49 protein-coding genes and 1 pseudogene (1 of these 50 running past the window's edge) are annotated in these 57,311 nt (G+C 63.8%); 39 read left to right on the forward strand and 11 right to left on the reverse strand.

Annotated elements, in window-relative coordinates:
• Positions 1–245: 245 nt before the first annotated feature.
• Positions 246–890, forward strand: coding sequence for an aspartate/glutamate racemase family protein (locus SB822_RS22940; RefSeq protein ID WP_090837895.1), 645 nt, complete (start codon positions 246–248; stop codon positions 888–890).
• A 45-nt stretch (positions 891–935) separates the two neighbouring features.
• Here SB822_RS22940 and SB822_RS22945 read toward each other — a convergent pair whose 3' ends face one another.
• Positions 936–2,255, reverse strand: a complete 1,320-nt coding sequence (locus SB822_RS22945; protein ID WP_007583642.1) for an MFS transporter — start codon at positions 2,253–2,255, stop codon at positions 936–938.
• A gap of 355 nt (positions 2,256–2,610) precedes the next feature.
• Here SB822_RS22945 and xylB point away from each other — a divergent pair, with 355 nt between their 5' ends.
• Positions 2,611–4,077, forward strand: a complete 1,467-nt coding sequence (gene xylB / locus SB822_RS22950) for a xylulokinase (RefSeq protein WP_007734143.1) — start codon at positions 2,611–2,613, stop codon at positions 4,075–4,077.
• A gap of 61 nt (positions 4,078–4,138) precedes the next feature.
• Here xylB and SB822_RS22955 read toward each other — a convergent pair whose 3' ends face one another.
• From SB822_RS22955 to SB822_RS22965, 3 genes are read right to left on the reverse strand one after another with little or no spacing between them, the layout of a single operon-like run.
• Complete coding sequence (locus SB822_RS22955; protein WP_410855737.1) at positions 4,139–4,714, reverse strand: DUF1349 domain-containing protein; 576 nt, start codon at positions 4,712–4,714, stop codon at positions 4,139–4,141.
• Positions 4,715–4,764: 50 nt separating this feature from the next.
• Positions 4,765–5,304, reverse strand: coding sequence for a cytochrome b (locus tag SB822_RS22960; RefSeq protein WP_090837893.1), 540 nt, complete (start codon positions 5,302–5,304; stop codon positions 4,765–4,767).
• 12 nt (positions 5,305–5,316) lie between these two features.
• The gene (locus SB822_RS22965; protein WP_007734133.1) at positions 5,317–6,387 is read right to left on the reverse strand and encodes a catalase family peroxidase; all 1,071 of its coding nucleotides are present in this window, start codon (positions 6,385–6,387) and stop codon (positions 5,317–5,319) included.
• Positions 6,388–6,607: 220 nt separating this feature from the next.
• On the opposite strand from SB822_RS22965, the gene SB822_RS22970 reads away from it, so the two are divergent.
• Complete coding sequence (locus SB822_RS22970; RefSeq protein ID WP_007583651.1) at positions 6,608–6,949, forward strand: DUF4148 domain-containing protein; 342 nt, start codon at positions 6,608–6,610, stop codon at positions 6,947–6,949.
• A 92-nt stretch (positions 6,950–7,041) separates the two neighbouring features.
• Here the strand turns inward: SB822_RS22970 and SB822_RS22975 are convergent, their stop codons facing one another.
• Complete coding sequence (locus SB822_RS22975; RefSeq protein WP_007734131.1) at positions 7,042–7,365, reverse strand: DUF1330 domain-containing protein; 324 nt, start codon at positions 7,363–7,365, stop codon at positions 7,042–7,044.
• Between the two features lie 468 nt (positions 7,366–7,833).
• Between SB822_RS22975 and SB822_RS22980 the strand changes: the two genes are divergently transcribed.
• Positions 7,834–8,625, forward strand: a complete 792-nt coding sequence (locus SB822_RS22980) for an EAL domain-containing protein (protein ID WP_242681841.1) — start codon at positions 7,834–7,836, stop codon at positions 8,623–8,625.
• Positions 8,626–8,629: 4 nt separating this feature from the next.
• Here the strand turns inward: SB822_RS22980 and SB822_RS22985 are convergent, their stop codons facing one another.
• A complete protein-coding gene (locus SB822_RS22985) occupies positions 8,630–9,079 on the reverse strand; it encodes a hypothetical protein (RefSeq protein ID WP_090837890.1) in 450 nt (149 codons plus the stop codon).
• Positions 9,080–9,534: 455 nt separating this feature from the next.
• On the opposite strand from SB822_RS22985, the gene SB822_RS22990 reads away from it, so the two are divergent.
• The 11 genes from SB822_RS22990 to SB822_RS23040 all read left to right on the forward strand — a co-directional run bounded on the left by SB822_RS22990 (position 9,535) and on the right by SB822_RS23040 (position 24,931).
• Positions 9,535–10,971: a TldD/PmbA family protein gene (locus tag SB822_RS22990; protein WP_090837887.1), complete on the forward strand. Its 1,437-nt coding sequence runs from the start codon at positions 9,535–9,537 to the stop codon at positions 10,969–10,971.
• Positions 10,971–12,314, forward strand: coding sequence for a TldD/PmbA family protein (locus tag SB822_RS22995; protein ID WP_090837901.1), 1,344 nt, complete (start codon positions 10,971–10,973; stop codon positions 12,312–12,314). The genes SB822_RS22990 and SB822_RS22995 overlap by 1 nt, the downstream gene beginning before the upstream one ends.
• Positions 12,315–13,186: 872 nt before the next feature.
• Complete coding sequence (pgaA, locus tag SB822_RS23000; RefSeq protein ID WP_007734121.1) at positions 13,187–15,232, forward strand: poly-beta-1,6 N-acetyl-D-glucosamine export porin PgaA; 2,046 nt, start codon at positions 13,187–13,189, stop codon at positions 15,230–15,232.
• 6 nt (positions 15,233–15,238) lie between these two features.
• Positions 15,239–17,281, forward strand: a complete 2,043-nt coding sequence (pgaB, locus tag SB822_RS23005; RefSeq protein WP_410855738.1) for a poly-beta-1,6-N-acetyl-D-glucosamine N-deacetylase PgaB — start codon at positions 15,239–15,241, stop codon at positions 17,279–17,281.
• A 67-nt stretch (positions 17,282–17,348) separates the two neighbouring features.
• Complete coding sequence (gene pgaC / locus SB822_RS23010) at positions 17,349–18,638, forward strand: poly-beta-1,6-N-acetyl-D-glucosamine synthase (RefSeq protein ID WP_007583666.1); 1,290 nt, start codon at positions 17,349–17,351, stop codon at positions 18,636–18,638.
• Between the two features lie 67 nt (positions 18,639–18,705).
• On the forward strand, positions 18,706–19,158 hold the full coding sequence (locus SB822_RS23015; RefSeq protein WP_007734118.1) for a hypothetical protein: 453 nt from the start codon (positions 18,706–18,708) through the stop codon (positions 19,156–19,158).
• Between the two features lie 46 nt (positions 19,159–19,204).
• On the forward strand, positions 19,205–21,034 hold the full coding sequence (gene glmS / locus SB822_RS23020) for a glutamine--fructose-6-phosphate transaminase (isomerizing) (RefSeq protein ID WP_090837885.1): 1,830 nt from the start codon (positions 19,205–19,207) through the stop codon (positions 21,032–21,034).
• A 9-nt stretch (positions 21,035–21,043) separates the two neighbouring features.
• Entirely contained in the window at positions 21,044–22,279 is a 1,236-nt protein-coding gene (locus SB822_RS23025) for a hypothetical protein (RefSeq protein ID WP_090837883.1), read from the forward strand.
• 138 nt (positions 22,280–22,417) lie between these two features.
• Entirely contained in the window at positions 22,418–22,789 is a 372-nt protein-coding gene (locus SB822_RS23030) for a GFA family protein (protein WP_007583673.1), read from the forward strand.
• A gap of 67 nt (positions 22,790–22,856) precedes the next feature.
• Positions 22,857–23,603, forward strand: a complete 747-nt coding sequence (locus tag SB822_RS23035) for a response regulator (protein ID WP_007583675.1) — start codon at positions 22,857–22,859, stop codon at positions 23,601–23,603.
• Entirely contained in the window at positions 23,600–24,931 is a 1,332-nt protein-coding gene (locus tag SB822_RS23040; protein WP_090837880.1) for a sensor histidine kinase, read from the forward strand. Before SB822_RS23035 ends, SB822_RS23040 begins: the two co-directional genes overlap by 4 nt.
• Here SB822_RS23040 and SB822_RS23045 read toward each other — a convergent pair.
• Positions 24,921–25,817 carry a LysR family transcriptional regulator gene (locus SB822_RS23045; RefSeq protein WP_090837877.1) on the reverse strand — a complete coding sequence of 299 codons (897 nt, stop codon included), beginning with the start codon at positions 25,815–25,817 and terminating at the stop codon, positions 24,921–24,923. The genes SB822_RS23040 and SB822_RS23045 overlap by 11 nt on opposite strands.
• 95 nt (positions 25,818–25,912) lie before the next feature.
• On the opposite strand from SB822_RS23045, the gene SB822_RS23050 reads away from it, so the two are divergent.
• From SB822_RS23050 to SB822_RS23060, 3 genes are all read left to right on the forward strand, one after another.
• Entirely contained in the window at positions 25,913–26,830 is a 918-nt protein-coding gene (locus SB822_RS23050; RefSeq protein WP_090837874.1) for a nitrilase-related carbon-nitrogen hydrolase, read from the forward strand.
• A gap of 134 nt (positions 26,831–26,964) precedes the next feature.
• Entirely contained in the window at positions 26,965–27,417 is a 453-nt protein-coding gene (locus SB822_RS23055; RefSeq protein WP_007583683.1) for an SET domain-containing protein, read from the forward strand.
• A 95-nt stretch (positions 27,418–27,512) separates the two neighbouring features.
• Complete coding sequence (locus SB822_RS23060) at positions 27,513–27,764, forward strand: hypothetical protein (protein ID WP_007734108.1); 252 nt, start codon at positions 27,513–27,515, stop codon at positions 27,762–27,764.
• 113 nt (positions 27,765–27,877) lie between these two features.
• Here SB822_RS23060 and SB822_RS23065 read toward each other — a convergent pair whose 3' ends face one another.
• Entirely contained in the window at positions 27,878–29,314 is a 1,437-nt protein-coding gene (locus tag SB822_RS23065) for an ATP-binding protein (protein ID WP_007583685.1), read from the reverse strand.
• The gene (locus SB822_RS23070; RefSeq protein WP_007583686.1) at positions 29,311–29,970 is read right to left on the reverse strand and encodes a response regulator transcription factor; all 660 of its coding nucleotides are present in this window, start codon (positions 29,968–29,970) and stop codon (positions 29,311–29,313) included. Before SB822_RS23070 ends, SB822_RS23065 begins: the two co-directional genes overlap by 4 nt.
• A 220-nt stretch (positions 29,971–30,190) precedes the next feature.
• On the opposite strand from SB822_RS23070, the gene SB822_RS23075 reads away from it, so the two are divergent.
• The 8 genes and pseudogenes from SB822_RS23075 (at position 30,191) to SB822_RS23110 (ending at position 37,720) form a co-directional block, all read left to right on the forward strand.
• Positions 30,191–30,730, forward strand: coding sequence for a cytochrome b (locus tag SB822_RS23075; protein WP_090837872.1), 540 nt, complete (start codon positions 30,191–30,193; stop codon positions 30,728–30,730).
• Between the two features lie 202 nt (positions 30,731–30,932).
• Positions 30,933–31,292, forward strand: a complete 360-nt coding sequence (locus SB822_RS23080; RefSeq protein WP_007734106.1) for a hypothetical protein — start codon at positions 30,933–30,935, stop codon at positions 31,290–31,292.
• 78 nt (positions 31,293–31,370) lie between these two features.
• Positions 31,371–32,603 (forward strand): bacteriohopanetetrol glucosamine biosynthesis glycosyltransferase HpnI, encoded by a 1,233-nt coding sequence (gene hpnI, locus SB822_RS23085; protein ID WP_007734104.1) that lies wholly within the window; start codon positions 31,371–31,373, stop codon positions 32,601–32,603.
• Between the two features lie 57 nt (positions 32,604–32,660).
• Entirely contained in the window at positions 32,661–34,085 is a 1,425-nt protein-coding gene (gene hpnJ, locus SB822_RS23090) for a hopanoid biosynthesis associated radical SAM protein HpnJ (RefSeq protein ID WP_079485319.1), read from the forward strand.
• Positions 34,082–34,945: a hopanoid biosynthesis-associated protein HpnK gene (gene hpnK / locus SB822_RS23095; protein WP_090837870.1), complete on the forward strand. Its 864-nt coding sequence runs from the start codon at positions 34,082–34,084 to the stop codon at positions 34,943–34,945. The genes hpnJ and hpnK overlap by 4 nt, the downstream gene beginning before the upstream one ends.
• Positions 34,942–35,931: a lysylphosphatidylglycerol synthase domain-containing protein gene (locus SB822_RS23100; RefSeq protein ID WP_090837868.1), complete on the forward strand. Its 990-nt coding sequence runs from the start codon at positions 34,942–34,944 to the stop codon at positions 35,929–35,931. Before hpnK ends, SB822_RS23100 begins: the two co-directional genes overlap by 4 nt.
• 196 nt (positions 35,932–36,127) lie before the next feature.
• A complete protein-coding gene (locus SB822_RS23105) occupies positions 36,128–36,595 on the forward strand; it encodes a Fur family transcriptional regulator (protein WP_007583693.1) in 468 nt (155 codons plus the stop codon).
• A 420-nt stretch (positions 36,596–37,015) separates the two neighbouring features.
• Positions 37,016–37,720, forward strand: a pseudogene (locus SB822_RS23110) (carbonic anhydrase).
• A gap of 30 nt (positions 37,721–37,750) precedes the next feature.
• Here the strand turns inward: SB822_RS23110 and SB822_RS23115 are convergent.
• On the reverse strand, positions 37,751–39,157 hold the full coding sequence (locus SB822_RS23115; protein WP_007583695.1) for a PLP-dependent aminotransferase family protein: 1,407 nt from the start codon (positions 39,155–39,157) through the stop codon (positions 37,751–37,753).
• Between the two features lie 724 nt (positions 39,158–39,881).
• Here SB822_RS23115 and SB822_RS23120 point away from each other — a divergent pair.
• The 10 genes from SB822_RS23120 to SB822_RS23165 all read left to right on the forward strand — a co-directional run bounded on the left by SB822_RS23120 (position 39,882) and on the right by SB822_RS23165 (position 54,067).
• Positions 39,882–40,103 (forward strand): hypothetical protein, encoded by a 222-nt coding sequence (locus tag SB822_RS23120; RefSeq protein ID WP_131240041.1) that lies wholly within the window; start codon positions 39,882–39,884, stop codon positions 40,101–40,103.
• A 49-nt stretch (positions 40,104–40,152) separates the two neighbouring features.
• Positions 40,153–41,139: an iron-containing redox enzyme family protein gene (locus tag SB822_RS23125; protein ID WP_090837866.1), complete on the forward strand. Its 987-nt coding sequence runs from the start codon at positions 40,153–40,155 to the stop codon at positions 41,137–41,139.
• The gene (locus SB822_RS23130; protein WP_410855739.1) at positions 41,136–42,134 is read left to right on the forward strand and encodes an iron-containing redox enzyme family protein; all 999 of its coding nucleotides are present in this window, start codon (positions 41,136–41,138) and stop codon (positions 42,132–42,134) included. The genes SB822_RS23125 and SB822_RS23130 overlap by 4 nt, the downstream gene beginning before the upstream one ends.
• An 8-nt stretch (positions 42,135–42,142) precedes the next feature.
• A complete protein-coding gene (locus SB822_RS23135; protein ID WP_090837864.1) occupies positions 42,143–43,645 on the forward strand; it encodes a hypothetical protein in 1,503 nt (500 codons plus the stop codon).
• Entirely contained in the window at positions 43,635–44,930 is a 1,296-nt protein-coding gene (locus SB822_RS23140; RefSeq protein ID WP_244144667.1) for an aspartate aminotransferase family protein, read from the forward strand. The genes SB822_RS23135 and SB822_RS23140 overlap by 11 nt, the downstream gene beginning before the upstream one ends.
• On the forward strand, positions 44,927–46,009 hold the full coding sequence (gene rarD, locus SB822_RS23145; RefSeq protein WP_090837860.1) for an EamA family transporter RarD: 1,083 nt from the start codon (positions 44,927–44,929) through the stop codon (positions 46,007–46,009). The genes SB822_RS23140 and rarD overlap by 4 nt, the downstream gene beginning before the upstream one ends.
• Positions 46,010–46,604: 595 nt before the next feature.
• Positions 46,605–48,893, forward strand: coding sequence for a TerB N-terminal domain-containing protein (locus tag SB822_RS23150; RefSeq protein WP_090837858.1), 2,289 nt, complete (start codon positions 46,605–46,607; stop codon positions 48,891–48,893).
• Positions 48,890–50,200, forward strand: coding sequence for an ATP-binding protein (locus SB822_RS23155; RefSeq protein WP_007742637.1), 1,311 nt, complete (start codon positions 48,890–48,892; stop codon positions 50,198–50,200). The genes SB822_RS23150 and SB822_RS23155 overlap by 4 nt, the downstream gene beginning before the upstream one ends.
• Complete coding sequence (locus SB822_RS23160; RefSeq protein ID WP_090837856.1) at positions 50,172–52,400, forward strand: DEAD/DEAH box helicase; 2,229 nt, start codon at positions 50,172–50,174, stop codon at positions 52,398–52,400. The genes SB822_RS23155 and SB822_RS23160 overlap by 29 nt, the downstream gene beginning before the upstream one ends.
• A 164-nt stretch (positions 52,401–52,564) precedes the next feature.
• A complete protein-coding gene (locus SB822_RS23165; RefSeq protein WP_007583710.1) occupies positions 52,565–54,067 on the forward strand; it encodes an MDR family MFS transporter in 1,503 nt (500 codons plus the stop codon).
• A 45-nt stretch (positions 54,068–54,112) separates the two neighbouring features.
• Here the strand turns inward: SB822_RS23165 and SB822_RS23170 are convergent, their stop codons facing one another.
• Complete coding sequence (locus SB822_RS23170; RefSeq protein WP_079485337.1) at positions 54,113–55,042, reverse strand: LysR family transcriptional regulator; 930 nt, start codon at positions 55,040–55,042, stop codon at positions 54,113–54,115.
• Between the two features lie 130 nt (positions 55,043–55,172).
• On the opposite strand from SB822_RS23170, the gene bla reads away from it, so the two are divergent.
• The 3 genes in view from bla to SB822_RS23185 are tightly spaced (at most 18 nt apart) and all read left to right on the forward strand, a layout consistent with a single transcriptional unit that may run on beyond the window.
• The gene (gene bla / locus SB822_RS23175) at positions 55,173–56,051 is read left to right on the forward strand and encodes a class A beta-lactamase (protein WP_407671762.1); all 879 of its coding nucleotides are present in this window, start codon (positions 55,173–55,175) and stop codon (positions 56,049–56,051) included.
• 18 nt (positions 56,052–56,069) lie between these two features.
• Positions 56,070–57,239 (forward strand): class C beta-lactamase, encoded by a 1,170-nt coding sequence (gene ampC / locus SB822_RS23180; protein WP_090837848.1) that lies wholly within the window; start codon positions 56,070–56,072, stop codon positions 57,237–57,239.
• On the forward strand, positions 57,236–57,311 hold the beginning of the coding sequence (locus SB822_RS23185; protein WP_079499673.1) for a cupin domain-containing protein. 332 nt of this gene lie beyond the right edge of the window; 76 of the gene's 408 nt are visible here — the first part of the coding sequence; the start codon lies at positions 57,236–57,238; the stop codon falls past the right edge of the window. The genes ampC and SB822_RS23185 overlap by 4 nt, the downstream gene beginning before the upstream one ends.

Genomic DNA, 57,311 nt, shown 5'->3' on the forward strand with positions numbered 1-57,311 from the left:
GTGTGAAAGTAGGTAATCGTCAGGCTCCTTACCCAAGACCAAGACCCCGCCCTCAAAAGCGGGGTCTTGGCGTTTGTAGATCACGTTTTTAACGTCGCTTTCTCAGCGGGCCGCATGCTACAGCGACGAGCGTGCCCGCATTTCCTCTCCATCCGATCTTCCCGCGAGACTGCCCCACGTCGCTAATGCCGCAACCTTGCCGCGTACCTGTGCGAAACTGCTTGACTCGACCTGGAGAGAAAGCGATGCGCATCGCGTGCTTACACACGGCAGAAAGTAACGTCGCGGTGTTCGACACAGTGGCACAGCAGTTGAATCTGCCACAGGGCTCGCTCCACCATGAAGTGCGTGCTGACCTCCTCGCAGCTGCAGAACTCGCTCGCGGGCTGACCCCGGACATCGAACGTCAGACTTGTGATGTCCTGTTGAATCTGGGGCGTGGTGCGGATGTAGTACTTCTCACATGTTCCACTCTGGGGCCCTGTATCTCAGCCGAAGCGGCCAATGCCCCTGTCCCCATGATACGAGTCGACAGTGCCTTGGCAGAAGAGGCGACGCGTGCCGGCGGCAAAGTGATTGCGCTATGCGCTGTTGAGACGACGCTGGCGCCGACTGCACGGATATTTACGGGCGCAGCGAAGCGATCCGGGGCTGAGGTCGAGATCCGGCTGGTGCAGGGCGCCTGGCAGCTGTTTAAAGCGGGCGAACAGGCCGCTTACCTGGCGAAGATCGCTGCCGCAACGGAAGACGCCTACCAGGACGGCGCCACGATTGTCGTCTTGGCTCAGGCATCCATGGCGGGCGCCGCAGCGTTATTGACGCGAGCGATGAAGCCGCTCACCAGCCCGGCAAGCGGTCTCATCGCCGCGATGAATGCCCTGCGCCCATAAAGGCGTTTCAATCCGGCAAAAGAGACAGCACGGAGACGCAACGCTTCATCGAACCGCACGCGTCTCATGCGTAAACCTGAGCGTCACAACAGTAATCGCGCCGAGCACCATCAGGAAGATCGAAACCGGCCAGTAAGCGTGATAACGGGCAAGCAACGCGATTGCGATCAGCGGCGACAGCCCGCCAGCGAAGATCGACGCCACTTCATGCCCAAGCGCCACGCCTGAATATCGCACTTCGGTGCTGAACAGTTCGCCGACGAGTGCGGGCAACGTACCGATCATCGCGCCGTGACAAACGGCTGTGCCGAGAATAAGCGCAAGATAGATCCACGGCGTCTGGTGCGTATCGAGCAACCAGAAGAACGGAAAGGCCATCACGATCAATCCTGCCGCGCCGATCATGTACACAGGCTTTCGTCCAATGCGATCTGACAGACGTCCCCAGGCCAGCATCGCGCCCATTTCGACGACCATTGCCAGCATGACGCCCGTCAACATTACCGAGCTGGCGATCCCCACAAACTTTCCATACACAAGCGAAAACGCGAGAAAGATATAAGCGCCGCCGTTTTCCGCCACGCGCAGCCCCATCGCCATCAAGATCTCTTTCGGATGCCGCTTGATGACCTCGACGACGGGCATATGGGTTTTCTCCCCACGCTTTTCAGTCTGTTCGAAATCCCGGCTTTCCGGCAGGCTGTGCCTGATATAGACGCCAATAGCAAAGATCGCGATGCTCGCGAGAAAGGGCAGTCTCCAGCCCCAGCTGATAAACGCATCGTGCGGCAGCGACTGCGCCGCGAGAAACGCAGCTGACGACAACACGAATCCGCCGCCCACGCCCAACTGGCTCCACGCGGCGTAATAGCCGCGTTTTTCGGGCGGTGCGCTTTCGCTGATCATCAAGACGCCGCCGCCCCATTCGCCACCTGATGCAACGCCTTGCAGCAGCCGCAATACGACGAGCGCAACAGGCGACCAGATGCCGATCTGCGCATACGTCGGCAGCAGTCCGATCGCGAATGTCGCGACACCCATGATGAGCAGCGTCCAGACGAGCGACGCCTTGCGCCCGTAGCGGTCGCCGATATGGCCGAACACGACGCCGCCCAACGGCCGCGCGACGAAACCCATGGCGAACGCGGCAAATGCGCCGAGCGTGCCGATCAAGGGATCGGCGCCCACAGGAAAGAACAACTGTCCGAACACGAGCGCGGCCGCCGTGCCATAGACGAAGAAGTCGTACCATTCCATCGCGTTGCCTGCGACGGACGCTACGACGATCTTGCGCAACGTCCTGTCTTCGAGAGGCCGGACAGCGTCAACGCGGCCGGTTGCGTGCGTGGTTTCGATGGAAGCCATGATGGATCGCATAGATGTAGGTGGGGGATTGCCGCTGAGTGTCTGCCGCGCATTTCAATCGGTCAAATTCATCGAAAAAGGGAGATGCCATCAGCCACGCAAATGTGGGACGAATCGTTCGCAGTCGTCCCCTTCAGGGGCAGCGTGGTAACGTCTCGTTTCAACGAGTCGAACGAGCGCCGGCAGTCGCAAGCCGGCGGACAATGGAGAAGACATGCTTTCCCACGGGAGAGTCGCGCTCGCGCGCTCCGCGCCTGCGGCTCCAGCTTTTGCTCGGTGAACACGTAGCCGCGCTGGCGCGTCGTCGATGTTTCAGCATGCGGCGTCCACTCATGCCAAATAGTGAGAACGTGCAGTGACTTTCCTTGGAATCGACCTCGGCACCTCCGAGGTAAAAGTAATTCTGACCGATGACGCGTCCCAGACGCTCGCGACAAGCGGCGTGCGTCTGGATGTAGCACAGCCGCATCCGCACTGGTCGGAGCAGAATCCCCATGCGTGGTGGCAGGCCACGCTCGATGCCGTTGCCGCCGTGCGTGGCGAGAATCCCGGCGCATTCGCGGCGCTGCGGGGCATCGGGCTCTCGGGACAGATGCACGGCGCGACGCTGCTCGACGCGAAAGGCGAAGTACTCAGGCCCGCGATACTCTGGAACGACACGCGCGCGTTCGCCGAATGCGCGGAACTGGAAGCGCTCGTGCCCGAATCGCGCGAGATCACAGGCAATCTCGCGATGCCCGGTTTCACCGCGCCCAAGCTGCTTTGGCTCGCAAAGCACGAACCCGATATATTTCGTGCCGCGTCCAAAGTGCTCTTGCCGAAAGACTATCTCGCGTGGCGGCTCACGGGCGATTTCGTGTCCGACATGTCGGACGCTTCGGGCACGCTATGGCTCGATGTCGCGAAGCGCGACTGGTCCGACCGCATGCTCGCGGCGACGGGATTGACGCGTGCGCACATGCCGCGCCTCGTCGAAGGCAGCGCGAGCGCTGCGCAGTTGAGCGAGGCATTGCGGCGCGACTGGGGCATTGCCGGTCCCGTCGTGCTATGCGGCGGCGCTGGCGACAACGCGGCAAGCGCGATCGGCATGGGCGTGGCGGAAGCGGGCAGCGCGTTTCTGTCGCTCGGCACATCGGGCGTGCTGTTCGCTGGCACCGATCGCTTCGCGCCGAATCCGGCGCAAGGCGTGCATGCGTTCTGTCATTGCTTGCCGGACCGCTGGCATCAGATGAGTGTGATTCTGTCGGCGGCATCGAGCCTTGGGTGGCTGTCGAAAGTCGTGAACCGCGAAGTCGGCAGTTTGCCCGAGCTCGCGAGCACGGCCGATCCCGCGGCTGCGCCGATCTTTCTGCCCTATCTGAGCGGCGAGCGCACGCCGCATAACGATGCGAACGCGCGCGGCGTGTTCTGGGGTTTGACGGGCGCGCACACGACGGGCGATCTCGCATACAGCGTGATGGAAGGCGTTGCGTTCGCGATGGCCGATGGCTACGCAGCGCTGCAAAGCGCAGGTACGACGTTGCAGAGCGCGTCGTTCATCGGCGGCGGCTCGCGCAGCCCGTTCTGGGCCAATCTGTGCGCGACGGCAACGGGCATCACGATGCATCGTCACGAAGGCAGCGACGTGGGCGCGGCACTCGGCGCGGCTCGCCTTGCACGGCTCGCGGTGACGGGCGAATCGATCAGCGAAGTCTGCCTTGCCCCCCCGACGCTCGAGTCCTGCGAGCCCGATCGTGCACAGGCGCCGTTGCTTGCGCACAGGCTTGCGCGTTATCGCAGCATTTATCAGGCGCTCAAGGCGGGTTTCGCGGAACAGGCTTGATCCGCGCACAACGCTGCGTGCGGCGAGGCGTACGGTACGGCTCGCCGCGCGAACATGAGGCTCAACTCAGATCGTGCAGATCCTTCTGCAACGGCTCGGCTACGGTGAAGCTGGAGAACTCGACATTCAATCCACCGCGTTCGGGTGTACAGCACACGGGGCCAACGAAGTAGTGTGCTGCCAAAGGAAAGGGCGCAAGCCGCAGCAGAGGCCACGTTGTTCCGTCGATTGAATATTGCACGCGCAACACGCCTCGCGCGACGGTTGCACGCATCCAGAAGCCGTCCGTCGCCGCAATGGGCGCACCGATGGCCCAGTCCGACTGACCGACCGTCAATACGCTGCTCATCATCAATACGTCATCGGTGAATTCGACACCCGCCTTCAGCCATGTCGACTCGTCGACGCGCACCATCAATCCCGCCTGATCGTATAGCGCATGAAACTGTCCGCGCACGCGCACCTGTGCGGTGAAATCGCCTTGCGTGCGGACTCCGAAGCAGTGACCCGAATCGCGCGTGAAGCCGTAATGCGTGTTGCGCAAAAAGTCGGTTTTCGGATCGGTCGTCACGTTGAGCGTATCGCCGTCGCGCGACCAGGTCGACGGCTCATTGAACCAATCGCATTGTTCGAACACGCAATGCCTCCTTTGTGTCGCAGATGCGGCCGGCGCGACGCACGGAAGGTCTAACGTCCGCCGCGAGCCATGCTGGAGAATACGCCGTCGCGACGAATGAGTCGATGAAAGAGGGCTGCCGCGATATGCGCGAGCACAGTCGCGAACAGCGCGAATGCGAGCGACGTATGCAACGCGCGCAACAACGCGAACAGATCCACGTCTTGCGGCACGATTGCGGGCAGATGCCAGGCGCCGAACAACACGACGGGATAGCCGCCCGCCGAGAGCATTGCCCAACCGATCAACGGCATCGCGATGAATAGCCCATACAGCACGAGATGCGATGCCTTGGCTGCGAAGCGCTGCAATGCGGGCATATCGTCGGGCAGTGCGGGGCTGCCGTTCTTCAATCGCACTACGACGCGAATCAAGGCGAGCACGAGCAACGCAACGCCAAGCGGCCGATGCAATGCGATAAGCGTTGCATGTGCGTGCGAGACGGTCGCGACCATTGCGACGCCGACGAATAGCATCGCGAGAATCAGCACTGCCATGGTCCAGTGCAACAGGCGCGCGAGCGGAGAGAAATGGCGAGAGGTGTTCGTCATGATGCGTTCCGTTCAGGGTTGCGAAGTGGCGGGCGCGTGATGCAGCGCTTCTTCCCGTGTGCGCCGCTGATACGACACGGCGTAGGCCGCCGAACGCGCCGCGAGCAGTGGGTCGTCCGAAGGCGCGATGCCATCCGGCAGTACAGTCGGATCGAAGTTCACGTCGCGGCACACGCCATCCGCTTGCGGCGCGCTACGTTCGATAACAACGGTGCCCGCGTCGATGCGCTGCCGGTCGGCGGGCCATTGCAGCGTCGCGTCGCTGGTGGAATCGCCGGCGTTCGCAAGCGTCACGATCAGATGCCAGCGCACGTTGCCGTGCTTCAGTTGTTCGTCGAACTGCTGTGACAGAAAGCCGGGATCGTTCTTCTCTTCCGGATCGACAGGCGCATATGACGCTTCCGGCTCCACGGACCAGCGCACCGCGTGCTCCTGTCCACTCGCGTCGGTAAAGCGGAACGCGTTGATGCTGTAGTACGCGGCATTCCCAAGACCGGACGATGCCGGATACGTCTTCACCCATTGCTGAAACGGCTGCGTTTCGGGGTGCGTCGCATAAAACGCCTTCAGCTTCGCGGGATCGGGCTTGCCCGTCTTCGAATCCGGCTGTGCGGCGACGAGTTGCTGATAGAACTGCTCGGGTGTATGCACCGCGAACACGGGCGTTGAATTCATGGCCGTGCGCCATTGCTCGCCGTCGCGTTGTGTGAAGAGCAGTGCGAAGCTGCGAACCGGCACGCTGGCATCGGGCGCTGATGGATTACCACCGGGAATCGCAAAGCGGCCGATGACGGGCGTGCGGCCCTGCGTGAAAACCTGCGCGCGCGAAATCGACGCTGCATTGCCGTTGCTGTCGAAATAGCCCTCTACGCAAAGCCCTTTCGCGTGATTGCGGCGATAGCCCGGGTGTGGGCCGCTGTTCGCCTGGAACTGGTTGATGATGCGATACGTCGTGAGGCGTGAAGGCGTGAGCCAGCCGGCCGCATACGCGAAAGTGCCAGCGAGCGCGAATACCGCTGCGCCGATCGCGGCGAATCGGCATGGCATGCAGCGGGCCGTCGACGCTCGGGACTTTGAATTCATCACGAATGCTCCTTTCGTTTCTGATGGTGACGTGCTTAGGCCGCCAACACAGAGGAGCGGTGTTTATTCCCGTCTCACGCGAGAATTTTTATCTGCAAACGGCCGATGTGAGAAAGCAAAAAAAGTTGGGAATAGATGTCGACATCGCTTTGTTCATCACAGTGAAGCGCCACACATCCTGTGACGCATCGACGTCACCTCTACACTGAAGGAGCTGGAAATGAAAAAGCTTGCACTGTTGACTGTTTCGATCGCTGCACTCGCTTCGACGGCATTCGCATCGAACGCATTTGCGCAGGAGAAGACGCGCGCAGAAGTCCGTCAGGAACTGATCCAGGCCGAGCAGAACGGCTCGCAGTTCGTGACCGACACGTCGTATCCCGAAGTCGCCCCCATCTATCAGCAACAGGTCGCTCACCAGAAGGTTGCGCAGGAAAGCGAAGGCGCCGGCATGGCGGGCACGCACGCCGCGGGATCGCGGATGCCCGTCACGGGCGCGAACACAGGCATGTCGACATGCGTCGGTCCCGTCAGCTATTGCTCGGTGTACTTCGGCAGTTGATCGCCATGCCGGGTGAGGGGTGGCGTTTTCACGTGGCGATTCCACGCAGTGAAGCGCACCCCGCTTACCCCTGTACGCTTATGTATGTGCGCTTATCCGCACAACACATCCGTCGCGACGTGCGAGGCCGGCACCGCGTCGATCAGAATCACATCGCCGATCGAATTGTCCGTGCGCAGCGGCAGAATCGCCTGATAGGCGGCAGATCGGTACCATGCGCGCGCGAGGTCTCGATTCGGAAACTCAATGGCGACCAGGTCGCCGCGCCAGTTGCCTTCGAGCCGTTCGCAACGGCCACCATGCAGCACGAAATGGCCGCAATAAGGCGCAAGCGTCGCATCGATACGCTTCAGGTACTCGACGATCTCCACACCCATCTTCACTTCATGCAGATGCGCGACGGCAAACGTTGACATGCTGCTCTCCCGGTCGTTGACGAATGACGCCAGCATATCGGCCGTCGCAAGGCGAATCGATTACCTCTGAGGTAATGCCGCGCGCAAAAGCGATTCGCACATGAAGCACTTTTGACAGTCGGTATTTTGCGCGGGTAAGCGCGGAGCATCCCGCTGCAATGCGAGTCGGGCCGCGCGCCGCGTTCCACGCACGCGCAGCGCACATGTTTCGCGCACGAAACGTTGTTACGCTTTCTTTCCAGACCGCGAATCCGTGCGATCGTCCGTAGAATGAGGCGCCATGCGGGTTTCAGCGTGGTTGCCAGGAAACAGCGAACCCATGGTATGAAACGTGCATCGAATGGGGAAAAGCCAATCCCATCCACACATCAATAAATACGGTCCTCCCATACGATGGATGCTCGCCACGCTACCGCTGCCGATCGCGAGGATGATGATGCCCGTGCGACGACGCGCACGAACAATACGATGCACACGCCGCGCCTGATGAACCAACTCGAACAACGCGTGAGCGAAGGTCTTCTCGCCGGTGAATTCCGGCTCGCGTTTCAGGGCATCTACGATGTGCAGACAGGCAAGCTCGCGCGCGTCGAAGCGCTGATCCGCTGGATGCATCCGGACTACGGCATGCTGTTGCCCGATGCCTTTCTCGTCGCGCTCGATCATCCCCTCGTCGCGTTGCAACTGACCTATCACGTGATCGACGGCGCATGCCGGGCGCTGGCTCACGCGCAGCGCCAGGGGCAACGGGTGTGTCCGATCGCTGTCAATGTGCCGCCGCGCGTCGTCGCCGACGAGCACTTTCCGGCCACTGTGATGCAGATCGCGCGTCTGCATGGCGTCGAACCCGATCTGCTCGAACTCGAACTCGTCGAAACGGAAGACGCGACTCGCTTGCTGGCTGCGCCGCCTCTGACGAAGCCGTTGCGCGAAGCAGGCATGCGTCTCGCAATCGACGACTTCGGCACCGGCTATTCGTCGCTCGCGCTTCTGAGCACGATCGATGTCGATACGGTTAAGGTCGCGCGCGAAATGCTCGATGGCGTGCCGGACTGTCCGCGCGCGTCAGCCGTCGCATCGGGCGTACTGTCGATGCTCGAAAGGCTGAATGTCGCGGTGGTGGTGGAGGGCGTCGAAACGAGGGCGCTCGCGCGCTGGCTCGCGCAATGGCCCAAGGTGCTCGCGCAGGGGTTTTTCTACGCGCGCCCGACCTTCGAGTACGCCGACGTTCCCCTTCAGGAGCGATACGTCGCGCTGTAGCGCTTCACGCCTGTGTATTGACGATGCCGCCCGTCGACTTGCCCGATGAAGAAAGAATCAGTTGAGCAAGCTCGGCCGTGGCGGTTTGCAGCGCCGCTGAAATCGACATCGCCTGCGCACTCAATGAAGCAACCATCGCAGCGCCTGCCCCCGTGCTATCCGTATTCGCCTGCTGTTGTGCGCGGGCCATCTGCTGTTGCACTGCCGACAGCTTCTGCTGCAACGACTCGATCAGCACCTTGAGTTGCTTGATAGCCGCTTCCTGAATGCTGTCGCCGCCCGTCGATCCTCCGGACGACGCGCCTTGCGCACCCTGTGCGCCGGACGTGGCGGCAGAGGTCGAGGCCGGTTTTGCGCCACTCGTCGCGGATGTAGCCGATGTGTCCGTCGAGGTATCCGCCGTACGTGTGCTGGAGATTGCGGTGCTGCCTGAAAGATCGTTCTGGATTTGCATGGGCAGAGGCTCTGTTCGTTGTAAGAGGAGCGGCTTGTCCGTGATAACGGCACGGGTCAGTACCTTCTTGAGTGACTTGATGTTTGTCAAAGAACATCGTGCCCGTACGACCATTCAAGCGAATCTCGCATGCACACGTCGCTCGTCGCGTTCAGAAATGCATCATTTTGCGCGAGGTTTCCAATGAGGAAAGCCTATGAAATGTACGCGCAGCACGCGAAAAACAGGCTTTTGCTTGCATGCGGCGGCGCCGATGAATGTGCAGTGGCAGACAATCGAACGGGATGAATGTGCGCCGGGACACAGCGCGAGAAGAGGATGAAGACAAGACGGCGCAGCACGTGAGCCGCTCGAGTATTGCGCATCGCGTACGATATGGCATTCGCGTGCGTGCCTATGCGCCTCACCGGCGCGTCGATGCTCGCATGGGCGCATGACATTCGTGAGGCAATCCCATGGTCGAATCCTTGTTGAGCCGCTTGCCGCGCGCGTTGCGCAGCGAAGCGGACTTCTGGTCGGTGCGTATCGTGAACGAACGGACCGACGATCACGCCGTACGTAACGACGTCGCGCAACCACTGCGCATCGCGAGCGATCGCGGCGCGATGCTGGTTGCGTGGTGTGGAAGGGGCGCAGGTTATGCCGCCACGGCTGATCTGTCGGAGAGCGGCCTGCAAGCCGCGCTCGATATCGCGACGCAACGCGCCAAGGCATGCGCGTCCGTATCGTTGATCGATCATGCGCAGATCGCGCGGCCTGTCGAAAGCGGCACCTATGAATCGCCCGCCGTCGCGCAAACGTTGCCGGGCCGGCGCGAATGGTTAGAGCGTTTGCAGCACGAATGCGCGGCAGCGAACATCGACGGCCGCATTGTCGAGCGTACAGCCGCCGTGCAGCTCACGCACAGCGAGCAGACGTATCTGACGAGCGATGGCATACGCATCGATCAGCGTTTCCGCTTCATGCTGCCGCAGATTTCCGTGACGGCGCACGCGGACGGCGTGACGCAGGTTCGCACGCTCGGCGGCGACTACGGCACGCTCGCGCAAGGCGGCGTCGATGTGCTCGCGCATTTCGGCTTCGACGGCGCGGGCGCGCGCATCGCAAACGAGACGCTGCAACTGGTGGCCGCACCGAACTGTCCGTCGGGTCCGCGCGATCTGTTGCTGATGCCCGATCAGATGATGTTGCAGATTCACGAATCGATCGGCCATCCGCTCGAACTCGACCGCATTCTCGGCGACGAGCGCAACTTCGCGGGCTGGAGCTTCGTCAAGCGCGAGCACTTCGGCTCGTATCGCTACGGCTCCGAGTTGCTGAACGTCACGTTCGATCCCGACCTGCGCGAAGAAGCCGCAAGCTATGCGTTCGACGATGACGGTACACGCGCGAAACGCGAGTACCTGATCCGCGACGGCGTGCTGATGCGGCCGCTCGGCGGTGCGCTGTCGCAGCAGCGCGCGCGGCTCGCGGGTGTCGCGAACTCGCGTGCGTCGAGCTGGAACCGGCCGCCCATCGACCGCATGGCGAATCTCAACATCGAACCGGGAAGCAGCACGCTGGAAGACATGATCGCGAACATCGAAAGCGGCATTCTGATGCGGACCAACACGTCATGGTCGATCGACGATCATCGCAACAAGTTTCAGTTCGGCTGCGAATACGGCCAGCTGATCGAGAACGGCCAACTCACGCAGGTCGTGCGTCAGCCGAACTATCGCGGCATCTCTGCGAGCTTCTGGCGCAGCCTCGTGGCCGTCGGCAATGAAGCGACGCGCGGCGTGTATGGCACGTCGATGTGCGGCAAGGGAGAGCCGATGCAGATCATTCGCGTCGGCCATGCGTCGCCCGCATGTGTGTTCAGCAACGTCGACGTATTTGGAGGCGCATGATGCATGACAACCATTCATCCGCTTCTCGCACGCATTTCATGACGCTTGCGATTGAAATCGAACAGCGGCTGACGGCGAATGAAATCGCGCTGACGTCGTTTTCCGCCGAGCACTCCGACTTCATCCGCTTCAACGAAGGCAAGGTGCGCCAGTCGGGCCACGTGTCGCAAGCCAGCGTCACGCTGCGACTGATCGACGGACAACGTCAGGCCTATTCGACCTTCACGCTATGCGGCGACATCGGCGCGGACACCTACGCGATCGGCGAAACGCTGGCGGCATTGCGCGAAGGCCTGCGCGATGCGCCCGACGATCCGCATCTTCTGTTCGACACGACGGTCTGGTCGGAAACGACGCAACGCGCAGGCACGTTGCCTTCGCCCGATACCCTGCCGCTCATCGTCGCACAGTGCGCACTCGGACTCGACTTCGTCGGCTTCTATGCGGGCGGCACGATGGCGCGCGGCTTTGCTTCGTCGCTCGGCAGCCGTGGCTGGTATGAAGTCGAGAACTTCAATATCAGCTGGTCGCTGTATGACGCGAGCGGCCGCGCTATCAGAAGCCACTATGCCGGCGATACCTGGAGCGATGCCGTATTCGCAGGCAAGGTGGAAGAGGCCGCTGCGCGTTTGCCCGTGCTTTCTCGCGCGCCGCGCGCGCTGGCGCCAGGCCGCTACCGCACGTACTTCGCCCCCGCTGCGTTGCGCGAGCTGATGGAAGCGGCCTCGTTCAGCGCCTTCTCCGCGCGCACACAAGCGACGGCGCGCAACGAGTTCTATCGTTTGAACATCGGTGAAGTTGCGCTCGATCCCCGCGTCACGCTGACGGAAGATCTGACGCTCGACATCACACCGCGCTTCAACGACGACGCCTATCAAAGGCAAAGCGTTCCGCTCATCGAAGCAGGGCGTGCCGTTGCCCAGTTGACCAACGCGCGTACGGCCCGCGAATACGGCCTCACACCAAATGGCGCGACGGCGAGTGAAACACCGTCCGCGCTGTCGATGCAAGGTGGCGATCTCGCGCAAGCCGATGTACTGAGCGCGCTCGACACGGGTCTCTATATCGGCAATCTCTGGTACGTGAACTTCTCGGATCGGATGAACTGCCGGATGACGGGCATGACGCGCTTCGCGACCTTCTGGGTCGAGCAGGGCCGCATCGTTGCGCCTGTGGATGCGATGCGCTTCGACGACAGCCTGTACCGGCTCCTCGGCAGCGAACTGGAGCGCATCGGCGCACAGCCCGAACTGCTCCTGAACGACTGGACATGGGGCGAACGCGCGACGGGCGGCATGAAGCTGCCTGGTCTCCTCGTACGTTCCTTCGATCTGACCTTATGACGCCGCGCGTCGCGGCTTGAAGGGAAGCAGCGTCTGCGCACACGCGCAGCGCCCGCTTCCCGAGCGGTATGAAGAATCCATCGATTACCCCGTCATCGTGTTATGTAGTATTACTAATCACATTTCGATGCGGTGCCATTCATGGCCCGCGTCTGTCTTCGTCTTTGATTGTGCAGCGAGACAATACCCGACGCTCGAACACGGGCTCTGTGCGCTGGCGCACATCGAATGCAGACAGCCTTATGTGCGCTAACGCACATTGCTGTGTGCATGTTGCGACACTTGCGGCATGCGCGATTGACGCGTTTTCTTGCGCGTACAGCTGGAAGTGTTGAATCTCTCTGCACGTCTCAATCGATTTCATATGGAATCGCCAACGCGATCTGCGCGAGGCCGCGCAATCTTTCGCGCATCGCTTGCCTCAGACGAATTCCGTTCACTGTGCATGCCGTTTCAGCTTTGAATCAAAGCCGGCACCTGTTGCGACGCACAAGCATGTTCTTTGCTGGGCATGGTTTTGCGTCCGATGAATGCGATTGTTTCTATACGCAATCCGTACTCCGAAAATTGATTCGTATTGCTTGTCGAGTTCAACGATGAAACGTTTTTGACGTTTTACGGTTCGCTTGCAAGCGCGATTTTGTAGCGAGCCCTTAACCAGGAAGGTTGAGAGGGGTGCTGGTACGGACTTCGCTATAAGCCTCGCCGCGCAATTGGACGGGGCCAGTGCGCGACGCAACAACTGGCCATCGAAACAAGACGCTGTACTCCACGCCTCTCACAGGCCACGCGACGTTGTTGCTCTCCATGCGCCATTTGCATGGTGCAGGGACTCGCTTTGTCTGGAAGTTGGCACCGACAAGCGAGGAATCATGAAAACGAAACGCTCTAGCCGACACAAGCACGCCGCAGTCAAGGCGACCGCCTTGCTGCTGGTGCTGCTTGCGCGCGACTACTGCGCCGCGCAGCCGACCACTGCGTCCGAAAGCACGGGGAACGTCGCAGCAGGGCATGTTGCAGAAGGCAAGGTAGACACGGAGCGCGACCAGCTCCGCAAACGCATCTTTGCGGAAGCGGGCGCGGGCGCCGCGCAGCTTGCGCTCCAGGAAGCGCGTGCGAGCCGCGACGCGTTCTCCGATCACGACCTGTTCCAGATCGAAGCGCTCGTCGTCGAAACGGAGGTGCACTGGGGAAGGCAACAGGCGCTTGCATCCGATGAACCCGACCGGCTCGCGCAGTCGAAGACGGCGCTCACGCACATCGACGACATGCTGGCGCGCATGCCGGTATCGGATGAATTCGCGGACGTGCGCCGGTCGGTGCTCGTAGAAAAAGTCGCGGCTTTGCAGGGTGTCGGCCGCATGAAGGAGGCGACGGCGCTTTATGAAGACCTGTCGCGCTCGAATCAGCCGATGCCCGCGCGCACCTACGCGGCAGCCGGCGATGCGTACACGTACATCGACCAGCCGCGCAAAGCGGCGCCCGCTTATGAGCGCGCGTTGCAGACGCCCATCGAGCCGCTCGTCCCGTCCGTCGAGCCGCATGCGTTGAAGCGCATCGACGTGCAGGAAGGGCTCTTCTTCGCGTACCTCGATTCGGGCCGCTACGACAACGCGCAGCAGCTGCTCAAGCAGATTTCCGCCAGCACGCCGATTCGCGCGGATCTCTCCGAGCATCCGGAAGACGTGAACGAAGACTATGGCCGCGTGAAGAAGCTGCAGGCGCAGTACCTGCTCTACACGGACCGCACGCGCGAAGGCGTCGCCGCGCTCGACGAGCTGCGTCACGAGGCGCCGTTCGATCCCGCGCTGATCAGCGCGCGCTCGGATGCGTCGCTCGTTCAGCAGCGTCCGCACGAGGCGCAGAGGGTCTACGAAGGCACGCTCGTCGATCACCCCGGCGACATCGAAACGCTCGCGGGTCTGGGCCGCACGGCGCTCGAACTGGGTCAGTACGATCGCGCAGCCGACGTCAACGCGACCTTCAGCGACCGCTTCCCCGATAACAACACGGTCAAGACGTTCCAGCAGGATTACGCGGCGTACAAGAGCCCACAGCTGATCGTCGCCGGCAACGGACAGAAGGGCAACTCGGTCCTCGCCGACGAGAACTGGGGCATCGACACGCAGCTCTACTCGATGCCGCTCGCCGAGTACTGGCGCGTGTTCGCGCATCAGTTCAGCGGCCGCGCGAACACGGGCGACGGCAGCAGCGTGAGCCGCATCCGTAACGGCATCGGCGCGGACTTCCGTTTTCATGGCATCGACGCCGCGGCGGAAGTCGACCGCTCGACGGGCGGTCAGGCGAAAACGGGAGGCGCAGGCAGCGTGAGCTACGCACCCGACGATCGCTGGCGCTTTTCGGCAGGTGTCGACAGCAACGTCAACACGCTGCCGTGGAAAGCGTACCAGGCGGGCGTCACGGGCCGCGCGGCAACGGGTGGCGTGCGCTACAGCGTCGACGATTACCGCTACTTCGATCTCACGTACGGCGCGACGCGCTATAGCGACACGAACCTGAATCAGGCGTGGGTCGGCACGTGGTACGAGCGTCTCCTCAACACGCCGAGTCATCTCGTCGCGACGTGGGTGGAACTGAACACGAGCAGCAACACGCTCGCGAACACCGCGTACTTCGCACCGCATCGCGACATGACGGCGCAACTCACAGCGATGTACCAGTGGACGTCATGGCGCAACGCGGACCAGTCGCTTGCGAACCGCGCGTACGCGACGGTCGGCGGCTACCGTCAAACGGATATCGGCAACAGCATGCTGTGGGAAGTGCGGCTCGAGCAGCAATGGCAATTCAACGCGCACGCATCGCTCGCATATGGCATTGGCCTTTCCAGCCAGCGCCTCGATCACACGCGCGAGACCAGCAAGCTCATCTACCTGAACCTGAACATTCCTCTGTAGGTCACCATGGACAAGCTCAATCGCAGACGTTTTCTTGCATTCGCCGCAGGTCTCGCCGCCGTACCCGCTGCGCAGGCCCGTATCGCGCTCGACCGTTTGCCGCCGCCCGACGCGGACGATGGCCTGACGTTCCGCGTGCTCGCCATTCACGACATTCGCGACGACTTGCGCGCCGATGTGTCGACGGTCGCCGATACCTGCGCGATCAGCACGGCCACGCTCAACACGATCTTCGCGTGGCTGAAGGCGAAGGACTTCCGCCCGGTGAGCGTCGATCAGATCGTCGCGTCGCGCAACGGCGGTCCGCGCCTGCCGCCGCGCGCTGTGCTGCTCACCTTCGACGACGCATACAAGAGCCAGTTCACGCACGCCTTTCCGCTGCTTCAGCAGTACGGCTATCCCGCGCTGATCGGCGTCGTCACGCGCTGGACCGACACGCCCGCAGGCGACCCCGTGCGCATCAGCCACAAGTCGGTGATGCCGCCGGGCTACTTCATGAGCTGGGACGATCTGCGCGAGATGGCGAACTCCGGCCTCGTCGAAGTGGCGTCGCACACGCACGACATGCACCACGGCGCGCTTGCCAATCCGCAAGGCAATGAACTGCCCGCCGCGAGCGCGCATCTGTATTACCCGCAACTGGAACGCTACGAGACGGACGAAGAGTACCAGGCGCGCGTGCACGACGACCTGAAGCAGAGCGTCGACCTGATCGAGGCCCGCACGGGCGTGGCGGTGCGCTCGGCCGTGTGGCCGTACGGGATGTACAACGCGGCGCTCATCAAGGCGTCGCAGGCGCTCGGCATGTCCGTGCATTTCACGCTCGACGATGGTCCGAACACGCCCGACGTGCCGCTCACGGCAATTCGCCGCCTGCTCGTGTCGTATGACTGGGACGTAGGCACGCTGATCGCGCAGATGCGTTCGTCGCGCCTGTATCGCGGCGAGCACAATCCCGTCGAGCGCGTGGTGAACGTGTCGCTCGACGAGATGTATGACATCGATCCGAACAAGAGCGAAGAAAAGCTCGGAAGGCTGCTCGACCGCATCAAGGATCTCGAACCGAAGTCGGTGTACCTGAAGGCGTACTGGGACCCCGACAACACGGGCGTCGCGCGCGCGCTGTACTACCCGAACCGCCATATGCCGATGCGCGCCGACCTGTTCAACCGCGTTGCGTGGCAACTGATCACGCGCGCCGGCGTGCAGGTGTACGCGCGCATGCCGCTGCTCGCGTTCGATCTGCCGACAGGGCATGCGGCGAGAGGACGTTTCGTCGAAGTCGCAGCCAACGGCCCGGCCGATACGCGTCAAGGCCGCACGCCGCGCCTGAGCCCGTTCGATCCCGTCGCGCGTCAAACCATCCAGGACATCTACGACGATCTCACGCGCTATTCGAGCTTCAACGGCGTCGTGTTCGGCGCGGACGCGACCTTGAACGCGTACGAGGACACGAGCGCCGCGGCATTGGCCGTGTACCGCTCGTGGGGCCTGCCCGGCGACGTCGCGCAGATTCACGCATCCGACGATCTGATGCAGCGCTGGGCGAAGGGCAAAACTGCGTATCTGAACACGTTCACGAACCAGCTTGCCGAGCGCGTGCGCGCCTATCAGGGCGGCGGCAACGTGCTGACGGCGCGCACCGTGCCCGCCGAGGCCGTGTTCGACGCGAACGCCGAGCGCAACTTCTCGTTGAGCCTCGCGTCGTCGCTGGCGAACTATGACTTCGTCGCGCTGGCGGCGCAGCCGCGTGCCGGTGGCGAGCGCGTCAGCGACGCGTGGCTCGACAGCCTGCGGCAGACGGTGATGCAGCAGCAGGGCGCGGTGGCGAAGACCGTGTTCGAGCTGCCCGCCATCAACCGGCAGACACAGCAGCCCGTCGAGGCGGCCGTGCTGCGCGCGCAGATGAAGCGGCTGAACGCGGCGGGCGTCGTGCATCTGGGCTACGGGCCGGACGACTTCCTGAAGAACCGGCCGGACACGACGGTGCTGCGCGACGTGATGTCGGTGCAGAGCACGCTGAGATCGAATCAGGGGATGTTGGGTTGAGCCTCGCGCGACGCATGTCGATCAAAGCGATGCCAACCCGGACCAGGGGACCACAATGAAAAACGCAATGAACATCATCTCGAACTTCGTCTTCTACTATCCGCTGCTGATGGCGTATCTGTGGATGGTGGGGGGATTGCTGCACTATCTGCTGATCGAGCGCCGCGACGCCGGGCGCAAGGCGGCGCCGCCGCTCGCCTCGTATCCGAAAGTGTCCGTCGTCGTGCCTTGCTACAACGAAGCGGACAACGTGCGCGAAGTGATCGCGTGCCTCGACCAGCTGAATTATCCGAACTACAACATCATCGCGATCAACGACGGCAGCCGTGACGAAACGGGCGCGATCCTGAACCAGCTCGTGAACGTCTATCCGAAGCTCGTCGTCGTGCACCAGCATCAGAACGAGGGCAAGGCGATCGGTCTCACGACGGCCGCGATGCTGTCCGATGCCGAATACCTGATGTGTATCGACGGCGACTCGCTGCTCGACAAGGAAGCGATCGGCTGGATGCTGCGCCACTTCCTCGACGATGCATCCGTCGGCGCGGTGACGGGCAATCCGCGCATCCGCACGCGCTCGTCGCTGCTCGGGCGCATGCAGGTGGGCGAGTTCTCGTCGATCGTCGGCCTCATCAAGCGCACGCAGCATATGTATGGACGCTTGCTGACGGTGTCGGGCGTGGTGTCGATGTTCAGGAAGCGCGCGCTGCAGGAAGTGGGCTACTGGAGCTCCGACATGCTGACGGAAGACATCGACATCAGCTGGAAGCTGCAGGTGCAGGGCTGGGGCGTGGATTTCGAATCGCGCGCGCTTAGCTGGATCCTGATGCCGGAGACCTTCCGCGGGCTCTACAAGCAGCGGCTGCGCTGGGCGAAGGGCGGCATCCAGGTGCTCTTCAAGTATGCAGGCGCCGTGCTGTCCCGTCGCAACATGATGATGTGGCCGATCTTCGTCGAGTACGCGACCAGCATCGTGTGGGCGTATTGCATGCTGTTCACGCTCGTGATGATGGCGGCCACCGCGCTCTTCACGCTGCCCGAAAGCTGGCGCTTCGCGTTCGTGCCGCGCGGCACGGGTGTGCTGCTGTTCGCGACCTGCTGCGCGCAGATTCTGATCGGCTGCCTGATCGATCGCCGCTACGACAAGAACCTGCTGCGCTATTTCGTCGACACCGTCTGGTATCCCGCCGCGTTCTGGGCGATCAGCATGATCGCGTCCGTGATTGCGCTGCCGGGCGTGGTCAGCCAGCGTCGCAGGAAACGCGCGCGCTGGGTCAGCCCGGATCGCGGCATCCGTTCGAGCGGCGCGGTAACGGCCGACGCCTCGGCGGCATTGCTCTCGCAGCGAACGGAATGAAGCATTGAAGCACGTGGGATGAAGCAATCGAATTGACAACGCAAGTCAACCGTCTCAGGGGAAAAACATGGAATTTCCGATCATCGATGTTTCGAAGCAGTCCGTCTCGCAGTTCGCTACGGAAGGCAGCAGGGCCAAAGCCATGCGCACCGTTGCGTGGTATCGCGTGGTGCGCCCGACGCTCGTGCTCGGCACGTGGGTGCTGGCCGCGCTGTATATCCGCTGGTGTCTTGCGAATGCGAGTGAAGAAGAGCTGTCGCTCGACGCGTTCATGCCCGGCATCATGGGCATCGGTATTGTCGCTCTGGCGATGATTCTGTGGACCTTCGGCCGCCAGATGGACGCGATGAGCACGAACCGCGTGCGCCGCATGCCGCAGACGAGCGAGGTGCAAGCGCCGCAGACCACGCATGAAATTCCCGAAGGCGATGCGGGCCGCTGCCTCGTCGCCTATCACGATGCCGACGGCATGATCTCGCACGTCATGAGCGTGCGCGAGTTCGAACGCGAAGCGGCATAAGCGAGCGCGTTCTCACAGTACAAACACACGCAACACGGAGACCAACATGTGCGGAATCGTAGGAGCAGTGGCCCAGCGCGACGTCGTCGGCGTGCTGACGGAAGGCCTGCGCAGGCTCGAATATCGCGGCTATGACTCGTGCGGCGTCGCCGTCCTGCAACACGGCGCGCCGCGCCGCGTGCGCAGCGTCGAACGCGTCGCGAATCTCGCGGACCAGGTTCAGGAAGCAAGGCTGGCGGGGACGATCGGCGTTGCGCATACGCGCTGGGCGACGCACGGCGCGCCCGTCACCGACAACGCGCACCCGATCTTTTCTCGCGACGAGATCGCGCTGGTGCACAACGGCATCATCGAGAATCACGAGCCGCTGCGCGACGAGCTGACAGCGCTTGGCTATGTGTTCGAATCGGATACCGACACGGAAGTGATCGCGCATCTGATCCATCACACGCGCGAGCAGGACCCGTCGCGCGATCTGCTGACGGCTGTGCAACGCGCGTTGCTGCGTCTGCGCGGCGCATATGCGATCGCCGTGTTCGCGAAGAACGAGCCCGACCGCGTGATCGGCGCGCGCGCCGGCTCGCCGCTGGTAATCGGCGTGGGCGAGCGCGGCAACTATCTGGCCTCGGATGCGATGGCGCTGTCGGGCACGGTCGAACATTTCATCTTCCTCGAAGAAGGCGATATCGCAGTGCTGTCGTGCGACGGCGTGCATATCGTCGATCGCGACGGCGCGACCGTGCGCCGCGAAGTGCAGGCGCAGCACACGAGCCACTACGCGGCCGAACTCGGCCCGTACCGTCACTACATGCAGAAGGAAATCTTCGAGCAGCCGGACGTCGTCGCCGACGCGACGGAGCGCGTCCGTTCGATCACCCCCGCCTTGTTCGGCGCGAATGCGCAGCGCGCGTTCAACGAGATCGACTCGCTGCTGCTGCTCGCGTGCGGCACGAGCTATTACTCCGCGCTGACGGCGAAGTACTGGCTCGAATCGATCGCGGGGATTCCGACGCAGGTGGAGATAGCGAGCGAGTACCGGTATCGGGAGAGCGTGGTGAATCCGTGCGCGATGGTCGTCGTCGTGTCGCAATCGGGCGAGACGGCCGATACGCTCGCCGCGTTGAAGCATGCGCAGGAACTCGGCCATCACCATACGCTCGCGATCTGCAACGTGCCGCATAGCTCGATGATGCGGCTCACGGAATTGCAGTACCTCACGGGTGCGGGGCCGGAGATCGGCGTCGCCTCGACGAAGGCGTTCACGACGCAACTGGTCGCGCTGTTCCTGCTCGCGCTCACGCTCGGCAAGGAGCGCGGCCACGTGAGCGCCGACGACGAAGCGCACGCGCTGCGGCAACTGCATCATCTGCCTGCCGCGCTCAATAGCGTGCTCGCGCTGGAGCCGCAGCTCGTCGCATGGGCGGAAGCGCTTGCGCGCAAGGACCACGCGCTCTTTCTCGGACGCGGTGTGCATTACCCCATCGCGCTCGAAGGCGCGCTCAAGCTCAAGGAAATCTCGTACGTGCATGCGGAAGCGTATCCGGCGGGCGAGCTGAAGCATGGGCCGCTGGCGATCGTCACCAACGAGATGCCCGTCATCACGATCGCGCCGAACGACGCGCTGCTCGAAAAGCTCAAGTCGAACATCCAGGAAGTGCGCGCGCGCGGCGGCCAGCTGTACGTGCTCGCCGATGCGGGCACGAAGATCGAAAGCCGCGACGGCGTGCGCGTGATCCAGCTGCCCGAGCACTATGGGCCGTTGTCGCCGATCCTGCATGTGGTGCCGCTGCAATTGCTCGCGTATCACACGGCCTGCGCACGCGGCACCGACGTCGACAAGCCGCGCAATCTCGCGAAATCGGTCACGGTGGAGTGAAGGGCGCTCATGCGGACTACGATTGCAGTGCTCGTCGTGGCGGCCACGGTGGCCACAAGCTGCGTCGTTCCGTCCGCGCTAGCGGGCGGAACGAAGGCTGCCAAAGCCGCTAAAGCCGCGAGCGTGCCGACGGGCGACCTGCGCGCCTACATGCACGGCATCGGTGCGATTACGGATGCGCAGGGCGTGACGACCGTGTTCTTCAGCAGCTCGGGCCTGCCGCCGCGCGGCGCGGGGCGCGACCGCAACTGGACGCACGATGTGTACATCGCGCGCTGGACACCGCAGCAGCCGAAGCTCGACCGTCCGCGCGTGTTCATCAGCCGGCCGGAGGCGCAGGAGCCCGTGTCCGTCGCGCAGAACGATACGGGCCGCGTGATGGTGTCGTTCGAGGACGGCTGGAACACGCCGAATGAAGTGAGCCAGCGCTATGGCGTCTATACGTCCGATCTGAAGGACGTGAAGCCGTATCCGAACGATGTGCTGTCGGGTGGTCACTCGGGACATGTAGCCGCCGTCGGCTCGCGCTTCGTCGTGTTCTATTCGAACGACTGGGTGAACGGCGGCGGCGTCGATAACCTCGGCACGGGCAACGGCGTGTATGTGAAGACCTACGATGCCGACGGCGCGCTGCTGCAGGCCATTGACGTCGCGCCGCGCGTGCGCGAATGGTGGCCGATGATTGCCGCCTCGCCGACGCGCGCGCTGCTCGTGTGGCAGCAGTACGTGAGCGGCGAGACCTGGGCGCGGCTGAAGGTCGCGACGCTCGATCCGTCGACGGGCGCGCTCAGTGAGCCGCGCGTGATCGCGGACCGGCTGCTGTACTACACGTATGCGGCGGCGTACGTGCCGTCCATCGATCGCTTCGTCGTCGTCGCGACGAGCGACAAGGGCAAAGGCTTCGCGCAGCTGATCGACGCGAGCGGCCAGACCACGGCGACGCTCGATTGCATGCCGGCGTCAGTGCGCGAGGCGGGCATCCCGGTGATTGGCGAGCGGGCGTTCACGCCGTCGCAGGATGGACGGCTGCTGCATCTGAAGCTCACGCCTGCGTCGATCGAACTGGCGGGCACGCAGCCTTCGCCGATTGCGTGGACTTATACAGGCAGCGTCGGGCTGGTGCGCTCGCCGACCCAGTTGCATTGGGTCGCGACGAGCCCGAAAGGGCTGCAGGAGGCGGACTTCGATCTGAAGGCCGGGAATGCAGTGAAGGTGCCCGATGCGAAGGATCTGTGCAAGGGATAGCAATTTCCCCGTGCGTGCGGTGACACTCCGGGCCGCACGCACCCCACTTTTTGTATCGCTGTACCGGCCAGATACATTGGGACACATAGCCGGGAATGGGCCAGGGTATAAAACCGTCATCGCATCGAGGAACACGCCATGACTACCCACACTCACCACGGCTCATGCCATTGCGGCGCCGTCAAATTCACCGTCGAAACGCCCGTCGCGCCCGCCGTCCGCTGCAACTGCAGCCTGTGCCGGCGCAAGGGCGCGCTGATGTCGCCGTTCTTTCCGGCGGGCGCGCTCAATATCGTGTCCGGTGAGGACAGCCTGACGCTGTACCAGTTCAACACGCAAGTCGCGAAGCATTATTTCTGCAAGCAGTGCGGCATCTATCCGTTTCATCAGACACGCAAGGACCCGAACCTGTGGCGCGTGAATATCGGCTGTCTGGACGACGTCGATCCGTATGCGCTGGAGTCGTCGGTGTCGGACGGCAAGAGCCTGTCCGTGGTGGAAGACGCCTGAAGGCCGCCTGAAGGGTGCATAAAGGACGCGTAAGATAAGCGAACTCTGGCAGGCGAAGGAGCCTTGTGTGGACAAAACGGATCACGTTCTGATCGTCGACGACGACCGCGACATTCGCGAGCTGGTCGGCACGTACCTCACCAGGAATGGCGTGCGCGTGACGCTCGCGTCGGGTGGCCGGCAAATGCGCGCGTCGCTCGCCGACGAGCGGCCCGACCTGATCGTGCTCGATCTGATGCTGCCCGGCGAAAGCGGCCTCGACCTGTGCCGCGAACTGCGCGCGGGTGAATTTCAGACCATCCCGATCCTGATGCTGACGGCGCTGAGCGAGGAGACCGATCGCGTGGTCGGCCTCGAAATGGGCGCTGACGACTATCTGGCGAAACCCTTCGCGGTGCGCGAGCTGCTGGCCCGCATCCGCGCGATCCTGCGGCGCGCCCGCATGATGCCGCCCGGCGGCAGCGACGAGCCGGCGAACGCGGCGCACTTCCTGCGCTTCGGCGACTGGCGGCTCGATACGATCGGCCGCAATCTGATCGACAGCGACGGCACGATGGTCGCGTTGAGCGGCGCGGAATACCGGCTGTTGCGCGTGTTCGTCGACAATCCGCAGCGCGTGCTGACGCGCGACCAATTGCTCACTCTCACGCAAGGGCGGCAGACGGAACCGTTCGACCGCTCGATCGATCTGCTGGTGAGCCGCGTGCGTCAGCGTCTGGGCGACGACGCGCGCGAGCCGCGCTACATCAAGACCCTGCGCAACGAAGGCTATGTGTTCTCGTCGCTCGTGACGGCCGAGGACAACGGCGGATGAACGCGGCAATCGCTCGTCTGCGCGGCCTGTGGCCGCCGCGCACGCTGTTCATGCGGCTGTCGCTGATTTTCGTGGCCGGGCTGCTGGCCGCGCAGACGCTGTCGTTCTGGCTCACGATGACCGAGCGCAACGAGGCGACCATGCACGTGATGGTCGGCTACATCGGCCAGGAAGTAACCAGCTCCGTCGCGCTGCTGGACCGCCTGACGCCCGCCGAGCGCGAGGAATGGCTGCCGAAGCTCGCGCGGCGCAGCTATCGTTTCGTGCTGGGTCCGGGCACGAGCGGCATGCCGCCGGACGCGAAGCTCTCGCGGGAAATCGGTGCGTCGATCGCGAAGGACATCGGCCCGCAGTACAAGGTGACGGCCAACGAGGTCCCCGGCGAGAGCGAGCATCTCGAAGTGCACCTGACGCTGAGCGACGGCACGCCGCTCACGATCGACATGCATCCGATGCACGGCATCCCGCTGTCGCCGTGGCTGCCGCTCGTGCTGGTCGCCCAACTGGCGCTGCTCGCGGGCTGCGCGTGGCTCGCAGTGCGCCTCGCCACGCGTCCGCTCGAACGTCTCGCGCGCGCCGCCGACACGCTCGGTCCCGATCTCGCGCCCGCCGCGCTGCCTGAAGACGGCCCCGAAGAAGTGGCGCGCGCGTCGAAAGCGTTCAACGCGATGCAGACGCGCATCGGCATTTATATGCGCGAGCGGTTGCAAATCCTCGCGGCGATTTCGCACGACCTGCAAACGCCCATCACGCGGATGCGGATACGCGCCGATCTGCTCGACGACGAAGCCGAGCGCGCGCGCCTGCAAAAAGATCTGAAGGAAATGGAATTGCTGGTGCGCGAAGGCGTCGCCTATGCGCGCACGCTGCACGGCGCCGACGAAAAGCCGCGCCGCATCGATCCCGATGCACTGATCGAAAGCATGGTCAGCGACTATACGGATGCGGGCGATCCCGTCTCGCTGACAGGGCACGTCGGCCAGCCGGTGACGACGCGCCCGCAGGCACTGCGCCGCATTCTCGGCAACCTGATCGACAACGCGCTGAAGTATTCGGGGCACGAAGCGGTGACGGTGGAAGTGAGCGTCGATGCGTCGCGCGGGCGGCAACTGTCGGTCGTCGTACTCGATCGCGGTCCCGGCATTCCGCAGGAACTGCTCGATGCCGTATTCCAGCCGTTCTATCGCGTCGAAAGCTCGCGTAACCGTGAAACGGGAGGCACGGGGCTCGGACTCGCCATCGCGAAGCAACTGGCGCAGTCGATGAGCGCCACGCTGACCTTGCGCAACCGCGAAGGCGGCGGGCTGGAAGCGCGGCTCACGCTGTGACGGGTGCCGCCGCGCCGTGCTTCGTCGCGGCGCGCACGTAGTCGACGAAACGCGCCACGACGGGATCGTCGCGTTCCGTCTGCCATGCAAGTCCGACGCGCCATTGCGCGGAGGCGTCCTTCAAACGCAGCACCTTGGCGTCGCGCAGCAGATGTTCCGCGCGCGACGGCACGAACGCGACGCCGACACCCGCGGCGACCGCGGCGAGCACCGACTGGAAATCGTCCGCCTGCTGGATTACGCGCGGCACGAAGCCGCGCTCGGCGCACCACGCGTCGATCATGGCCGCCGTCCCTGGCCCTTTGCTGCGCGCCAGCGCGATGAAACCCAACTCATTGAACTCGTCCAGCTTTGCCGGCAGGCGCTTCCACTTCGCGTGCTGCGGCACCGCGAGCGCAAGCGACTCGTCGATCACCGCGAACGCGGACAGACCCGCGGCGGCAGGCAGGCGCACGAAGCCGACGTCGAGCTTGCCGGCGAACATGCGCCGCGTCTGCTCCGCCGACGACAAGTCGTTCAACGTGACGCCGATCTGCGGATGCTGCGCGCGATACGCGGCGATCAACGGCGGCGCGAGCGTGAGCGTCGACAGGCACAGGCCGATGCGCAGATGGCCGCGCTGTCCGCTGCTCGCCTCGCGGGCGCGGGCGAGCATGTCGTCGGCATCGCGCACGAGCGTTTCGGCATCGGGCAGGAACGCCTCGCCGAATGCCGTCAGCCCGGCGCCGTGACGGCCGCGCTCGAAGAGCCGTCCGCCGAGACTCTCTTCGAGCACGACGATCTGTTTGCTCAGCGCGGGCTGGCTGAGATGCAGCGCTTCGGCGGCGCGGCCGAAATGCCGAAGGTTCGCGACCGTCAGGAACGCGCGTAACAGACGGATTTCCATTCTCGTAAGTTATCGTATCGATTGGATTATTCATTTTACTTATCGAATGGCGAGCGGTCCAATGATGGCATCCGATTCATCTTTTGAGACCCGCCATGTCCACCTTGCCCTCCGCGACGCTGCGCGTCGCGTCGATTCCGTTCGCCGCGCGGCACGGTGAGATCGACCATAACGTTGCGCACGTCGTCGCGCGGATCGAGCAGGCGGCACGCGAACGCGTCGGGCTCGCCGTGTTTCCCGAAGCCTGCCTGACGGGCGGCATGGACACGCCTGCGTCGGCGGAGGCACGCAGAACGCGGCGCGCGGAGATTGCAGCGCTTGCGGCGAGCGTCGATAGCGCGAGCGTGCAGGCCGTCGCCGATGCCGTCGAGCGAACTGGCGTGGCGGCGGGTGTCGGGCTGATCGAGCGCGCGACGAACGGCGATCTGTATAGCAGTTACGTCGTCTGTCTACCGGGCGGCAAGCGGCATGTGCATCGCAAGCTGCAACGCGATGGTCAGCGGCATATCGCGCGCGGCGACTGCTTCACGGTGTTCGATGCGCAAGCGGGATGGCGGCTCGCGGTGCTGATCGGCGGCGACAACTATCTGGTGGAGAACGCGCGCATGGCCGCGCTGCTCGGCGCGGCGCTGCTGGTCGCGCCGCATGCGCAGACGGACGCAAGCGACGAGGCGGGCGCATGGATGCGCCGCGCGCTGCCGGCGCGTGCGCTCGACAACGGCATGTTCGTCGTCTACAGCGACGCGGGCGACGGCGCGATTGTCGATCCCTGCGGTCAGGTCGTCGCCCAACGCGCATCCGGCGACGATATGATCGCCGCGGATCTCGATCCCGCTTCGATCGGCGCGAGTCCGGCGCACCGCTGGCTCGAAGCGCGACGCCCGGACCTGTATGCGCGGCTCGCGCATGAACCGTATTCAGGCGCGCAGCTTTTCGAGCCGCGCAGCGCGAATGCGCGCGGCGCTGTGGCCGTGAGCGTCGCAGTCGTGAAGCGCACGCAGGCGCGTTTCTGATCGTTCGCGCATGGGCGCTGAAGCGCATTGTCGCGATTTCGATGCGCACAAGAGGACGAACATACGCACATCGATAACAGCGCATTTTTTTCGCGCTCTATACTGAAGGGATCATTCTTCTTCGAAAGCAGGCCATGCGTCGTTTATCAGTCAGGCGGTCGCCGATTCACGGCAAAGGTGTGTTCGCGCTATGCATGCTCGCGGCGGGCGAACGCATCATCGAATACAAAGGCGAAGTGACGTCATGGCGGCGTGCCGCGCGGCGCATCGAACGCACGGGCGACTACGGGCACACATTCGTGTTCGGCCTGTCGGATGGACGCGTGATCGACGGCAGCGTCGGCGGCAATAGCGCGCGCTGGCTGAACCACGCGTGCCGGGCCAATTGCGAGGCGGTCGAGATCGACGGCCGCGTGTTCATCGAAGCCGCCGTCGATATCCAGCAGGGCGAAGAACTGTTCATCTCGTACGGACTGGCCGTCGACGACCCGCAAGACGAGGAAACGCGCAGCCAGTATGTGTGCCGGTGCGGATCGCCTGCATGCCGCGGCACGATGCTCGCGACGGGGGAAGACGCGCTGGCTTGAGGCGTGAGCTTGCGGGTTCTGGACGCTGGCGCGGGTTCGGGAAGGGCTGCCGTCGGGCTGTGATACAGTCCCCGCAGCGTTCCCGAGAGGCGTCCATGACAAACCGACCACGGAAGACCCTGCATTCCCCGGCACCGACCTTGCCGATGTTGCTGATGCAACTGGAGGCGTCGCTGCCTTCGCTGATGGCGCAGCCCGCGTCATTGTCGAGCGCGCTCGTGCGCGTCTGCCGATGCCTCGACCGCGCCGGGGCGCCGATGCGCCAGCGCAAGCCGCGCGCGGCACGGCCCGCCCGTGTGAAAGCGGCGAACGTCGATAAGCCGATGTCGCTGCCGCTCTTTCCCTGATGTACGCGTGAACCTCGCCTGCAACGCGGCGAGCGGTTTGCGTCACCTCTCTTTTCTTTTCCTTACCGACGTTCGAGCAGAGCGAGACGCGCAGGCGCGCGTCGCTGATCCCGTCAGGACGTTCCCGCTGTCTCACGCGGGCGCGCGCCCGGCACGCGCGGAAACGCGATCTGCACGGCAAGCCCGCGCCGTCCGATGCCCGAGCCGATATGAATCTGCGCGTTGAAATGCGCGGCAATGCGCGCGACGATCGACAACCCGAGCCCGCTGCCGTTGCCGCTCGCGGACGCCGACGCGCCGCGAAAGAAGCGGTCGGTGAGACGCAGGCGTTCTTCGTCGGAGACGCCGGGGCCGTTGTCGGAGACCGTCAGCGATACCGTCTGCGCGTCGGCCAGCACGGTGATGTGTACGCGTCCGCCGGCCTCGCCGTACTTGATTGCGTTGTCGAGCAGGTTGTCGATCAGCGTGCGGGCCAGCGCGCGGTCCGCATAGACTTCGGCGTCGCGCTCGCCCGAGAGCACCACCGCCATCGATTTGTCTTCAGCATGCGGCGCGCGGAACGCGATCGCCTCGCCGGCGACCTCATGCAGCCGGACGGGCGCCGTCGCCACCGTGTCGCGCTCATCGAGCCGCGCGAGCAGCAGCAGCTGCTCGGCAAGATGCGCGCTGCGGTCGACGCCCTGGACCACGCGGCGCATCGCCTGCTGCTGTTGCGCGCTGTCGTGCGCGGCGAGCGCCACCTGCGCCTGGACCTTGATCGCGGCCAGCGGCGTCTTCAGCTCGTGCGCGGCGTCGGCCGTGAACGCGCGCTCGCGCAGGATCGACTGCTGCAATCGCGCGAGCAACTGGTTGATCGCATCGACGAGCGGCCGGACTTCGGCGGGTGACGGATTGACGTGAATCGGCTCGAGATTGCGGCTGTCGCGCATGCGCACGGCCTTCGAGATCGTCGACAGCGGCCTGAAGCTGTGGCCCACGCTGAACCAGACGAGCAGCGCGAGCACGGGCAGCGCAAACGCCATCGGCCGCGCGATGCGGCTCGCCACGCCCGTCGTCAGGTCACTGCGCACGTTGGCCGGTTCGAACACGCGCACCATGCGGCCCGTTGCACTGTCTTGCAACGCGTAGGCGAGCCAAGGCTGGCCGTCCACGGTCATCGTGTGCACGCTTTGCGCGGCTTCGCCCGGCTGGGCGGCGCGATGCAGCGCGGCAAGGCCGGGGCTCGCGACGATCACGCGGCCGGCTGCATCGCGCACCTCGAAGAGCGCATAGCGGGGCCGCGCGTCGGTGTCGTCGTCGAGGGCGGGCGACGCGCGCGAGTACTCGTTGCGAACATCGATACCGCCAGTTGCGAGCCGCGCCAGGTTCGGGTCGTCGAGCCGCGCCAGCAGATGCGCGAGCTGGATCAGGCGAGCTCTGTCCCATTCGTCGACTTCACGCGTCGCGTTGTTGAAGCTCCACGCGAACATGACTGCCCACACCGCGCCGACGCTGACGAGAATCAGCCACATCAGGCGGCGGCGGATCGATGTCGAGCGCGGCTGCGTCATGTCTTGTCCACGATATAGCCGAAGCCGCGCACGGTGCGGATCACATCGCCGCCGAGCTTCTTGCGCAGGTTCGACACGTGCACTTCGATCGCATTGCTTTCGACTTCCTCTTGCCAGCCATACAGGCTTTCCTCGATCCTGGCGCGCGGCTGCGGCACGCCTGAGTGCGTGAGCAGGTGGATCAGCACGGCCCATTCGCGCGCGGTGAGCGGCACGCGTACGCCGTTTCTCGATACCGTCTGCGCGACGGGGTCGACGCTCAGGTCGCGCCAGGCAATCAGCTCGCTGCCGCGCCCCTGCGAGCGGCGGATCAGTGCACGGCAGCGCGAGACGAGCTCCGCGAGATCGAACGGCTTGCCGAGGTAGTCGTCGGCGCCGGCGTCGAGGCCGCGCACCTTGTCGGCGGCGGTGTCCTTCGCGGTGAGCACGAGCACGGGGATGTCGTTGCCGCGTGCGCGCAGCGACTTCAGCAGCTCCATGCCGGAAAGTTTCGGTAAGCCGAGATCGAGGAGCACGAGCAGATAGGGCGTGGTCGCGAGCGCGAGTTGCGCATGCTGACCGTCGCGCGCCCAGTCGACGGTGAAGCCCGCATTGCGCAGCGCGACTTCGAGGCCGCTGCCGATCAGGTCGTCGTCTTCCACGAGAAGAATGCGCATGGTGTCGTTGTCCGGCTTGTGCCTGGTCTCTGGCTGTCGTATTGACTGCGAGTCTAGCGCGGATGCCGCATGGCATGTATACGTGCGCTTGCCATCGTTTGAGGGTGTTAAGCATTTCTTCAGGTTCCCGCCGTTAGCATCGCCGCCTGACGCGTGCCTCGCGCTTGCGTCAGCGCCATGTTCGATCCGGCCCGCCGTACGACTTCATAAGAGACCGACAATGAACCTCAATGCTTTTGCCCAACGCGCCGCCTATGACGGCGTCGCACGCCTGTTCCACTGGCTGGTCGCGCTGCTCGTCGCCGCGCAGTTTGTGATCGGCTGGACGATGCCTGACGTGCATCGCGATACGTTGCCCAACGGCTTGATCGCATGGCATCTTGGCGTGGGTGCGGCGATCGTCGCGGCGGTGGCGTGCCGCATTGCGTGGCGCGCGACGCATGTGCCGCAGGCCGCGGAATTGTCGCGCGCACTCAGCGTGATTTCATCGACGACGCATGCGCTGCTGTACGCGCTGCTGATCGCCGTGCCGCTCGCGGGATGGGCGAACGCGTCGTCGCGCGGCTGGACGGTGAAGCTGTTCGGGATGGTTCGCTATCCTGATCTGACGGCGTCCGGTTCGCCGACGGGCCACGCACTCGGCGACGTGCATAGCTGGCTTGCATGGGTGCTGCTTGCGCTGATCGTGCTGCATGTAGGCGGCGCGTTGTTTCACCGCGTCGTGCTGAAAGACAACGTGTTGCAGCGGATGCTGCCGTAAGTCGCAAGCAATGTGATGCAAGCCGCCTGAAACACGTATCGACTTCAAGTGCTTAATATTCCCTTCAGAATCCGCTCGCTACCATCGGTGCGTCGTGTTCAGCATGGCTGGGCACGCTCGAATCTGTCGCACCGTCACGCAGGCTTCACATCAGCGAAGTAGCAGCAGCGGGCCGGTGCGCGCCACGTAGGGCTGGCTCGCCATGAAGCAAACCACTGTTCAGATGATCCGCGCGCACCTCGTCACCGCTTCTGTTGCCGCGACGGCCATCGACGTCTGTGTCGTGAGCCTGCTTTTCTTCTGCAAGTTTCCACAGACGCTGTTCGAGACAGCGACGTTCCGGGTGCTGACATTCGGCCTGTTGCTGGCTGCCGTTCTGATTACACGTCGTGCAGCGCGCATGGCATTTCGCGCGGCTGTGAAAAGACGTCATGCGCATTTCATCGGACCACGGCGCGATGCCGTTTGCGTCTCCGCAATCTGTCCCGCGCGCGGACTCGTCATCCTTCATCTGCATTTCATCGGCATGCCTTACGTTCCCGTTCAAGCGACGGGATGGTGATGCGGGCTGTGTCTTCGTGGCTGCGCGCGTCGACACGACGGCCAGCCTGCGTTCATTTCAGCGGGAGCAATCGACAACATGCAGGACACGCTGTTACGTATTGACTGGTTACCGATGATGCTTGTGTGCGGCGCAGCGCTGTATGCCCTCATGGCCGTGCTGGCCTCGCTCGTGTCAGTGTCGCGTGCCGCCGCGCACGAACGGCGATCGTTGCCCGCGCGTGCGCCGATGCCCGTCAGCGTGCTCAAGCCTCTGTGCGGCGCCGAGCCACGGCTCTTCGACAATCTCGCGACCTTCTGCGAGCAGTCGCATCCGTGCTTCGAACTGATCTGCGGCGTATCGAGCGCGAACGATTCCGCTATCGCGATCGTCCATCGCCTGCAGGCCACCTATCCGCATTGCCGGATTTCGCTCGTCGTCGATCCGCGCGTGCACGGCACGAACCTGAAGGTGAGCAACCTGATCAATCTCGCGCAATGGGCGCACCATGACGTATTCGTGATCGCGGACAGCGATATCGCCGTCGAAGCGGATTACCTGGAGCGCGTTTGCGCGCCGCTCGCCGGTCCGCAGGTTGGCGTCGTCACGTGCCTGTATCGCGCGAAAGGCATTGCCGGCTTCTGGTCGCGCGTGGGGGCGCAGTTCATCAACGAATGGTTCGTGCCGTCGGTGCGCATCGCACATGCGTTTGGCTCGACGCGCTTCGGCTTCGGCGCGACGCTCGCGCTGCGGCGCTCGACGCTGGCGGGCATCGGCGGCTTCGAGCGGCTGCGTAACACGCTCGCCGACGACTACTGGCTGGCCGGTCATGTGCGCGAGTTGAATCTGCAAACGGTGCTGTCGCCCGTCGTCGTCGAGACGGATGTGACCGAGCGCACGCTCGCCGCGCTGTGGGATCGCGAGACGCGCTGGCTGCGCACGATCCGCTCGGTGAACCGCACGGGCTTCGCGTCGCTGTTCGTGACATTCACGCTGCCGTGGATAGTCTGCGGCGCGTGGCTCGCGTTCGCGTTGCATCGCGCGAACGAGCATCCCGCCGTGTCGATCGCGCTCGTCGTCGCTGTCGTGACGGGTGTGTCGGCGCGCGTCGTCCTGCATGCGCTGATGGGCGGCGAGCGACGCCAGTTCTGGCGCGATCTCGCGCTGATGCCCGTGCGCGATGCATTGCTGTTCGCGCAGTGGGTGGCAGGAGCGTTCGGCTCGACGGTGGTGTGGCGCGGCGTACGCGTGCCCGTCGAAGCCACGGACAACGCCACGACGGTTTTCCGGCCTGAACCCGCCAACGCACTCGAAGTATCCGATGGACGCTGAGCGCGTCGCGAGAGCATCGCGCGCGCTCAGCTCAATTACAACTCGTGGAAAGCGAATATGAAGAAGACGTTATTTTTGCAGGCACCGTCGTACGACGGTTTCGACGGCGGCGCGGGGTCGCGTTATCAGGCAAAGCGCGAGATCCGCTCGTTCTGGTATCCAACGTGGCTTGCGCAGCCGGCCGCGCTGGTGCCGGGCAGCCGCGTGCTCGACGCACCCGCCGATGGTCTTTCCGTCGAAGCGTCGCTCGCGATCGCGCAGGAATACGAACTCGTCGTCATCCATACGAGCACGCCGTCGTTTCCGACTGACGCACTGTTTGCTGAGCAGTTGAAAGCGCGCGCACCGAAGGTGTTGATCGGCATGGTCGGTGCGAAGGTCGCCGTCGATCCGCACAACTCGCTGACAGCGAGCGAGTCGATCGATTTCGTCTGCCGCGAAGAGTTCGATTTCACCTGCAAGGAGATCGCCGAAGGATTGCCGTTCTCGCAGATCAAGGGCCTGAGCTATCGCGCCGCGGACGGCTCGATCGAGCACAATGAAGCGCGCCCGATCCTCGAGAACATGGACGAGCTGCCGTTCGTCGCGCCCGTTTATCAGCGCGATCTGAAGATCGAGAACTACTTCATCGGCTATCTGAAGCACCCGTATGTATCGATCTATACCGGGCGCGGCTGCCGCTCGAAGTGCACGTTCTGCCTGTGGCCGCAGACGGTGGGCGGGCATCGCTATCGCACGCGCTCCGTCGAGAACGTGCTCGAAGAAGTGAAGTGGATTCGCGACAACATGCCCGAAGTGAAGGAGATCATGTTCGACGACGACACGTTCACCGACTTCAAGCCGCGCGTCGAGGAAATCGCGCGCGGTCTCGGCAAGCTCGGCGTCACGTGGTCGTGCAACGCGAAGGCGAATGTGCCGTACTCGACGCTCAAGATCATGAAAGAGAACGGCCTGCGCCTGTTGCTGGTCGGCTACGAGTCAGGCGACGACCAGATTCTGCTGAACATCAAGAAGGGCCTGCGCACCGACATCGCGCGGCGCTTCTCCGAAGACTGCCGCAAGCTCGACATCAAGATTCACGGCACCTTCATACTCGGCTTGCCGGGCGAAACGAAGGAGACGATCCAGAAGACCATTGAATACGCGAAGGACATCAACCCGCACACCATTCAGGTGTCGCTCGCCGCGCCATATCCGGGCACCACGCTCTACAAGCAGGCCGTCGAAAACGGCTGGCTCGAAGAGAACAAGGTAATCAACCTGGTGAGCAAGGAAGGCGTGCAGCTGGCGGCCATCGGCTATCCGCATCTGTCGCGTGACGAGATCTATCACCATCTCGAACAGTTCTACCGGCAGTTTTATTTCCGTCCGTCGAAGATCTGGGAGATCGTGCGCGAGATGCTGCTGAGCTGGGAAATGATGAAACGGCGTCTGCGCGAAGGCGTCGAGTTCTTCCGTTTCCTGCGGGCGCGCGAGGCATGACGCGACAGTCGGCGCAGCGCTCGATAAACGCTCCCCGACGCGCGCTGATCGTGACGGCCGACGACTTCGGTCTGCATGTGCGGATCAACGAAGCCGTCGAGCGCGCGCATCTGCATGGTGTCCTGACGTCGGCGAGCCTGATGGTGTCCGCGCCCGCCTCGGCGGATGCGGTGCGCCGCGCGCACCTTTATCCGAGTTTGCGCGTCGGTTTGCATCTCGTGCTCGCGGACGGCGTCCCCATGCTCGCCACGCATCTGATTCCCGCGCTCGTCGACAGACATGGGCGGCTCGGGGAACGGATGGTGCGCAACGGCTTTCGCTTTTTCCTCCTGCCTGAAGTGCGGCGCCAGTTGAAGGCGGAAATCCGCGCGCAGTTTCAGGCCTTCGCACGCACGGGGCTCACGCTCGATCACGTCAATACGCACAAGCACTTTCATCTGCATCCAACGGTGCTCGCGATGATTATCGAAGTGGGGAGCGAATATGGGTTGAAGGCGATGCGGCTGCCGTACGAGCCGGGCGCGCCTGCGTGGATCAGGCCGTGGATGGCACGCGTGCGCAAGCAGCTGGATAATGCCGGTATTGCACACAACGACTACGTGATAGGCATGTCGCAGACAGGGCATATGGACGAGGCGGCGCTGCTCGCCGCGCTTGCACGGCTGCCGGAAGGCGTCGGCGAGATTTACAGTCATCCCGCCGTGGCCGGAGAAGGCGCGATCACGCCGACGATGCAGACGTACCGGCACAGCGACGAACTGGACGCACTGCTGTCCGCGCGTGTCGCGTCGGCGATAGCCGCGAGCGGGGCGATCACGGGCGGTTTCGCCGACGTGTTCGCGCAGCCGTCTTACCTATGATCAAGTGGCTCAAATGGCTGGGATTGCCTGCGGGCATCGCGGTGCTGATCGCATTGGCGTTGCACAGCGGCATCGACGACGTGCTGCACGCGATCCGTTCGGCAGGCTTCGCGCTGCTGTGGCTCGTACCGCTGCATGCGCTGCCGTTGCTGCTGGATGCCCAGGCGTGGCGGCTTCTTCTCGGCAGAAGTGCGTCGCTCGCCTATCTGTGGTGGGTTGCGACCGTGCGTGAGGCGGTGAGCCGGCTGCTGCCTGTCGCAAGCATCGGCGGGGAGTTCGTCGGCGTGCGGCTCGCGCGCTGGAAAGTCGACGAGACGGGCTTGGTGTGCGCGTCGGTGATCGTCGAGGTGCTGGTGACGCTCGCCGTCCAGTATGTGTTCGCCGCGCTCGGGCTCGTGATGATCGTCGCGCAGACGGGCCACGATGGTTTGCTCGCGACCGTCGGCGCGGCGTTGCTGCTGTCGTTGCCGCTGCCCGTCGTCGTGTTCTTGCTGCTCAGGCGCGGCGGGCTATTTCACGCGATCGAGCGCTGGTCCGCGCGTCTGCCGATGAGCGCGCACTGGAACGTGGAGCGCATCGGCGGCGCGCGGCTCGATGCCGCGATCGATGCGTTGCTGCGTGAGCCGCGTCTGCTGTTGCGCGCGTTTGTCTGGCAGTTTGCCGGCTATCTGCTCGGCGCGTCGGAGGTGTATGTCGCGCTGTGGATGCTCGGACATCCCGTTTCCATTGGCGGCGCGATCGCCATCGAAGCGCTCACCCAGGCGGCGCGCCATGCGGCGTTCTTCGTGCCGTCGGGGCTGGGCGTGCAGGAGGCTGTCGTCGTGTTGCTCGCGCGAATGTTCGGCGTCGATGAGCAGACGGCGCTGTCGCTTGCGCTCGTCAAGCGGATGCGCGAAGTCCTGTTCGGCTGTGTGGCGCTGGCATCGTGGCAGGCGGCAGAGCTCGTGCGCAACCGTGGTGGTGGTGTCGCGAGAAACCTGCGCTGAGTCCTGTCGAGCATCGCGCGGATGCTTTAGGGCGCCAGCGTTCTCGCTGATGATCCTGTTCTTCATGCCACGCATGCTGTGCGTCGCGTGTGCGCGTTGCCGAATGCGAATCGCAATCAACTAGGTTCCGGAAATATTCGTGCCGATGTCATAGGCTGAAAGCCGGTTCCCTCGATTCGATTCAGAACGGCTGCGCATGCCGCCCTTGTCAACGTTTCCGACCCGAACGCTCGACGCGCTCAAACGAGCCGGCCTGCTAGGCACGGCTGCGCAGGTCGCCGTGCTCGACTATTTGCAACGCACGGAGCACGGCCATTTCAGCGCGGAAGAGATTCACCGCCGCATCGCTGCGGGCGGCGAACGCATGAACCTGTCGACCACCTATCGCGTGCTCAGTCAGCTGGTGGAGGCGGGCTTCGTCGCGAACGTGCCGCTCGGCAAGCATCACAGCCTCTACGAACTGAATTCGGGCAAGGCGCACGATCATCTCGTGTGCGTCGTGTGCGGGCGCGTCGAAGAGTTCTCCGACCCGAAGATCAATCGCCGGCGCATCGCGATCGCGAAGAAGTTCGGCTTGCGCATTGTCGGCAAGACGCTGGCGTTGCACGGGGTGTGCGCGGATTGCGCAGCGCGCGCACATCCACCGAGGCCGCGTGCGAAGTGAGCGTGGGACATAAGCGCGGAACATCAACGTGGGACATCAGCGCCGCGCCCGTTTGTGCGCGCTGGAAAGGAGTGTTTCCGCGCGACCCGTTAATCCGTGGCGCGCGAACCGCTAAAGTGACTCTTGTGCGCGGTGCTTCCCTTCGCGCGCGAGAGAGCTTCCCCCGGTCGCCGCACCCGGCGTCCGGGGGTTTTTTCGATTGCTCCGTTTTTTTGACGCGCGTAACGTGAGCCTGCCTCTTGAGAACAGGCGAGCTTTTTGTCGAGCCCCGCGCCGCTCCGATCACGTCCGGCCGGGGCTTCTTTTATGGCATCTCTCCGTTCGCGCGCCGTGGCTCAGCGCGTGTGACTGCCCGCTGACGCATTCCCGTCGTACACTCCCTGATCCATGATCCAGCGCGCTGCGAAGGGGGACAGCCTCATGTCGGACGATATGTTCAACACCAGACGGCTTCGCGACCCGGCGAAGTCGGACCTGCAGCACCTGCTGGACGGCGTCGAGCAGTTCAGCGACGAGGTGTTTCCCGCCACCCAGGCGCTATTCGAAAGTCTTGCGCAAGGTCAGGCGCCGCACACGCTGTTCATCACGTGTGCTGACTCGCGTGTCTCGCCGGAAATGATTACGCAAACGCATCCGGGCGAGCTCTTCGTGTGCCGCAATATCGGTAATATCGTCCCCGCTTACGGCGAAATGCTGGGCGGCGTGTCGGCTGTCGTCGAATACGCGGTGCTTGCGCTGAACGTGCGGCAGATTGTGGTATGCGGACATAGCGACTGCGGCGCGATGCGCGGCCTCGCGGGCACCGCGCCGATGACAGCGGAAGACATGCCGACCGTCAATGCGTGGCTGCGCAATGCGGAGACGGCGCGCAGCGTCGTGCAGGCGCGCAAGGTCGACAGCGATCATCTCGTGCAGGCGCTCGTCGAGGAAAACATCCGGCTGCAACTGATGCATCTGCGCACGCATCCGTCCGTCGCCGGGCGGCTCGCGCAAAAGCGCCTCGATCTCCAGGGCTGGGTGTAAGACATCGGGCATGGGCGCATTTCGGTGTTCAACGAAGACGATGACAGCTTTGAAAGTCTCGGCGAGGCGCGCACGCGAATTCAGCGGGAGCAGGGCGGTTGATCGCGCAGGGCGCGGTGCGGCCGTTTCGCTTCAATCGCCCATCGCCGCCGCGCGCCGCAAGAATCCCAGCGCTCGCTCATTGTCGAGATACGCGGTATTGAACCGGACCCACGGCGTCATCTCTCCGTGCGGCCGGTAGTAGCTGCCCGGCTGAACGGTGATGCCGGCGCGGGCCGCTTCGGCGACGAACACATCCGAATTCGGCACGCCCGGCACGCGCGCCCACACCAGCGTGCCGCCGCACGGCTCGTCGAACACTTGCCAGCCGATGCCGTTGAGCAATTCCACCGCGGTCGAAATGGCGCCATTCACGCGCCGCCGCAGCCGTTCCAGATGCTTGCGATACGTGCCGCGCTCGAGCAGCGCGGCCACGACGCGCTCGCTAAAGCGCGTGCCGCCAAGGCTGGTGAGCGCCTTCACTTCGACGAAGTGCTTGACCAACCCCGCTTCGGCGGCGATATAGCCGAGCCGTAGCGACGACGACAGGCTCTTCGAAAACCCGCCGATGTACACGACGCGCTTCAGCCGGTCGAGCGACGCGAGACGTTGCGTGGGAATCGCCTGGAAATCCGCGTAGACGTCGTCTTCGACGATCATGAAGTCGTGTTCCTGCGCGAGCTGCAGCAACCGGAAGCCGACGTGCGGCGCGACGTTCGTGCCCGTCGGATTGTGAAAGACGGTGTTGATGAAAAAGAGCTTCGGCCGATGCTCCTTCAGCAGCGCCTCGACGGCCTCGACATCCGGCCCGCTCGACAGACGCGGCACGCCGACCAGCTCGATACCCTGCAGCTTGAGCAGCCCGAACAGGTTGAAGTAGCCGGGATCTTCGACGAACACGGTATCGCCCGGCTTGAGCAGCATCCGCACGACGAGGTCGAGCGCCTCGCTCGCGCTGTTGGTCACCATGATGTTCTGCGGCTCCGCCGCCACGCCGACAAACGCGAGGCGCTGTTCGATCTGCACCCGCAACACCGGGTCGCCCTGTGGAATCGCGTAGTCGATAAGACTGCGCGCGTCCGTGCGGGACGCCTGGCGGATCGCCTGCGCAATGCCTTCGACATCGCGCCACGCCTCGGGAATGAAGCCGATCGACAGGTTCAGCACCTCGTCGGGCCGCTCGAACTGCCGCAGGATCTGGTCGGATTCGGGCGTCGCGCGGATCGCGTCGAGCCCGCGCGTGGCGCGCGGCGCCTTTTCGAACTGTTCGGCGACGTAGTAGCCGGAACCGTGCTTGGGCTGCAGCAGGCCGCGCGTGGCGAGCCGGTCGTAGGCCTCGATGACGGGAAAGCGGCTGATGTTGTGCTCGGCCGCGAACTTGCGGATAGACGGCAGGCGCATGCCGACGCGCAGTTCGCGCGCCAGGATCAGCGCTTCGACCTGACCGACGATCTGTTCCGTCAGCGGGGTAGCCGTTGCGACGTCGAGGGTGATCTTCATTCGCCTCCCTGTCGACCAGAGTGGGCGCGCTAGCACCTTACTTTGGTCCCATCAAGATGATTGCTCTGAAAGTGTTCATGCGAGTTTGCCGAACACTTCACGCAAATTGATCGAAAGTGTTCATTCCAGTTATCGCAGTTTACCGGAACAATAGGCCCAACGAGTTAGTTTGTTTGTATGAATTTTAAAGTGAAATTCTCGGTAAATCAGTGGGTTAGTTGAAATTCGATGAATTCCTCGAACACTGGCCAAAACGAACGAACACTTTAGCTGATTCCGCAAAAACGGAACTGTACGAACTGAATTTCCGAGGCCGTGCAAAAAAGATACGGCCCAGCAGAACCTGAGAGAAAGCAGAACCTGAGAGAAACAACGAACGGCGGCCATTGACGAGAATCCGGCTGGACCGCCCAGACCTATATCGACCTTCAGGCGCGCTCCCTTTGCGGGAGCGCCCGTTTTGTTCGTCGAGAGCGTCTGGCTGCGGCGTGAGTCCGACACTCGGGCACGCATTCGGTGACAGCGCGCGAGGCTGCGATCGGCGGCATCGGGCCGATAAACAACACACACGTCTGACTGCGCCGGAGCGGCCGGGAAGCCGCGCCCGGCGTCAGATCCACGGCGGAGAACGGGGCTACAAGTTAAGCCTGTTGCGCTCATCGGCCTGCCGCCATTGGCGAGGCGATGCTGCCCGCCACACGGCTTTGGGTTTCTGGCTCCGGGTGTGAAAGAACTGGCCACGGTGGTGGACAGCTTGTTAAGCAGTACAGAGTTAACGCCAACCCCAAAGGAGATTGAGATGACGACCCAAGTGCAGGTTCAGCAAGCGCAGCCGCAACAACAATCGCAGGCGCAGTCGCAAACGGACAGGCAAGACGACAAGAAAATCACTGTCGTGGTCAAGCCGCGCAAGGCGCGTCCCGTCCTGATCCCGGTTCACTTGTAATGAACGCGCCGGCACCGTTGCGTGCCGGCCACGAACGGAGGCTGTCGTGATGGACGACATTTTTGAACCACAGGCGTTTGTGCTGGCGGGGAAGTGTCTCAGCACGTCGCCTTCGCTCGTCATCGAAGACGACGAGAACCAATACGAATTTCCGGCGGCCGTCGACGGTGAAGACGCGGCGTCCCTGATCAGCGCGCTGCGCGCCGGCGTCAAGGCGGAGGAGGTGATCTCCCGCTATTCGCCGTACGAACAGAAAGTGTTCGATCGTCTGAAGGAGCTGCAACTGGTGCGCGCGGTGAAACCCGCGCTGGCCCGCAGCGGCCTCGACGTGTTGCTCGAACTCGAAGATCTCGCCAACGATCTGCTGTATCGCACGCTCTATACGAACGTGTTCTGGGAGAAGTGCGCGTCCGCGAGTTCGGGCGCTGACATTCCCCTCAATGTGATCCACGGGATGATCGTGGAGAACTACCATTTCCTGTTCCGCGAAAGCTATTTCGACGCGCCCGTTCTGTCGTATGTCGCCAATACGGGCGTGCGGCTGTCGATGAACGAGTTCTACGCGGAAGAGTACGGGCACGACGAACTGTTGCTCAAGGCGCTGACCACGCTCGGCGTCACGCGTGAGGATCTCGCGCGCACGGTGCCGCTGCCGCAAACCATGGCGCTGTGTAACTCGCTTGCTTTCTGGGCACATAGCGACCCGCTGTTCTTCTTTTCGACGCTCGGCATCCTCGAAGGCAAGGACATCAAGCAGGATTCCTTCCTCGACGCCGCGTATCGGATCGGCGTCGATCCCGCTTTGCTCAAGCCCGTGAAAGCGCACTCCGACATCAACCTGAACGGCGGACACGGCAGCCTCACGCGCAAGATCTTCTCGCGCATTCCCGCCATCGCCGATGCGGACGTGCGGCGCATGCGCGCGCAAACGCATCTGTTCATCGAACTGTACGACCAGTTCTATACGGGCATCTGGGAACACTATTCGGCGTCCCCGATGCTGTTGCGCACACTCGACGTCGACGGGGAGGCATGATGCAGGCCACGACCGCAGCAGATCTTTTCGCCGCGCCGCGCTTTCGTCCCGGCGTGCAACTGATCGAAGAGCACAACGGCCTGACGCTCGACTATCGCGAGCAATCGTGTTCCGTCGTCGCCGACAGCCAGGGCGCGCTCAAGGCGTTCGTCGATTCGCTCCGGCGCGGCGACACGTCGATCCCCGAACTGAAGCGCCGTCATCCGGAGCTAGCGACTGAAGTCGACGGGCTGCTGGAGGAGTTCGACCGGCTCGGCCTGTTGACCGAGAGTGCGTTTCCCGCGCCTCGAGGCTGCCTGTCGGGCGAGGAGTTCTATCACCGGCTCAGAAAGTTCGCCGCCGAAACGATCGAGGCGAATTCGAATTCGCGTCTCTATCAAGGCCTCTGCGATCGCACGTTGCCGAAGAGCGCGCTGATTGGCTATGCGCTCGAATACTTCTATATCGTGCGCGAGGCGCCGGGTTTGATCGCGCCGGCGCTCGCGCATGCCGAACCCGTCAAGGTGCAGAAGCTGCTGCAAGGCTTTCTCGCCTCGGAACTGAATCACGACGACATGCTGCGGCAGTCGCTGCATGCCGTTTCCATCCGCACCGACAATCTCGACTATCTGGTGCCGCTGCCCGCCACGTTCGCGCTGTGCGCGTCGTTGGGCGTGTATGCGCGCCAGCATCCGTTGAGCTTCAAGTCGCTGCTGTTCCTGTTCGAGCAGCCGAGCGTGAGCTTTCATATCGAACTGGCTAACTATTGCCGCGAGACGGGCATCCCGGAAGGCTTCTGGCGTCCGATCGCCCGTCACGCGACGATCAACGACGAGTTCGATCACGAAGACATTTCGCTCAGCCTGCTTGCCGAAATCGAGGCCATCTCGCCTGAAGAACAGATGACGGTCAGGAAGCACGTGATGCTCGCCATCGAAACCATGGTGCTTCAGGAGAACCAGATTCTCGATTTCTACGGCCGCCAGCCCGTCGTCAAACCGCGCATCTTCGCCTGAGAGCCGTCATGGAACGCTGGGATATCGATCGATACAGACGGCCGGCGCTGGTGCCGTGCGAGGTGTCGGCGGGCTACGACGGCTTGACGATTGGCGTCGGCGACGATGCCATCGACCTGTCGTTCGAAGGCGTCGCGCGCGACGAGGTGGCCGAGGTCGTCACGCAACTGATGCGGCCTTCGTCCGATATCTGGGTGCGCTTGGGCGAAGGAGCGTGCCCCGGGTGGGTGCGCACGCTGACGGTGCAACTGGATGCGCTGTCGCTGATCGAAGAGACGGATAGCGGCATCGACCGTGTCACGTCGGATGCGCAACGTGCGATGGCGTTGTGCGGTGAAGTCGGGCAGCGGCTCGCCGCTGTTGTCGGGCGTCGGCTTGGGATGTACGAGCATATGTTGAGCGTCGTCCATCAGATGCTCACGAACGACGCACACGATCGCGACACGACGCCTGGCGCGTTCCCGTTTTCGGGCAAGGAGAGCGCGCAGTTCGCTGATAACTTCGCGCTTCAGTCGCTCCATTTCCAGTTGGAGTATGCGCGCCAGAACGCGCCAGAACTTGTGTTCGCGTGGCAACGCGTGCTCGATGAAGTGTTCCGGCATGTGGGCTGGCATCCCTCGACAGCCGTTTCTGACGATATTTCGCAGGAACATTTCCGCAGCGTCGCATCGCTCGATCCCGTCGATCTGGAAATGTATCTGCTGTCGTTCGCGCATTTCGTCGAGATCGCGCCGCTGCGTGTCGGCAGGCGCATGACGTCGGCGGATACTGAACGTTTCAGCGAACCCTGCAGCGGTCTCGCGCTCGCCGCGCGTGCCGAGCGCCTGCTGCTCAGCGCGCTCGATCAATTGGGCAGCAACGCGTATGCATCGGCCGCGCTCGCGAGTCATGAAATCACGCCGCTCGTGAAGGGGCTGTACATCGAGCAGTATCACGTGACCGACCGCTTCGTCGAAATACTTGGACCGCTGCTGTCGCGCCGCCTCAAACGCAATCTGCGCGCGCGGCTCTTTCAGTACTTCCAGGAAGAATACGGTCACGAAGCGTTCGAACTCGCCACCTGTGTCGCGCTCGGCATGAACGAAGCCGAGGTGCGCGTATCGGTGCCGCTGCCGCTTACCGCGCTCTATATCGACGCGTACACGGTGCTGGCGCATCGCCTGCCCACCGCATTCTTCACGTCGATCATGGTCACGGAAGGTTTGCGCGACCAGCACAGCCCCGTTCACGAGCACATTGCCGCGTTGGTCGAAAGCGCGCTACATGCGGGCGACATCGTCGCAAAGCATGGCGAAACGAACGACGAACTGAATCATCCGAGCCTGTCGCGCCTGTTCCTCGCCGACGTCCCGCACGTGAGCGCGGCGGAGCAGCGCTACAGCCTCGAAGCGGCGCTCTTCATGCTCGAAGTGAACATGCGGCAACTGGAGTCGGTCGCGTACTTTTACGGCGATCAGACGCAACTCCAGTTTCATGGGCTTCGTGAAGGCAGGAGGCCGCTTGAAATCTGACGACGGTGCAGACGAAGGAGACGAACGCGGGGTTGAACGCGGGGCCGGTCGCACTGAGCGCTTCGATCCCGTCAATCCCTATTGGGAAAGGTTCCTCGACGAAGCGGGCCTCGACATGACGGGCGCGCGCGGCGACGGCTGCTATATCGAAACAGCCGACGGCCGCGCGTTGCTCGATTGTCTCGCCGGTTTTGGCACGGCGAATCTGGGGCACGCGCATGAGTCGCTGCTCGCGCGTTTTGCCGATGCACTGCAGCGTACGTCGGTGAATGTGTTTCCGTTCGAATGCGCCGAGTCTCAGCTCGCGCTCGCCGACAAGTTGCTCACGCTCAGCGGCCAGCGCTTCCAGAAAGTGTTCTTCGCGACCACGGGCGCGGAGGCCGTCGAAAGCGCCGTGAAATTCGCGATGACGAGCACGGGGCGCACCGACGTCGTCGCATTCCGCGACAGCTTCCATGGCCTGTCGATGTTCTCATCGTTCATGACGGGCAATCCGTTCTGGACCGAGGCGCTGCGCTGGAAGCCGGGCAACGTCCATCACGTCGATGCGCAGAACTTCGCCGCGCTCGAAGACATACTCGCGAGCCGCAAGATCGCTGCCGTCGTGTTCGAGCCGGTGGCGGGGTCGTCGGCGGCGCAGCACTGGACGGCGGACACCGCGTCGCGGCTTGCGGCGCTGTGCCGCTCGACGGGAACGAAGCTGATCGCCGACGAGGTGTATTGCGGCCTCGGCCGTACGGGCACCTGGTTCGGCATCGACGCAATCGGCATGGACGCTAAGGCACCCGAGGCACCCGCGGCGCCCGACATGCTCGTCGTATCGAAAGGACTGACGGGCGGGCTGGTGCCGCTCTCAGCCGTGCTGATGAACGACGGCGATTTCGACGCCGTGTTCGGCGCGCCCGGCAAGGCGAAAGTGCAGGGCTCGACCTTCGGCGGCAACCGGCTCGCGATGCAGTGCGGGCTGATCGTGCTGGACCTCGTCGAACGCGGACGGCTTGTCGAGAACGCGGCCGCGATGGGCGCGCTGATCGGCGAGCGCATCGCAACCCGTTTCGATTCGCGCGTGACCTTGCACGGCAAGGGCCTCGCGCTCAGCCTCAAGCTCGACCCGCGACTCGACCTGAGCATGACCGACGTGTGGCTGGATCTGATCGACGGCGGCGTGCTGGCGATGCCGAATTCCGCAGCGCCGGATTCGCTACGCCTGTCGCCGCCGCTGATTTTCGGCGTGGATGAAGTGGAAGTTCTGATCGACCGACTCGACGAGGCGCTACAGCCATGAACGCGAACAATCAGAAGCAGAAGGAGGGCGCCGGCTACGCTGCGCTGCTCGTGGCGCTGTGCTGGTGGGGCCTGATGCCGCTGTATTACTGGCATCTAAAGGAAGTGAGCGCGCCGGAGATGCTCGCGCATCGCGTGTTCTGGTCGTTCGTGGTGCTGTCGGCCGTGATAGCGCTCAAGCCCGCATTGCGGCAACACATGGGCGACTGGCGCTCGTTCGCGCTCGCGCTGTTGCCGGCGATTTTGCTGTCCGCGAACTGGGTTGTGTATATCCTCGCCTCCGTGACGGGCAACGCGTTACAGGCGAGTCTCGGATATTTCCTGAATCCGCTGCTGTCGGCTGCGCTCGGCATCGTTTTTCTGAACGAGCGGCTTAACGGTCTGAAAGCGGCGGCGCTGGCGCTCGGGCTGGCAGGCACCTTCGTCCAGTGCTACGCGCATGGCGGCGTACCCGTGTTCGCCGTGATGCTGACGGTGACGTTCTCGCTGCTGGGACTCACGCGCAAGGTGTGGCCGACGCGGAACGCGATCGTCAGCACATGGCGCGAAACCGTCGTGATGATGCCGTTCGCGCTCGGCTATTTCGGCTATCTGACGTCGCATCATGCTCTGGCGTTTACGTCGTTCGGCGTCGACGCGTCCGTGCTGATGATGCTGGCGGGGCCGCTGACCGTCGTGCCGCTCGCGCTCTACGCGTACGCGATGCCGCTCGTTTCGATGACGGAATCGGCCGTGATGCAATATGTAACGCCGACCGTGACGTTCATCCTCGCGCTCACGGTCTTCCACGAACGGCTGACGACCGTCGATCTGACAGGCTATGGGCTGATCTGGTGCGGCCTCGCGCTCGCGACCTATGCGTCGATCCGGCGCCGTCCGCTCGTGCTCGCTGTCGCAGCGCCAGGAACGGCGCAGGGAACGCAAAGTGTGCAGGGCGTGCAAGGTGCGAGCGTTGCAGGACAGAACGTGTCCTCTCTTACGTCGCACAAAAAGACGCCAGCTTCCGCTGGCGTGAATAGGTTCTGGCATTCCGAGGGCCGTCCAGAACCTGAGAGACGGTGCGAAAAGTCTGACGCATAAAGGCGTCGAAGACCGAATTTCAGATTTCGGCGCGCCCGATTGAGAATCCGGCGCGCTAAACGCATGTCGCCGAGTGTAACTCCAGTTCGCAAAATGAGCTTGCAAAATATGCGATTTAGTTGGGGTCGGATTGTGTGTTTGCGCACCAAGGCATTTGTAAGCAAAACTCCAAAATTACTCGCTTCGATACCTGTTCGACAAGGCCCGAACCGCCATTTTTGCGCCATCGGAGCGATCCTGAAAAAGAACATATAATCAAAGGTCGCGACCGCGCCGGGCAACGGATTCCCGGCGACGTGGACGGGAGAACAATGAGCCGCGGGCGAAGCAGTTTTGGGAGGGGCGTGGTTGTCGTCATCGGCGTATCGATGGGACTTGCCTTTCTTGCGTCGGATGCGCGCGCGCATGTCCGCCATCTGATCGTTCTGGCGCCGGCTGTGTGGGCTGGCCCGTCCGGGCTGGCTGTCGTTGGTTCCCCTTCAAGCTTGCATCGAAAGACACGTTGTGCGGTATGCAGCGTGTCGGCAAGCCATTGCGCTTTGTTTCGCAGTTTTCATCCGGATCTCACAGGGCTCCCGAGGAGCCAGGCAATTTCATGACAAGCTCTCCCGGCTCATATGACGACGAGCCGTTGGTATCGATAGACATGGCGGGCTCAGCCGCCGACGCTTACCGCATCAGCCCCGCGCCCGGTGGCGCGCGGCCTGCTGCGCGCTCGTCCGCGCGCTTTGTCGCGCCCGGCGAAAGCATCGATATCCACGACCTGACGGTCTCGGGAGGCTTCTTCTACACGGGCGACGCGCAGCGCCTGCACGCGGATTCGATCGAAGCCTGCGTGATCGACGCGCGCTTCGACGTCGCCCGCGACGGCACGGACCCGGCAGCCGGGCTTGGCAGCGTCGCGCTCAGCTATAGCGGGCTCACGCCGGAACAACGCCGCACGTATCTCGAATGGCTCGCCTCCGATCGCAAGAAATCGGACATCAACACCGGCTATCTGTTTTTTTACCTTTACGGGCTGGAGCGGCGCGTGCTCGTCGACGGCGCGGCGGGCAAATTGAGCGGCGACGAGTTCGACGCGATCGCCAGAGAACTGCGCCGTCTGCTCAATCTCGACGCGAACTACGGCTGGCAAAAGCATGTGCGCGCGCTCATCGACGCGTTGGCGCTGGTGGCGTCGCGGCATACGCGGATGTATCTGCAGCCCGCGCCCGACGGGCTCGCGACGGGCTATCAGGTGCCGCTGAACGTGCGGGTCGCGTTCGGCCAGGCGGCGCTCGATCAGCATCCGTTGCCGGCGGACTGGGCGCTCGCATGGGTCAAGCTCGATCCGATGATGGTGCGGCGCACGGCCGTTGCGCGTTGTCCCGAGGAATTCGACCGCGTGTTCATGCGGCAGTATCGCGACCGCTTCGGCGCCGGCATGCTGTTGCCCGCGAACCGCACGAAGCTCGACGCGTCGCCGCAGCCATCGTTCCGCGCGTTGAAGAACGTGCCCGTGCCAGGCTTTCTGGTCGGTCTGCCCGATATCGCGGCTGTGAACGGCACGCGCAACAAGCTGCAACTGTTGATGCACGAGAGCGCCGTCGCGCTCGACGCGTACAGCCGGTATCTCGGCCGCTATCCAGAGGCGCAGGGCACGCTGGAAGCGACGCTGACGCTGCCGCCCGCGTTGTGGCCGCAGGCGACGCACGACGCGATCGACGCACTCGCCGCCGAAGTCGCGCGCGAGACGGCCGTCAGTACGTTCGGCGCGGTGCTCGCGCGCTTCAAGTCGGGCGGCAAGATGACGCGTGACAAGGCCGTCGTATTCACGACCGCGCTCGCGGAAGCCGGCATCGCCGTCGAACCCGATGTGCGGCTGGGCGCGCGCACGCCGAAGCCGACGGACGCCATCGCGCTGTTCGCCGTGGCGCCCAGCGCGAACCCACTGCCCGTCGACGATGCGTACGACGTCGCGACGATCATCGTCGATCTGGCGGCGACGGTCGCGCGCGCGGACGGAGACGCGACGCAGCGCGAGACGGCCGTGATCGAATGGCAGATCGACCAGTGGCCGCACTTGTCCGATGCGCAGCGTGCGCGGCTGAAAGCGCGCAATCTCGCGCAACTCGCACAGCCGACGGCGAGCGCCGGCTTGAAGAAGAAGCTGGAACCGCTCGCGCACGACGTGAAGGCGACGATCGCGTCGTTTCTCGTGCACACCGCGAATGCCGATGGCGTCGTGTCGCGCGAAGAAGTGCGCTTGCTGGAGAAGGTGTACCGGATGCTCGGCATCGATCCGCAGCGCCTGTACACCGACCTGCATCAACATGCGAGCGGCGCGGCCATCACGCCAGCGGGCGTGAAGCCGGCGAAGAAGCACGCGCATTCGCCCAGGCCCGTCGCGGTGAAGCACGAGTTCGTGCTCGACGCGACGCGTATCGCCGCGCTGAAGGAAGAGACGGCGCGTGTCTCGTCGATGCTGGCCGATGTGTTCGTCGACGAAGCGCATGGGACAGTGACAGCCGTGCACATCCCCGAAACGGAACAACCGGCCGCCGTCGAGGAACAGGACATGCTTGCGGCACAGGCAACGGCCGCGACGCATGACAAAGAGCCTGCGCCTGAACCGCAAGCAGAGCCGACGCCGCAAACGCCTGCAGCAGCCGAACCGCTGCTCGGCCTCGACGACGCGCATTCGTCCTTTCTGCGTCTGCTCGTGACGCGCGAGTCGTGGACGCGCGCCGAACTCGCCGATGCCGCGTCGCATCTCGAACTGATGCTGGACGGCGCGATCGAACAGGTAAACGAGGCGTCGCTCGACCGTTGGGACGAGCCGCTCACGGACGGAGACGATCCCGTCGAAATCAATCAGGAAGTCGCACAAAGGTTGGCTGCATGACAACGATCCGCCCCAGGGACCGCGACGCGGTCCTGCAATCCCTGCGCGCCGGCGTGGTGCCGCGCATCGGGCAACATCTGATTCAGGTCGGGCGCGCGCACGAACTCGAAGCGTTGCTGAAGGACATCGAGCGCGTCGCGGACGGCGGCTCGTCGTTTCGCATCGTCGTCGGCGAGTACGGCGCGGGCAAGACGTTCTTCCTGAACCTCGTACGCGCGATCGCGCTCGAAAAAAAGCTCGTCACCGTTCACGCGGACCTGAACCCCGACCGGCGGCTGCATGCGTCGGGCGGCCAGGCGCGCTCGCTGTACGCGGAACTCGTGAAGAACATGGCGACGCGCACGAAGCCCGAAGGCGGCGCGTTGGCCGGCGTGGTCGAGAAGTTCATCGGCCAGGCGAAGACGGAAGCGAAGGCGACGGGCCGCACCAGCGACGAAGTGATCCGCGCGCAGTTGTCGCAATTGACGGAGATGGTGAACGGCTACGATTTCGCCGACGTGATCGCCGCTTACTGCCGCGGCTTCGAAGAAGGCAATGAGAAGCTCAAGAGCGATGCCGTGCGCTGGCTGCGCGGCGAGTTTACGACCCGCACCGACGCGCGCCAGGCGCTCGGCGTGCGGACGATCGTCGACGACGCGAGCATGTACGATCAGTTGAAGCTGCTCGGGCGTTTTGTGCGGCTCGCGGGCTATAGCGGGCTGATGATCTGCCTCGATGAAATGGTGAACCTGTACAAGCTCGCGAACGTGCAGGCGCGCAACGCAAACTACGAGCAGATCCTGCGCATCCTGAACGACTCGCTGCAAGGCACGGCGGAAGGCGTCGGCTTCGTGCTCGGCGGCACGCCGGAGTTTCTGCTCGATACGCGCCGTGGCCTCTACAGCTATGCGGCGCTGCAATCGCGGCTGGCGGAGAACGCGTTCGCGACGAACGGCCTCGTCGACTACAGCGGCCCCGTGATCCGCCTCGCCGCGCTGACGCCGGAAGACTTCTACGTGCTGCTCGACAAGCTGCGCATCGTCTACGCATTCGGCGACGCGAGCAAGGCGCTCGTACCCGAGGAAGCAATTCCCGCGTTCATGGCGCATTGCGCGACGCGGCTTGGCGAAGCGTATTTCCGCACGCCGCGCACGACGATCACCGCGTTCATCAATTTTCTCGCGGTGCTGGAGCAAAACCCGTCGACCGACTGGCGCGAGCTGATCGGCAGCATGGACATCGAGCGCGACACGGGCGGCGCGGCCGACATCGTCAACGACGCCGCTCCCGATAGCGACGATGAGCTGGCAAGCTTCCGGCTCAACTGATTCGCGCAGCTTCGATCTGCTCGACGAGCGGATTCGTCGCTGGATCTGGCGCGAGGGCTGGACCGAGCTGCGCGACGCGCAGGAGCGCGCGGTGCCCGCGCTGATCGATGCTGACCGCGACGTGATCATCGCGGCCGCGACGGCGGCGGGCAAAACAGAAGCGGCATTCCTTCCCATTCTGTCGAACCTGCTGCGCGACGATCCGTGCAGCGGCTCGGTGCTGTACATCAGTCCGCTGAAGGCGCTGATCAACGATCAATGGTCGCGCCTCGACAACTTGTGCGATGCGCTGGAGATTCCCGTCACCGGCTGGCATGGCGATGTATCGTCGGGACGCAAGCACCGCTTCATAAAAAAGCCGACGGGCGTGCTTTTGATCACGCCCGAATCGCTCGAAGCGATGTTCGTCACGCGCGGTGCGTCGCTCGAAGCGACGTTTGCCGCGTTGCGTTACGTGGTCGTCGACGAGTTGCACGCGTTTATCGGTTCCGAGCGCGGCATGCAGTTGCAGTCGCTGATGCGGCGCGTCGATCGCGCGTGCGGGCGCAAGGTGCCGCGCGTCGGTCTGTCGGCGACGCTTGGGGACATGCGCCTTGCGGCAGAGTTTCTGCGCCCACGCGCCGCGCAGGACGTGCAGATCATCGAGTCCGGCAGCGCGGGCCAGGAACTGAAGATTCTGATCAAGGGCTATGTCGAGAAGCCGCCGCGCATCCAGTTCGAGCCGGGCATCGAGAATCCGGGTCTCGAAGACGTCGTGCCCGCGAGCACCGTCGATGTCGCGAATCATATGTACAAGGTGCTGCGCGGCTCGAACAATCTGATCTTTCCGAACAGCCGCCGACAGGTCGAGCTTTACGCCGACCTGTTGCGCCGCGCCTGCGAGCGCGATGGGTATCCGAACGAGTTCTGGCCGCATCACGGCAGCCTGTCGAAGGAACTGCGCGAGCAGACGGAACAGGCGCTGAAGGCGGGCGATCGCCCCGCAAGTGCTGTCTGCACGACGACGCTCGAACTCGGCATCGACATCGGCGCGGTGAAAAGTGTCGTGCAGGTGGGGGCGCCGCCGTCGGTGGCGAGCTTGCGGCAGCGGCTCGGGCGCTCCGGTCGGCGCAAGGGCGAAGCGGCGATTCTTCGCTGCTACTGCATCGAAGCGGAACTGCACAGCGGCTCCGATCTGTCGGACCGGCTGCGCGAGAGTCTCGTGCAATCGGTGGCTATGGTGAACTTGCTGCTGCGCGGCTGGTTTGAGCCGCCGCGCGCGCACGGCATGCATCCGTCGACGCTCGTGCAGCAGATTCTGTCGATCATCGCCGAACGCGGCGGCGCGAATGCAGGCGAGCTGTGGGACACGCTCGTCGCCAAAGGCCCGTTCGGCACGATCGACAAGCCGACGTTCGCCGCGATCCTGCGCAGTCTCGGCGCGAAAGACCTGCTCGTGCAGGAAGCGGGCGGCTTGCTGCTGCATGGCGTGGCGGGCGAGCGGCTCGTCAATCACTACGAGTTCTATGCATCGTTTTCGACGGACGATGAGTTCCGCATCGTCGCGGGGGCGAGGGTGCTCGGGTCGGTGCCCGTCTCTCGCCCACTCGCGCCCGGACAGGGGCTCGTGTTCGGCGGTCAACGCTGGCGCGTGCAGGACGTCGATGCGGGCAAAAAGACCGTGTACGTGACGCCCGATCAGGGCGGTGTGCCTCCCGTGTTCGACGGCGGCGGCTCGCTAGTGCATGACGAGGTGCGGCGCGAAATGTTCAATGTGCTGAAGGATGGCGCGCCCGTCGTGTTTCTCGATACCACGGGCCGAGAGCTACTCGAAGAGGCACGCCGCTATTTCGCGTCGAACGAGCTGGCTACGCGCTCCGTGTTCACGCACGGCGGCAGCGCCGTGCTGGCGACATGGTCCGGCGACTGGATCAACGATGCGCTGGTCGTGTTGCTGCGCGCCGAAGGGCTCGACGCGTGGAATCAGGGGCCGACGATTAGCGTGCGCGTAGCGGGTTCGGTAAAGGACACGCTGCAACGCATCGCCGCGCTGACGCCCGCGCAGACCACGGACGCACTGCGCGCGATTGGCAACATCGACAATGAAAAGTGGGACTGGACCTTGCCCGACGACGTGAAGCGCAACGCGTATGCGTCGCTGCGGCTCGACATGCCGGGCGCACAGGCGTTGGCGCGGCGGCTCGCAACGGCGTGCGAATGACGCCCACACGCGCCGGCGCGGCGTGAATGCGCGCACAATCCAAGTGCAAGCAGCGCAATTAAGCGGTAGCATACATTTCTTTGCGCGCATCGATTGGTTCGCCTGAAACATCATGTTTCAGCGAGCTTTCGACGTTCCAGCGCCGCACACAACTACATCCCCCCATGTCGACTCATCCTCAGACGAAGCGTCATCTCGTCATCGCGGCGGTGATGGCATCGATGGCGATGGTGGCCATCGAAGCCACCATCGTATCGACGGCCATGCCGCAGATCGTCACCCAGCTAGGCGGCCTGCGTCTTTACAGTTGGGTCTTCTCATCGTTCCTGCTGGCGCAAACGGCGATGACCGTCGTGTTCGGCAAGCTCGCCGACCTTTACGGCCGCAAGCCGACCGTGCTGGTGGGCATCGTCATCTTCCTGATCGGCTCGCTCGGCGCGGGCTTTGCGTGGTCGATGCCCGCGATGATCGTGTTCCGGCTGATTCAGGGCATCGGCGCGGGCGCGATCCAGCCAGTTACGTTGACCATCGTCGGCGATCTGTATCCGGCGCGCGAGCGCGGCAAGATCCAGGGCTATCTCGCGAGCGTCTGGGCGATCTCTGCGGTGATCGGTCCGATGGCGGGCGGTCTCCTGATCCGCGATCTGTCGTGGTCGTGGATTTTCTGGATCAACGTGCCGATCGGCATTCTGGCCGCGTTTGGCTTCATCAAGTACCTGCACGAAGAGAAGCGCCATCAACGGCCGTCTATCGACATCATGGGCGCCGTGCTGTTCACCATCGCAATCGGCGCACTGATGATGGCGCTCACGGATGCCGGCTCGGAAAACGACACACGCGCGCTGTTCGAATTCGCGCTGTGCGTGGTTTGCGCCGCGCTGTTCGTGTGGCATGAACGGCGCGTGCCGGAGCCGATGATCTCGTTCAAGCTGTGGAGCCATCGTCCCATTGCGGCGTGCAATGCGGCGACCGTACTGTCGGGCATGGCGCTGATGGGTCTCACCACCTTCCTGCCGATGTACGTGCAGGGCGTGCTGCATCAATCGCCCGTGGTCGCGGGGCTCGCGCTGACGATGGTGATGCTCGGCTGGCCGTCGGGCGCGACCTTTACCGCGAGGTCGTTTCATCGGCTCGGGCTGCGGCGCACGATGATCGGCGGCAGCTTCTTCCTGCCGCTTGGCGCGATTGCGTTTGCGCTGCTGCAACCGGACGGCTCGCCCGTGCTGGCGGGCGTCGGTTCGCTCGTGATGGGGCTGGGCATGGGGATCGTGAGCGTCAGTTCGCTGATCCTGATCCAGGAGATCGTGCAGCCGCTCGAACGCGGCTCCGCGACGGCATCGAATCTGTTCTCGCGCAATCTGGGCAGCACGCTCGGCGCGGCGATTTTCGGCGCGGTGCTGAACTTCGGGTTGAGCCATTACAAGGGCATGGCGATCACGTCCGACCAGTTGCGCTCGCTGCTCGATGCGACGCCCAACGCTGCGCAAGCGGCGATCTCGAGCAACGACATGGTGCGCGCGGCGCTGCATCACTCGCTGCATCTGACGTTCCTGTCGATCTTCGTGATCTGCGTGGGCGCGGTGCTGTCGGTGATGATGGTGCCGCACATCAAGCTCGGCGGACAGCCGCGCGAAACATCGGCGGCTGCGCATCTGACGGAGATGTGATCTACCTCGGGCGCACGGGTGCGGCCGTTGCGGCGACACGCGTGCTCACTGCGCCGAGGCAGGCGGCTTTCTGAAGCCCTGCTCGCCAGGCGCATCGCCGCTCGCTGCGCCTTCATCCACTTCCTTCCCGATCCAGAGACTGAACGCGCGCATCGCGGGCGTCGCCGGTTTCGCCTTTTGCCAGGTGAGCCAGTAGCTGCCCGCATGCACGTCGATATCGAACGGACGCGCGAGACGTCCCATCGACAGATCGCGTTCGAACATCGAAGCGGGTGCGAGCGCCACACCCGCGCCTTGCATTGCCGCTTCCACCATCAGCCGCGACGAATCGAACACGGGGCCACGCACGGGACGCGGCGCGAGGCCCGCCGCCGCGAACCAGTTTGCCCAGTCGTCGGCGCGATACGAGCGCAGCAGCTTTTCATTGATGAGATCGGCGGGCGCCTGAAGCCGTTGCGCAATCTCCGGCGTGCACAGCAACGAAAGCGGCGCATCGAACAGCTTCTGCGCGCGTGAGCCGGGCCATGTGCCGTCGCCGAAGCGGATCGCGAAGTCGAGACCTTCGGCGGCGAGATCGACGAGATTGTTGTTGGTCAGCAGACGCAACTCGATGAACGGATGCGCGTCATGAAACGCCTTCAGGCGCGGCATCAGCCAGCCGACCGCGAACGTCCCGACCGCGCCGACCGTCAGCACCTCATGAAAATGCCCGCCTTCGAACTGCCGCAACACGGCCTCGATGCGGTCGAACGCGTCGCTGAGCACAGGGCGCAGTGCGAGTCCTTCATCGGTGATCGCGAGGCCGCGCGGCAGGCGCTTGAAAAGCGTCGCGCCGAGGCGCTCCTCCAGCATGCGCACCTGCTGGCTGACGGCGGCCTGCGTGACGTTCAGTTCGAGCGCGGCGCGCGTGAAGCTCAGATGCCGGGCCGACGATTCGAAGGCGCGCAGCGCGTTCAGCGGAAGATACGGTCGCATGTTCGAGCCATAAGAAATTCTGGGGCATCGAGCAATTTATCATCGTTTGTCACCCGGCTGCGAAAACGCGATAGTGGCGGCACGTCAAGGAGGAGCAATGGTCACGAGGCGGACATTTACATTTACGTTGATGGGCAGTGGGTTAGCTGGTGTTGCGGCTCATGCGTTCGGCGCAGGGGCGAGCGCGGCGGCATCCGCGCAACGCGGCGCGTCGCACGCGAGCGCTTTGGAAAAGCAGCTCGCGCGGATCGAAGCGCAAACGGGCGGGCGCATGGGCGTCGCGATACTCGATACGGCAAGCGCGAAACCGCAGGGCTGGCGCATGCACGAGCGCTTTCCGATGTGCAGCACGTTCAAGTTCCTGCTCGCGTCGGCGGTGCTGGTGCGCAAGGATCAAGGCAAAGAACAGCTTGGGCGCACGATCGTCTATTCGAAGGAGGCCGTGGTGGCGAATTCGCCCGTCAGCGGTCCGCGCGCAGGCGACGACGGGATGACGGTCGCCGAGTTGTGCGAAGCCGCCATCACGCGCAGCGACAACACGGCTGCGAATCTGCTGCTCGATAGCATCGGCGGGCCGGCGGCGCTGACGGCTTTTGCACGCGGTATCGGCGATCGGATCACGCGGCTCGACCGCAACGAGCCGACGCTCAACGAAGCGACGGAAGCCGATCCGCGCGATACGACCACACCCGCCGCGATGCTCGCCGACATGCGCGCGCTGTTGCTCGGCGGGCATTTGTCCGCCGCGTCGCGCGAGCAGCTCACGGCCTGGCTCGCCGGCAACAAGACGGGCGATGCGCGGCTGCGCGCCGGCTTGCCGAAGGCCTGGCGTATCGGCGACAAGACGGGCACGGGCGAACGGGGCACGTCGAACGATATCGCCGTCATCTGGCCTGAAGGCCGCGCGCCGATTCTGGTCGTGGCGTATCTGACGGGCGCGACTCAAGCTACCTCGACGCAGCGCGACGCTGCGATCGCGCAGGTCGGGGCGCTGGTCGCGAACATTTGAACGAGGGGAAACGAAGCGATGAAGTTCGGTACGGTGAGTGCGCGCGTTGCAGCCATGCTCTGCGCGATGTGGATGACCCCGGGCGCGAGCCATGCGGCCGATGCGCCGCAAGAGAACATCAAACGTGCGGTCGACGCGGCGATTCAACCGCTGATGACGAAAGACAAGATTCCCGGCATGGCCGTTGGCGTGATCGTCGATGGCAGGGCGGTGGTGTTCAACTACGGCGTTGCATCGACGGAAACGGGCAAGCCTGTCACCGACGCAACGCTGTTCGAACTCGGCTCGGTCAGCAAAACCTTCACGGCGACGCTGACATCATGGGCGCAGGTCGACAAGCAATTGTCGTTGACCGACAGCGTAGCGAAGTATCTGCCGACGCTGCGCGGCACGCAGTTCGGCAACGTGAGCCTGTTGAATCTCGGCACGCATACGCCGGGCGGTCTGCCATTGCAGGTGCCCGACGACATTCAGAACGACGATCAGATGATCCGCTGGTTCAAGGCCTGGCGTCCCGCCCATGCGCCTGGTATGGTCCGGACATATGCGAACCCAGGCATCGGCGCGCTTGGCATGATCACGGCGAAGAGCATGGGGCAGGATTTCACCGCCCTGATCGAACGACGGCTTTTTCCTGCGCTCGGCCTGAAGAACAGTTTCATCGACGTTCCCGTCGACAGAGCGCCCGACTACGCGCAAGGCTATACGAAGACAGGCCAACCGATCCGCATGGCGGGCGGCGAGTTCGCGCCGCAAGCGTACGGCGTCAAATCGACGGCCACCGACATGCTGCGCTTCGTCGAAGCCAACATGAAACAGGTTGAGCTCGACGCGCAACTGCAACGCGCGATCACCGACACGCATACCGGCTACTTCCAGGCAGGCCCGATGACGCAGGATCTGATCTGGGAGCAATACCCGTATCCCGTGGCATTGAACTCGCTGATGGAAGGCAACGCGCCCGCGATGGCGCTCGATGCCACGCCCGTCACGAAGATCGAGCCGCCGGAAGCGCCGAAGGACAACGTGTGGATCAACAAGACGGGTTCGACGAACGGTTTCGGCTCGTACGTGGCGTTCGTGCCGCAGAAGCACATGGGCATCGTGATTCTCGGCAACCGGAATTTCCCGATCCTCGACCGGGTGGCCGCCGCGCACAGGATATTGACGTCGCTGGAGCAGCGATGAACCGTTTACGTTTCATCGCAGCGGCGCTTGTCACGTGCGGTTGTGCTTGTGCGCAGTCTGCACGTGCCGCCG

It is taken from the genome of Paraburkholderia sp. SIMBA_054 (assembly GCF_046534875.1).
In the GTDB taxonomy this organism is placed as follows: Bacteria; Pseudomonadota; Gammaproteobacteria; order Burkholderiales; family Burkholderiaceae; genus Paraburkholderia; species Paraburkholderia hospita.

Bases quoted from the DNA above. Each gene is read 5' to 3' on its own strand.
- SB822_RS22940 (WP_090837895.1), top strand. From the start codon at position 246: ATGCGCATCGCGTGCTTACACACGGCAGAAAGTAACGTCGCGGTGTTC.
- SB822_RS22945 (WP_007583642.1), bottom strand. From the start codon at position 2,255: ATGGCTTCCATCGAAACCACGCACGCAACCGGCCGCGTTGACGCTGTC.
- SB822_RS22960 (WP_090837893.1), bottom strand. From the start codon at position 5,304: ATGACGAACACCTCTCGCCATTTCTCTCCGCTCGCGCGCCTGTTGCAC.
- SB822_RS22965 (WP_007734133.1), bottom strand. From the start codon at position 6,387: ATGAATTCAAAGTCCCGAGCGTCGACGGCCCGCTGCATGCCATGCCGA.
- SB822_RS22970 (WP_007583651.1), top strand. From the start codon at position 6,608: ATGAAAAAGCTTGCACTGTTGACTGTTTCGATCGCTGCACTCGCTTCG.
- SB822_RS22975 (WP_007734131.1), bottom strand. From the start codon at position 7,365: ATGTCAACGTTTGCCGTCGCGCATCTGCATGAAGTGAAGATGGGTGTG.
- SB822_RS22980 (WP_242681841.1), top strand. From the start codon at position 7,834: ATGCACACGCCGCGCCTGATGAACCAACTCGAACAACGCGTGAGCGAA.
- SB822_RS22985 (WP_090837890.1), bottom strand. From the start codon at position 9,079: ATGCAAATCCAGAACGATCTTTCAGGCAGCACCGCAATCTCCAGCACA.
- SB822_RS22990 (WP_090837887.1), top strand. From the start codon at position 9,535: ATGGTCGAATCCTTGTTGAGCCGCTTGCCGCGCGCGTTGCGCAGCGAA.
- SB822_RS22995 (WP_090837901.1), top strand. From the start codon at position 10,971: ATGCATGACAACCATTCATCCGCTTCTCGCACGCATTTCATGACGCTT.
- pgaA (WP_007734121.1), top strand. From the start codon at position 13,187: ATGAAAACGAAACGCTCTAGCCGACACAAGCACGCCGCAGTCAAGGCG.
- pgaB (WP_410855738.1), top strand. From the start codon at position 15,239: ATGGACAAGCTCAATCGCAGACGTTTTCTTGCATTCGCCGCAGGTCTC.
- pgaC (WP_007583666.1), top strand. From the start codon at position 17,349: ATGAACATCATCTCGAACTTCGTCTTCTACTATCCGCTGCTGATGGCG.
- SB822_RS23015 (WP_007734118.1), top strand. From the start codon at position 18,706: ATGGAATTTCCGATCATCGATGTTTCGAAGCAGTCCGTCTCGCAGTTC.
- glmS (WP_090837885.1), top strand. From the start codon at position 19,205: ATGTGCGGAATCGTAGGAGCAGTGGCCCAGCGCGACGTCGTCGGCGTG.
- SB822_RS23025 (WP_090837883.1), top strand. From the start codon at position 21,044: ATGCGGACTACGATTGCAGTGCTCGTCGTGGCGGCCACGGTGGCCACA.
- SB822_RS23030 (WP_007583673.1), top strand. From the start codon at position 22,418: ATGACTACCCACACTCACCACGGCTCATGCCATTGCGGCGCCGTCAAA.
- SB822_RS23040 (WP_090837880.1), top strand. From the start codon at position 23,600: ATGAACGCGGCAATCGCTCGTCTGCGCGGCCTGTGGCCGCCGCGCACG.
- SB822_RS23045 (WP_090837877.1), bottom strand. From the start codon at position 25,817: ATGGAAATCCGTCTGTTACGCGCGTTCCTGACGGTCGCGAACCTTCGG.
- SB822_RS23050 (WP_090837874.1), top strand. From the start codon at position 25,913: ATGTCCACCTTGCCCTCCGCGACGCTGCGCGTCGCGTCGATTCCGTTC.
- SB822_RS23055 (WP_007583683.1), top strand. From the start codon at position 26,965: ATGCGTCGTTTATCAGTCAGGCGGTCGCCGATTCACGGCAAAGGTGTG.
- SB822_RS23060 (WP_007734108.1), top strand. From the start codon at position 27,513: ATGACAAACCGACCACGGAAGACCCTGCATTCCCCGGCACCGACCTTG.
- SB822_RS23065 (WP_007583685.1), bottom strand. From the start codon at position 29,314: ATGACGCAGCCGCGCTCGACATCGATCCGCCGCCGCCTGATGTGGCTG.
- SB822_RS23070 (WP_007583686.1), bottom strand. From the start codon at position 29,970: ATGCGCATTCTTCTCGTGGAAGACGACGACCTGATCGGCAGCGGCCTC.
- SB822_RS23075 (WP_090837872.1), top strand. From the start codon at position 30,191: ATGAACCTCAATGCTTTTGCCCAACGCGCCGCCTATGACGGCGTCGCA.
- SB822_RS23080 (WP_007734106.1), top strand. From the start codon at position 30,933: ATGAAGCAAACCACTGTTCAGATGATCCGCGCGCACCTCGTCACCGCT.
- hpnI (WP_007734104.1), top strand. From the start codon at position 31,371: ATGCAGGACACGCTGTTACGTATTGACTGGTTACCGATGATGCTTGTG.
- hpnJ (WP_079485319.1), top strand. From the start codon at position 32,661: ATGAAGAAGACGTTATTTTTGCAGGCACCGTCGTACGACGGTTTCGAC.
- hpnK (WP_090837870.1), top strand. From the start codon at position 34,082: ATGACGCGACAGTCGGCGCAGCGCTCGATAAACGCTCCCCGACGCGCG.
- SB822_RS23100 (WP_090837868.1), top strand. From the start codon at position 34,942: ATGATCAAGTGGCTCAAATGGCTGGGATTGCCTGCGGGCATCGCGGTG.
- SB822_RS23105 (WP_007583693.1), top strand. From the start codon at position 36,128: ATGCCGCCCTTGTCAACGTTTCCGACCCGAACGCTCGACGCGCTCAAA.
- SB822_RS23115 (WP_007583695.1), bottom strand. From the start codon at position 39,157: ATGAAGATCACCCTCGACGTCGCAACGGCTACCCCGCTGACGGAACAG.
- SB822_RS23125 (WP_090837866.1), top strand. From the start codon at position 40,153: ATGGACGACATTTTTGAACCACAGGCGTTTGTGCTGGCGGGGAAGTGT.
- SB822_RS23130 (WP_410855739.1), top strand. From the start codon at position 41,136: ATGATGCAGGCCACGACCGCAGCAGATCTTTTCGCCGCGCCGCGCTTT.
- SB822_RS23135 (WP_090837864.1), top strand. From the start codon at position 42,143: ATGGAACGCTGGGATATCGATCGATACAGACGGCCGGCGCTGGTGCCG.
- rarD (WP_090837860.1), top strand. From the start codon at position 44,927: ATGAACGCGAACAATCAGAAGCAGAAGGAGGGCGCCGGCTACGCTGCG.
- SB822_RS23150 (WP_090837858.1), top strand. From the start codon at position 46,605: ATGACAAGCTCTCCCGGCTCATATGACGACGAGCCGTTGGTATCGATA.
- SB822_RS23155 (WP_007742637.1), top strand. From the start codon at position 48,890: ATGACAACGATCCGCCCCAGGGACCGCGACGCGGTCCTGCAATCCCTG.
- SB822_RS23160 (WP_090837856.1), top strand. From the start codon at position 50,172: ATGAGCTGGCAAGCTTCCGGCTCAACTGATTCGCGCAGCTTCGATCTG.
- SB822_RS23165 (WP_007583710.1), top strand. From the start codon at position 52,565: ATGTCGACTCATCCTCAGACGAAGCGTCATCTCGTCATCGCGGCGGTG.
- SB822_RS23170 (WP_079485337.1), bottom strand. From the start codon at position 55,042: ATGCGACCGTATCTTCCGCTGAACGCGCTGCGCGCCTTCGAATCGTCG.
- bla (WP_407671762.1), top strand. From the start codon at position 55,173: ATGGGCAGTGGGTTAGCTGGTGTTGCGGCTCATGCGTTCGGCGCAGGG.
- ampC (WP_090837848.1), top strand. From the start codon at position 56,070: ATGAAGTTCGGTACGGTGAGTGCGCGCGTTGCAGCCATGCTCTGCGCG.